This window comes from Rhodoferax fermentans (assembly GCF_002017865.1).
Lineage (GTDB): Bacteria > Pseudomonadota > Gammaproteobacteria > Burkholderiales > Burkholderiaceae_C > Rhodoferax > Rhodoferax fermentans.
In genome coordinates, this window is sequence record NZ_MTJN01000002.1 from 1,994,436 (window position 1) to 2,051,434 (window position 56,999).

Below are 56,999 nucleotides of genomic sequence, written 5' to 3' on the forward strand. Positions count from 1 at the left end.
TGTGGCCCACATGCTGGTGGAACAGCAATACGCGCTCTACAACGATGTGCTGATCCCGGCCTTTGCCAAAGAGGGAGTGCGCATCGTCTCCCACAGCGAACGCACACTGGCGCAGCGGCGTTGGGTCAAGTCACTGTTCGAGCGTGAGGTGCGCCCACTGTTGCTACCAGTAGGGTTGGACCCATCCCACCCGTTTCCGCAGGTGGCCAACAAGTCGCTCAATTTCATCGTGCGCCTGTCGGGCCGCGATGCGTTCGGGCGCGAAAACGAGATCGCCATCGTCAAGGTGCCGCGCAGCCTGCCGCGTTTTATCCGCATGCCCGAGAAACTCTCAGGCAAACGCACGCTGTTTGTGTCGATTTCCAGCGTCATCCGCAGTCACCTCGAAGACCTGTTCCCGGGGCGGACCGTGGGCGACTTTTCGCAGTTCCGGGTGACCCGCCATTCCGACCTGTCGGTCGACGAAGAAGATGTGAAAAACCTGCGCACCGCGCTGCGCCAAGGCCTGGTGCACCGCAACTACGGGCAGGCGGTGCGTCTGGAGGTGTCGGCCGGCTGTCCCGAGGTGTTGTCGGACCTGCTGCTGCGCCAGTTTGAATTGCCGACCTCGGCGCTGTACCGGGTGCATGGGCCGGTGAATCTGGTGCGCCTGAACCAGCTGATCGACCTGGTGGACCAGCCCAAATGGTTGTGGCCACGTTATGAGGCCAGCTTCCCACACCAGCTGGCACCTAACACCCCGATTTTCGAGCAGCTGCAAAAGGGTGACGTGCTGATCCACCAGCCCTACGAGAGTTTTGACGGTGTGCTGGCCTTTTTGCGTGAGGCGGTGATGGACCCCGACGTGCTGGCCATCAAACAGACCATTTACCGCACCGGCTCGGACTCGGTGCTGATGGAGTTATTGCGCCAGGCGGTGCAGCGTGGCAAGGAAGTCACGGTGGTGGTGGAACTCAAAGCACGTTTTGACGAAGAGGCCAACATCAACTGGGCCGAGAAGCTCGAATACATCGGCGCTCAGGTGGTGTACGGCATCGTGGGCCTGAAAACCCATGCCAAGATGCTGCTGGTGTCGCGCCGCGAGGGCCGTGACATCCGCCGTTATGCCCACCTGTCCACCGGCAACTACAACCCCAAAACTGCCCGGCTCTACACCGACCTGAGTTACCTGACGGCCAACCCCAGCCTGACCGCCGATATGGAAACCGTGTTTGGTCTGCTGGCCAACCAGAGCCGCATCCCCAAACTCAACAAACTGATCCTGGCACCCTTCCATTTACAACGCAGCCTGATCGAGCGGGTCGACAAGGTCGCCAAGGCCGCTGCCAGCGGTGTGGCCGGGCGCATCATCCTCAAGATGAACAGCCTGACCGACGAGAAGCTGATGGAGGCGCTGGTGCGTGCCGGTCAGGCCGGGGTCGAGGTGGATCTGATTGTGCGTGGCGCCTGTATGCTGCCCGCGCAGCGCGCCGGTTTCTCCGACAACATCCGGGTGCGCTCGATCATTGGCCGTTTTCTGGAGCACTCACGGGTGTTTTATTTCCAGAGTGGAACCAACGAGTCGCTCTACCTGTCGAGTGCCGACTGGATGAACCGTAACATGCTGCGCCGGGTCGAACTGGCCTGGCCGGTGGAAGACGCAGCCCTGCGCCAGCGCATCATTCACGAGTGCCTGACTTTGTACCTGGCCGACGCGGTGGACGCCTGGACGATGGGCGCTGACGGTCATTACACCCAGCTCCAAACCGGGCGGGGCCGGGTGGCGGGCAAGCCCAAGGCGGCGCTCGGTGCACAAGACAAGTTAATGGCCATTTATTCGTCTAAGCCCTGATGAAATAAGGGAGTATTGCTATGGATTTGGTACTCTGGCGGCATGCCCAGGCCCACGATGCCGAGCCTGGCTGCGACGACCTGTCGCGCCCACTCACGAGCAAGGGGGAAGGTCAGGCGGCACGTGTGGCCAAATGGCTGGACCGCCAGTTACCCGACAGCACCCGGGTGCTGGTGAGCCCGGCCCGGCGGGCCGAGCAGACCGCCCGCGCCCTGGGGCGCAAGTTCAAGTTCCGTGACGAGCTGGCGCCCGAAGCCAGCGCCGATGACGCCCTGGCTTTTATCAAATGGACCACCGAGAACGGCCCGTCGCAGAAAGGCGCGGTGCTGCTGGTGGGTCACCAGCCGATGTTCGGGCAAATCGCCGCGCGCCTGCTGGGTGTGGCCGAGTCGGCCTGTGACATGCGCAAAGGAGCGGTCTGGTGGCTGCGCAGCCGCCACCACAACGAGGTGGTGCAGGTGTCCTTGCTCACCGTGATCAGCCCCGACCTGATCTGATCGCTGTAGGTGCTTATTGCACCACCAGCTCAAAACTCCACAACATTTTCTGCCAGGCCAGGTTTTCCTGGCGCAGCAGGTGGGCTGACTGCGGAAAGTCGATGGTCCAGGCTTCGTCGACTGTCAGGGTGAAACGCTGCCGTTTGGCGTTGTAGGCCAGTGTCAGGCCTTGGTCCTGCGGGTCTTGGCGGGCGTGGCACAGGATCACCGCCAGGCGCAGCGCCAGCAGCTGCATGACAAAACCGGGCTCCTCCAACTCGGCATCCAACTTCTTGAGTTTGCCGCGGTGGCCCAGCACCAAGAGGCCCAGTCGGTGCAACTCGGGCAGGCTGAACCCCACGGTGTCGGCGTTTTCCAGAATGTAGGCGCCATGTTTGTGGTAATCGCTGTTGGAGATCGCCATACCGACCTCATGCAGGGTGCTGGCCCAGCGCAGCTTGCGCTGCAGGCCGGTGGCCTCGGGTGCATCTGGCGCCACCAGTTGCCCCAGCAAGCGCTCGGCCACTGCAGCCACCCGGGCGGCCTGTTTGGCATCCACCGCAAACTTGCGCGCCAGGCGCTGCACCGAGACATCACGGGCATCGCTGGTCTGGCCCTGGCGCTCGATCATCTCGAGCAACACACCGTGGCGCAGCGCGCCCTGGGCCACCTGCAAGGTGTCGATCTTGAGCAGGTCCATCAAACCACGCAGCACACTCACGCCACCGCCCAGCACCGCTCGGCGGTCGTCCTTGAGGCCTGCCAGTTGCACCTGGTTGGCGCTGCCGGCCCGCAGCAGGCATTTGACCAGCCAGTGCAGACCTTCGGTGGTGATCTGGCCTTCGGGCCAGCCCGCCAGTGCCAGGATGTCGGCCACCGCGCCGACCGTGCCCGAGGCGCCATAAGCGGCGTCCCACTGCTGGCGCGGGTAGTTGCTCAGCGCTTCATCAAGCACCGCCTGGGCTGCAATTTCGGCGCGGTAAAGCGACTGCTCGGTGAACTCCCCATTGGGAAAATACTTCATCGACCAGGTCACGCTGCCCACCCGGTACGAGGCGGTGTGCTGGGCCTCGGTGCCGCAGCCCAGCACCAGCTCGGTGGAGCGCCCGCCAATGTCGATCACCAGCCGCCGCTCGGCGCTTTGCGGCAACAGGTGTGCCACACCCTGGTAAATCAGCCGCGCCTCTTCGGTGCCGGCAATCACCTCAATCGGGAAACCCAGCACCTGCTGGCCGCGTTTTAAGAAAACATCGCGGTTTCTGGCCTCGCGCAGGGTCTGGGTGGCCACCGCACGTACCTGGCCCGGCTCAAAACCCGCCAGCCGTTCGGCAAAACGTGCCAAGCAGTCCCAGCCGCGTGTCATGGCTTCGAGCGACAGGTTGCGGTCCTCGTCAAACCCGTTGCCCAGGCGCACGGTTTCCTTGAGGTAATCCACGCGCTGGATCTGGCCATGGTCAAAACGCCCGACTTCGAGCCGAAAACTGTTGGAGCCGAGGTCGATGGCTGCCAGGAATGTGCCGTTGTTCATACCAGGAGTTTACGTTTGTGGCGTGACAGCTATATGTCAAAGCCGTGTCAGGCAGGTGTGGCTCGAGGTACACGGACTGTGAGACTTGCCGAGCAGCACTTGCCCACAGCGCTGGGCAAGGCCTGTTGGCCCCGGTTGTTGGCAGATATGGCAAATCAATCAACACGTACGCGGCCGTGTGTGCCATACTGAAAACACACAAATATGATTAAAATTGTTAATAAGTGGTAAAATTTCTCGTAGATTGATTTATTAACCGTCGTGGTCAGCGCCCGTGCAGCCGACTCTTCCCGCAACAAAGACACGCGCTGCCGCTGACCCCAGTGGCCATCTTTTTCAGAGAGAAACCATCATGCTCAACAATTTCAAAATCGGTGCACGCCTGTCAGGCGCCTTCCTGACCCTGGTGCTGCTGCTCCTGGGCATTGCCTACACCGGCTGGGCGGGCATCGAGAAGATGTTCGGCGGCACGGTTGACATGTACGCCGACAGCGTGGTGCCCATGAGCAAAATGAGTGCGGTGCAATACCTGGCCATCCGGGATCGCACCCTGGTGATGGACATGTTGCTCAACCCGGACCCTGCCAACATCAGCAAACGCGCGGCCGAGATGAGCAAAAATGCCGCCACCCTTGACCAGGACTGGAAAGACTTCTTGGCCACCCACCTGGCTCCGGAAGAAAAGGCCCTGGTGGCCGAGGTGGAGCCTGCCCTGGCGGCCTTCCGCAACGAGGGATTAAACCCGGCCAAACAGGCCTTGCAAGACGGCAAGACCGAAGAGGCCTTGGCCATTTACAAGGCAAAAATCAGCCCGCTGGCACCCAAATTTTTTGAGCCGCTGGAAAAGCTGATGGCGCTCCAGGTTGACATGTCCAAAGAGGACATCAGCACCGCCACCCAGGCCAATACCAGCACCACCATCGTCATCGCGGTGGCCACCGTGGCGGCCCTGCTGCTGGCAGCGGTTCTGGCGGTGGTGATCACCCGTTCGGTCACCCGCCCCATTGGTGAAGCGGTGGTGTTTGCTCAGACCACCGCCAGCGGTGACCTCACCGCACGCATCTTGCACGCCAGCCGCGATGAGGTGGGTGAGCTACTGGACGCCTTGTCTTTGATGCAGGCCAGTCTGGTCGAGGTGGTCAGCAATGTGCGCAGCGGCTCCGAAGGGGTGGCCACGGCCAGCTCTGAGATCGCCGACGCCAACCACGACCTGTCAGCCCGCACCGAACAACAGGCCAGCGCGCTGGAAGAAACCTCAGCCAGCATGGAAGAGCTGGGCGCCACCGTCAAACAGAATGCCGAATCGGCGCGTACCGCCAACCAGCTGGCCATGAGTGCCTCGGCCGTGGCGCAACAAGGTGGCGAGGTGGTGGGCCAAGTGGTGCAGACCATGAAAGGCATCAACGAGTCGTCCCACAAAATTGCCGACATCATCAGCGTCATTGACGGCATCGCGTTCCAGACCAACATCCTGGCGCTCAACGCGGCAGTCGAGGCCGCCCGGGCCGGTGAACAGGGTCGAGGTTTTGCCGTGGTGGCCTCCGAGGTGCGATCGCTGGCCGGGCGCAGCGCCGAGGCTGCCAAAGAAATCAAGCAACTGATCAATGCCAGTGTGGAACGGGTCGGCCAAGGCAGCATCCTGGTGGACCAGGCGGGTGAAACCATGACCGAGGTGGTCAACAGCATCCGGCGTGTGACCGACATCATGGGCGAGATCAGTGCCGCCAGCACCGAACAGTCTTTGGGTGTGGCCCAGGTCGGCGAGGCGGTCACCCACATGGACCAGGCCACCCAGCAGAACGCGGCCTTGGTGGAGCAAATGGCCGCAGCGGCCAGCAGCCTCAAATCGCAAGCCAAGAATCTGGTGCAGGTGGTTGGCACCTTCAAATTGGGGGATGCTGGCAACTACACGCTCAGCGGCTCATTCCGACCTGCCTTGGCCTAAACAGCGGGCAGATCACAAGCCCAGGCGCCAGCGCCACTCACAGTGTGCCGCTGGCGACATGGCAGCAGACCTGGCCACGTTCGTCAAATTGGACCTGACAGTGGTCCACCAGCAACTGACGCAGCCGCTGGCGTGCGCGCAACAAACGCGATTTGGCAGCAGGCAGCCCCAGAGCCTGGGTCTGGGCAAAAACCCGCACGGTCACACCGTTGATGTCGCAGGCCTGCAAGATGCTGCGGTCTTCCAGCCCCAGGCGTTCGATGTTGCGCAGCAGGCACAGGTCCAGCGCATCGACGGCAGCGCGCTCATGCACCGGGGCGGGCAAGTCGTCGGGCAGCTCACAAAGTGGTTTGTTGGCGCGCAGATGGTCGATCAGTGTGTTCTTGGCCACGCGGTAGAGCCAGGCGCGCGGGTTGTCCAGGCTGCAAAAACCCCGCCCCAGGCGCATGGACTTGAGGAAAACCTCTTGTAACAGGTCTTCGGCCTGGGGGCGGTCGTGTAATTGCTGCGTCAAATAGCCCAGCAACTCGGCCTCATGGGCGTGCCAGGCGCGCAACACACAGTCAAATCCAGGCACCGCTGGCGCGGTGGCTGCGGTCTCGAACGGATGGGGCAGGGTGTCAGATGCCATCCATCACACTGTAGCAGCGGCTCAGGCCTCAAACCACCGCGTCACCTTGTCGCGGCTGGGCACACCACCGGCATGCACCACTTGGCCATTGATCACCACGCCCGGGGTGCTCATCACGCCATAGGCCAAAATCTCGCGCAAGTCTTCGACCTTGCTCAGGGCAATGGCCACCCCTTTGTCTTGGGCCACCTGTTCGATCAGGGCCTGGGTATTTTTGCAGTTGGCACAGCCGGTGCCGAGTACTTTGATGTCCATGATTTACTCCAGTAAAGATAGCTATAAGCCCTTGCTAAATAAGGGCTAAGGCCTGGTTTTTCGTATAAATGGTGCTCAGCGGCCTGCCTGGCGCCTACAGCACCGCGTTGAACACCCAGCCCACCAGCAGGATGCCGCTGGCCACCACCCCGACAAAGGTGGCGATCAGGCGCACTTTGAGCACCTTGCGCAGGATGATCATCTCGGGCAAGGAGAGCGCAATCACACTCATCATGAACGCCAGCACCGTGCCCAAAGCGGCGCCCTTGGCCAGCAGCGCCTGCACGATCGGGATCACACCAGCGGCGTTGCTGTACATCGGCACCCCAATCAGCACCGCCAGCGGCACACTCCACCAGGCTTCTTTGCCCATGAAACTGGCCATGAAGTCCTGCGGCACATACCCATGGATGCCCGCACCGATGGCGATCCCAACCAGGATGTAAGGCCAGACCTTGCCCACAATCTGGCGCACGGCGGCAAAACCGGCCTCCAGCCGCTCTGCCAGTAAAACCTCGTTCGCCTCAAAGTTGGCGGTTTGTCTGGGCATGTCGCGCACCCAGTCTTCCAGGTGGGCTTCCATCTTGAGGCGGCCAAACGTCCAGCCCGCGACCATCGCCACACTCAAGCCCAGGCCCAGGTAGAGCAGCGCCACTTGCCAGCCAAACAAACCAAACAGCAGGGTGAGAGCTACCTCGTTGACCATCGGCGCCGAGATCAAAAACGAAAACGTCACCCCCAGCGGCACACCCGCCTGCACAAAGCCAATGAACAGCGGCACCGCCGAGCAACTGCAAAACGGGGTGACGATGCCTAAAGAGGCGGCCATCACATTGGCAAGCCCTTCACTGCGCCCGGCCAGCAGCGCCCGCGTGCGCTCGGGCGTGAAGTAGCTGTTGACCAGCCCCATGACAAACACCACGCCGGTCAAGAGCAGCAGCACCTTGGGTGTGTCATAGATGAAAAACTGCAGTGCCCCGCCGAGGTGGCTGCTGCGCTCAAGCGGCAACTGCGCCACCAGTGCCTCTGACAGCGGCAACAACAGCTGGTACAGGCCGAGCCAGACGGCAACGGCGACGATCAAAAAAAGCAGCGGCTGGCGCTTGGGCCACGTGGTGAGGGTCGACGACAAGGTGTTCATACCCGTGTAGACGCAGCCGTTGCCAAAAGGATGCAGCCTGCGCGTACGTCACGCAAATGTCATTGATCCTCCATCAAAGCGTCATCACGGTCTCGCAACATCTATGGCAAACCAAGGAGCATGACCATGAGAGAACTACCTAACCCCACATTTGCTTTTTCCCCGGTCTCGTTGCCCAGGGGGTCACTTCATCGACCTGACCTACGCCAGCCTGAACCGTCGCCCCATCTGGTTAAAACTGAGCGCGGTGGTCTGCAGGTATCGTGGGCGCGCCATGCCGACGAGGTGCGCCAAGCCCAGCGTCTGAGGTACCAGGTATTTGCCGATGAAATGGGCGCGCGCCTGAGCACCACGGTGCCCGGCCACGACGTGGACATTTTTGACGCCTACTGTGAGCACCTGCTGGTGCGAGACGAGGCCACCCAGCAGGTGGTGGGCACCTACCGCGTGTTGACCCCGGCGCAGGCCAAACGCATTGGCAGCACCTACAGCGACACCGAGTTTGACCTGGTGCGCCTGCGCTCCTTGCGCGAACGCATGGTTGAACTGGGCCGCAGCTGTGTGCACCCGGAGCACCGCCACGGTGGTGTGATCATGGCGCTGTGGGGTGCCTTGGCCGAGTTCATGGTGCGCAACCAGCTTGACACCATGGTCGGTTGCGCCAGCATCCCGATGCTGCACAACGGTGTGGTCAGTGGGGATGTGGCGGCCAGCATCTGGCGCCAGCTCCAAGCCACCCACATGGCACCCATCGAGTTCCATGTGCGCCCGCGCCTTCCCCTGCCGGTGGAGCAACTCGATGCCAGCCTCCAGGTGGAGCCACCGGCGCTGATCAAAGGTTATTTGCGCCTGGGTGCCAAAGTGCTGGGTGCGCCAGCCTGGGACCCGGACTTCAACACCGCCGACTTGCCGATGTTGATGCGCATCCACGACCTGCCTGCGCGTTATCGCAAACACTTTCTGGGCAACTGAGTCTTTTGTTGACGGGGCGCCGCGTTCAGGCGCCCCTCGCCGCTGATGCGCGCTCAGCTCACACCAGACAACGCAGGTTATCCACAGCGGCGCGGGTGTCCTGGGAGAGCGCTCTCCGGTCCCGCCCCAAAGGCGGCTGCACCGGCCCCAGCCGCACCTCTGCCCGCAAACCCGGATGGCGCACCGTGCGCCACATCGACTGCAACAGCGTGTCTTCATCAATGTAGATCGGTGCCAGGCTGACCTGGCCACTGGCGCGCTCTACAAACTGCAGCGCCAGCGCCTGCACCGGCGCCTTGGCGGACACCGCCGCCTGGAACAAATTCGCGTGAAACGGCAGCACCTGCTGCCCGTTGCTGGTGGTGCCTTCCGGGAAGATCGTCAACACCTCACCGGCTTGGAGGTGCTCGGCCATCTGGTGCACCACACGCAGTGCGTCACGGGGTGACTCGCGGCTGATGAACAGTGTGCCGGCCTTGGCGGCCAGTCGCCCCATCAGCGGCCACTGGCGCACCTCGGCCTTGGCGACAAAACGGCTCGGGCTGGTGGCCTGCAGTACCAGAATGTCCAGCCACGACACATGGTTGGACACCCGCAATGCCGGGCCGGTTGCTGGCGGCGCGCCAGACACTTTTAAATCAATAGCTAAAAGCCCAAGCGCAGCAAGGGCCCAAGCCTGAATTTCCTCTTGTTGCCGGGCGGCGGACCAGCCCGGAAAGCGCCAGCGCAGCGTGGCCAGACCACCGATCAGGTGGCCGCCCAGCCGCAACAGGCGCCAGCTGGCTAACAGCTGCTGGCGCATCAGCATGGAAGCCGCTCGCCTCAGCTACCGATCACACCACCGTCTTTTTTGGTGATGACGATGGTGGCGGAGCGGGGGCGTTGACCGGCGCCGTAACCTGCGTTGGCAGGCCAGTGGCTGGTGTACTTGGCAGGGTTGCCAATGTCGGCCATGGGGGTGAGTTCACCCGGGTGCTGGATGTTGATGAACATCGCGCGGCCATCAGGTGACTCGCACAGACCGGTGATCTCGCAGTTGACCGGGCCCACCAGGAAGCGCTTGAGGATGTCAGCCGACTGCGCCTTGCCCATCGGGGTGTCGACACGCTTCTCGCTGCCATCACCGCGTTTGTAGGTGAGCGTTTTGCTGCTGCCGTCACCGACCTTGCCGGGAATGGCCGCCAGCAACATGCAGTTGGTCTTGTCGGTCATCGCGCCGTCGTCGGTCTGGATCCAGCACACGCCGGTGGACGGGCTGAACACCAGGCCATCGGGTGCCGACAGGTCGTTGTCATCGGTCAGGTTCGACAGGTTGACACGGGTCTTGTCGGCATCGGCTTCCGAGGCAAACAGGTAGATGTCCCAGGTGAATTTGGTGTCCGCCGGGTTGGCTTGCGCCACGCGGATGATGTGACCGTTGACATTGCCTTTTTGCTCTTTGCCCGCTTTGAGGTCGGTGTAGGTGCGTGGGTTGGCCGCGTCCACACCCATCTCACCGTCCACCGTGCGGTTGCTGTTGTTGGTCAGCGTCATGTAGAAGTCGCCGGTGCGTGGGTTCACACCACCCCATTCCGGGCGATCCATCTTGGTGGCGTTGACCGCATCGGCGGCCAGGCGGGTGAAGATGGCGATGTCGGCATCGGACTTGAAGGCAAAGTCGGGGTTGGCAGCCACAATCGGGTTGGCCATCGACAGCTCCAGCCATTGGCCGGTGCCGTCTGCCTTGAAACTGGCTGCGTACAAGGTGCCTTTGTCAAGGTATTTGTCACCCACGTCCAGCGGGTTGGCGCTGTGTGCGTCGGCAGCATCCCATTTGGCAGCGGAGACAAACTTGTACATGTATTCACCGCGTGAGTCGTCACCCATGTAGGCCACGATCGGCTGGCCGGGCACGGGTTTGGCAAAACTCACACTTTCATGGGCAAAACGGCCCAAGCCGGTACGCTTGCGCACCGCCAGACGGCTGTTGTAGGCGTCCATTTCCACCACATAACCAAAGGTGTTCATCTCGTTGCGGTAGTCGCTTTTGGCATCAGACGCCAGGGCGCCGTTGTTCCAGCGCACATAAGCATCCCCCGCGCCCGCGCTCTCCCAGCCATGGCGGCTGGCGGCGCCGGCTTTGCGGCCATAACGGTCCAGACCCAGCACTTGCGGGCTTTTCTTGCCACGGCGGTCGTCGTCCTTGGCATCACGATAAAAGTAACCAGACCAGTTTTCTTCACCCGACACAAAGGTGTTCCAGGGCGTTTTGCCGGTGCCGCAGTTGTTGAGCGTGCCGCGTGCGCGGGTGCCGTCCGGGCTGAATTTGGTGACCAGATGTTCACTGCCCTTGGCCGGGCCGTGGACCAGGACTTCGGTCATGGTGGTGACGCGGCGGTTGAACGGTGAGCCCGCTTTGTACGCCCACTGGCTGCCCTTGGCTTCAATTTCCACCACCGAGACACCGTGGATGGCCAGCTCTTTGTCCACCTCGCTGGCCGGACGTGGCAGCTTGGAGGTGCCGCCATTGGCGTGCAGGAAGAAGGAGCTGAGTTTTTCGTCGGTGGTGGCCTCGTGGTTGATGGCCAACAACGCGCGCTGGGTGCTGGAGGCAGAAGGCTTGCCATTGGCATCCAGGCCAAACCATTCCATGCCGTCATGGTGGTCACCGGCACGTTTGTCAAAGTCGGTGTCGGTGCCGTCATTCTTGTAAGCGGGTGTGCTGGCGGTGAGCGGGTCGCCCAGCGCGTAGAGCACCTGGGTCTGGTAACCGTCGGCCACGGTCACGGTATCCATCAGGCTTTTGCCCACAGCGGCAAAACCCAGGGTGCTCAGGGGCGCAGACAGGGCAGCGGCACCGGCACCTGCACCTGCGGTGGCCGAAGTGGCGCAGCCGCTCAGACCGATACCACCCAGCAGGGCGCCACCGGCAGCACCCACACCACTGAGCAACATGCTGCGACGGCTCAGCCGGGCGCTGACCACGGCGTCGATGTGCGGGTTGCTGGAGGTGTTCGAGTCTTCTTCGTTGAAGATGTCATTGGGACGCTGATTGGAAGTGTTCACGTTGGCATGCCTTGTAGGTTGGTTAAACGACGGGCTGAGTGTTCCTGCCGTTTATGAAACTTTCGTGACAAAGTACCTCACCCACGGCACCCAAGCGGCCAAGAATGCGCCTACAGGCACACAGACGCTCTGATAAGAGGAGCGTATTTCCCTTATGAATAAAGGCTTAGAGCCCAAAACCGCCAAATATGACATGCCGCCCGAAAAGGCGGCTTCAGCGCGGCAAAAAAACGGCTCAACGCCCGCCAATGGCCACCTGGCCAAAGGCGGCCTGGGCCTCGCGCGGCAGGCAACGCCAGTAGCTTGGGTTGGCCGTCACCGTGCCACCCAGGCGTGCTGCGGCATGCCAGCCCCAGCGGGGCTCGTACAAAAAGGCACGTGCCAACGCCACCAGATCCGCGTCACCAGCCTGCAACACCGCCTCGGCCTGGTCGGGCTCGGTGATCAGCCCCACAGCCACCGTTGCCAGACCACTGCTGGCATGGATGGCACGGGCAAAGGGCAGCTGGTAACCCGCGCCCAGAGCGATTTTTTGCTGCGGTGACACACCACCCGAAGACACGTGGATGAAGTCACAACCCGCTGCCTTGAGCTGCTGGCAAAAGGCTTCACTTTGCGGTAAGTCCCAACCACCCTCGACCCAGTCGGTGGCCGACAGGCGCAGGCCCAGCACACCGTCATAAGCCGCGCGCATGGCGGCAAACACTTCCAGCGGAAAACGAACGCGGTTCTCGAACGAACCACCATAAGCATCGCTGCGCTGGTTGGACAAGGGCGACAAAAATTGGTGCAACAAATAGCCGTGCGCCGCATGTAACTCGATGGCATCCACACCGATGCGCCGGGCGCGCAGCGCGGCCGCTACAAACGCCTCACGGACCTGCACCAGCCCGGCCATACTGAGGTCGGTGGGTGGCGCTTCCGTGGGCAAATGTGGCAAAGGTGATGGCGCCACCGTCTGCCAGCCGCCTTGATCGGGTGACAACAACTGCCCGCCCTGCCAGGGCACGGCGCTGGAGGCCTTGCGACCCGCGTGCGCGAGCTGAATACACACGGCGGTGGCCGGTGCCAGTGCGCGGGCGCGCTTCAGATGCTCACCCAGCGCGGCCTCGGTGCTGTCGTCCCACAGGCCCAGGCATTGGGGGGTGATGCGGCCTTCTGGCAGCACCGCAGTGGCTTCGATGGTGAACATCGCCGCACCACTGTTGAGCAAGTTACCCCAGTGCATCAGGTGCCAGTCGGTGGCGCAGCCGTCAACGGCCTGGTACTGGCACATCGGTGCCACCACCAGACGGTTGGGCAGGGTGATGCCGCCACGCGGCGAAGGCAGGTGCCAGGGTGAAAAAAGCAGGCTCATGGTGTTTACAAGAGGGTGGGTGGTCAGCAAGCATAGCCCAGACGCCTGTCAGCCAAACATCAGCGGCACGTGTTACCGGTTTGTACCTGAGCCGTGTCAAGCGCCCGTAAAATGATGCCTGACCCGCTTGAAACATGACAGCGACGGCCCTGCGTGCCGCCTAAGCCACAGGTTGGTTTTATTAACTCCCGGAGAAAATCTATGACGATCAAGATTGGTATCAACGGCTTTGGCCGCATCGGACGCAATGTGTTGCGCTCAGCCCTGCAGAGCTTCGACGATATCGAAGTCGTGGCCATCAACGACCTGCTGGAGCCCAGCTACCTGGCCTACATGTTGAAGTACGACTCGGTGCACGGCCGCTTCAAGGGCGACGTGTCTGTGGACGGCAACACCCTCACCGTCAATGGCAAGAAAATTCGCCTGACACAAGAACGTGACCCAGCCAACCTGAAGTGGAACGAAGTCGGCGCCGACATCGTGATCGAATCCACCGGTATTTTCCTGGACAAGGCCGGCGGCGAAAAGCATCTGGCAGCTGGCGCCAAGAAGGTCATCTTCTCGGCACCTTCCAAGGACGACACCCCGATGTTTGTGTTTGGTGTGAATGACAAGACCTATGCGGGTCAAACCATCATCTCCAACGCCTCTTGCACCACCAACTGCCTGGCTCCTTTGGCCAAGGTGATCAACGACAAGTTTGGCATCAAACGTGGCCTGATGACCACCGTGCACGCTGCTACCGCCACACAAAAGACAGTGGACGGCCCGTCCAACAAAGACTGGCGCGGCGGCCGCGGCATTCTGGAAAACATCATCCCCTCCAGCACCGGCGCTGCCAAGGCTGTGGGCGTGGTGATTCCTGCACTCAACAAGAAACTGACCGGCATGTCGTTCCGCGTGCCAACCAGCGACGTGTCGGTGGTTGACCTGACGTGTGAACTCAACACCAGCGCCACCATGGCCGAAATTTGTGCCGAAATCAAGGCACAAAGCGAAGGCGCCATGAAGGGCGTGCTCGGTTACACCGAAGAAAAAGTGGTGGCCACCGACTTCCGTGGTGAAACCCGCACCAGCGTGTTTGACGCAGACGCCTCCATCGCTCTGGACGGCACCTTCGTGAAACTGGTTGCCTGGTACGACAACGAATGGGGTTATTCCAACAAGTGCCTGGAAATGGTGCGCGTGGTCGCCAAGTAATTCTGGCCAAACCCAACAAAAAGGCCCGTGCTGCATTGCAGCCGGGCCTTTTTTTACGTCTGTGCCGGTCTGACCGGCCACGCCAAGCGCAGCGCCGTCTCAGCGGATGAAGTCCTTGTTTTGCCCCAGCATGCTGGGCGTGACCAGCGTGATGCCCGAGTCGGTGACGTGGAAGCGCTTGCGATCGACCTCCGGGTCCACCCCAATCTGGGTGCCATCGGGCAAATGGCATTCACGGTCCAGAATACATTTTTTGATGACGCAGTTGCGGCCAATCTGCACATTGGGCAGCACCACCGAGTCTTCCACCAGCGTGTAATTGTGCACATGCACGCCTGAGAACAACATTGAGCGCCGCACCGTGGCCCCGCTGATGATGCAGCCGCCTGACACCGTCGAGTCGATGGCGCTGCCACGGCGGGTTTCGTCGTCAAACACAAACTTGGCCGGTGGACGCTGCTCCTGCCAGGTCCAGATCGGCCAGCTGTCGTCGTACAGGTTCAGCTCAGGCGTCACCTGCACCAGGTCCATGTTGGCGGACCAATACGCGTCCAGTGTGCCGACGTCACGCCAGTAGGCCGGTTTGCCGGGTTCCTGGACACAGCTGTCGGCAAAACTCTGGGCAAAGGTGCGGTAGCGTTTGACGCAGTGCGGAATGATGTCCTTGCCAAAGTCATGGCTCGATTTCGGGTCGTCGGCGTCGCGGCTAAGCTGCTCGAACAGGAAGCGGGCATTAAACACGTAGACCCCCATGCTGGCCAGGGCCACATCGGGCTTGCCCGGCATGTGCTGGGGTTGGGCCGGTTTTTCCTGGAAATCGACCACCCGGCCTTCGTCGTTGACCGACATCACCCCAAAGCTGCTGGCCTCCTGGATCGGCACCTCGATACACGCCACCGTCATGTCCGCCTGGCGCTCCACATGGCCCAACAGCAGTCGGCCATAGTCCATGCGGTAAATGTGGTCGCCCGAGAGGATCAGCACGTATTTGGGGTTGGCGTGGCGGATTTCGCGCAGGTTCTGGAACACCGCATCCGCCGTGCCCTGGTACCAGTGTGATTCGTCCACCTGCTGCTGCGCGGGCATGATCTCGATGAACTCGCCCAGGCGGCCATCCAGGAAACTCCAGCCCAGCTGCAAATGCCGGATCAGGCTTTGTGACTTGTACTGGGTGGCCACCCCCACACGGCGCACGCCCGAGTTGACGCAGTTGGACAGGGTGAAGTCGATGATGCGGAACTTGCCACCAAAAGGCACGGCCGGCTTGGAGCGCCAGTCGGTCAGCTCACGCAAGCGGCTACCGCGGCCACCCGCGAGCACCATGGCAAAGGTGTTGCGGGTGAGTTGGCTGACGAGTCGGGGATCGCGCCCGCTGCGTCTGTCTGGGCTGGATGCATCAAAGTCACTCATGTTGGCGCCTCAAATTGTTTTGTGCTAAGCCCTGTTGCTGGTCAACACAGCTTGCAGTTGCTCATTCTATTGATTTAGAAGCACGAATGGTGCACATCGGCACAGGATTTCAGCATGCGCTGGCAGCGGCCTATTTATACAAAAATGGCCTCCAGCCCTTGTTTAAAAAGGGGCGGACGCTATAAAAATAACATTCCTCTGGGCACCCGCCGGGTCATGGACCCAGGGTTTTACTCAGGCACACAGATCTGGCCGCGCTTCATGGCCAGCAGCGTGCGCCAGCTGATCAGGGCCACCAGCAGCAGCAAAACCGTCAACAACAGCGGGAATAACAAGGCAAAAAAGCCACCACCCACGGTGTCCAGCATCACCGAGGTGGCAATCGTCATCGCCGCCATCGGGAACGAATAGGCCCACCACGGCAGGGCAAACGACAGGCGCCAGAAGTGTTTGACCTGCGACAGCAGCAGCAAGGTGATGAACAGGGCAAAGTAATACAGGATGCGCGCCACATCGTCGACCACACCGTTGTGCAACTTGACCCAGGAGATGAAACCCACGGCGGGCGGCGCAATCAGGATGAACAGTGTGGGCAGCAGCTTGGCAGGCAGCATCGGGTGAAAGAAAAAACGGTTGAACAACACCGCCAGCAGCGGGGTCCACATCATCAGCCCGACGCTGAAGTAAAACCACGAGATTTCCTGATAACCCAGCGGCACACCCGCGATGGGCACCAGGATGTTGCCCACAATCGGGATGAACCAGGCCGGGTTGCTGTGCTGCACCTGGAACTTCTCGTGGTGCATCCAGGCCGACAGGATGACCAGGGTGAACAGCAGTTGCACCGTGGCACCCACGGCCCACAAGACCTGCGAAACAGCTGGTGCGTGGCCCAAGGCCGCAATCGCCAGCAACAACATACCAATCGACATCGCCGGAAAGAAGCTCAGCCGGATGGGGTGGTTGAACTCGGCCAGCACCTGCGGGCGATGCAACACCCATTTGCCCAGATAGGCCAAGCTGATGAGCACAAACACCAGCGCCGTCAGCACCAGCAGCCCCAGACTGGGCGCCACCGACCAGTGCCACAGGTGCTCAGCCTTTTCCAGCGCGATGGTGGTGCCCGCCAGGCCCATGACGATGGAAAACATCGACACCGGCAGGCGTTCAAGACGGCCATGGGAGGCCGCAGCGGGCGTGGCAACAGGGGTACTCATAACAACAGATCTCCAGTTCATACAGCTGGAAACCATGATACGGGCAGCACCCCCAATCACACGGTGACAAGAGTCACGCAGTGTGGGTGGCCGGTGGTTTGGGCGCTACTTGCTCACCTGGCCAGGGCTGCGCGCCGGACGTGGCAAGGCCCGCGCATCGCGCACCAGTTGGCCACAGTCACTGTCCTGGCCGGGGCCCGCGTCGATCAGCGGCAGCAAGGCCAGCAGCGGGTTGACCAGGCCCAGTGCCACTGCACCGGCAGCGCGCGCGGCCACCTGGCCTTTGTCGACACTGACCTGGGGTTGGGCAAAACTGCCGCGAATGTAGATCGGGCTGCGCAAGGCCACCGGGCTGGTGGTCTTGGTCTTGGGGGTGAGCGTCAGGTCCAGCTGCTCATGGGCCAGGTCGATGTTGCCGCTGCCCAGCAAGGTGGTGACCTGGGTGTCCACCACCAGCGCCTCGGTCTGCATGACCCCGGACTTCACCTGGAAGTCTGCCACCGCGCAGCGCAGCTTGATCAGCTTGTCGCCAGTCAGATTCAGCGCCAGGATCTCCCACAGGTGCAGGCCGATTTTTTCCATCATCAAGCGGCTGACCTGGCCGCCAGCCACCACCAGACCCACCTGGCCGTTGGCACTGGCCAACATGTCACCCACCGAGTTGCCCGTGCCACTCAGCTTGAACTCGCCATTGATCTGGCCAATACTGGCCTGGTTCAGGTCCACCGTGGGGAACAGCTTGGACAACAACAGCTTGCGTGCCCGAACCTGGGCGCTGGCCTGGATCGGTGTGCTGCGCCCGTCCAGCGTGATGCGGGTCTGCAACTGCCCACCGGCCAGTCCAAAGTTGAGCGGGTCCAGCGTCAGCACCGAGTCCTGCAGTTTCAAGTGAACCGACAGGTCTTCCAGCGGCAGCGCCTCGGCGCGGCGCAAGGTTTTGGCGCTGAGCTGCACATCGGCATCCACCGAGTCCCAACGCTCGGTTTTAAAGGGCAGCTCGGGCAACACCCGCTTTTGTGCCTGCGGGTCTTTCACGGCCTGGGCCAGACTGCCGCTCCGCGCGCCAATCACCGGGCCAAGATCCGCCAGCGCCAGCAGGCGCGAGTTGAGCACGGCGTTCAAGACCGGCCGTTGGCCGCCAGTCGTGACCTCAACAAAACCGGCGATGTCGCTGGCGCCAAAACGACCGCTGAACTTCTCAAAACGCCAGCGCTGACCCACATGCCACAAATGGCCCGCCACCGAATAGGCGCGGGTGCCTGGGAAAGCGATGCCCAGCAGCGGGTAGAGCTGCTCCAGGCTACCCCCCGACAACGCCATCTGCATGTCCACGGCCGAGAAAGCCAGCAAGCCGGTCACGGTGCCGTCCACCTGCACCTGGGTCGGTCCGAGGCTGGCTGTCAGCTTGAGCGGGTAGGGCTGGCTGGTGTCGCGCAGCGCCAGCACCGGGCCACCGCTGCCCTGCGCCTTCAGCGGCAACCCCTTGAACTGGCCGGTGGCCGAGAAACTCAGGTCCAGCGCCGTGGCCCGGCTGGTTTCACCCGAGGCGGTGGCCAGCTGAGCGCGGATGCTGGTTTTCTGGTCCAGATCGTCATAACCCAGCGTGCCATGATCCAGCGCCACCCGCCCGATGTGGATGCGGTCGTTTTCGTCCTGCTGGTTGATGTCCAGCAACCAGCTTTTGCGCTTGTTGGACTGTTCCAGAAAAATGCTGGCCTGTTCCAGGCGCACTTCAGTGAAAGCGATGTTGCGCTTGAGCAAGCTGCTCAGATCGAGACCGACCGCCACACCGTCTGCCGTAACCATCTGTTTTTCCTTGGCCCAGGCCGGGTTGGCAAAACGCACACCGGTCGCATGTAAACGCGCCACCGGCCAGCCAAAGTCCACCGTCAGATCACCGCTCAACACCAGCTCACGCCCAGTGTGTTGCAGGGCCATGCGCTCCATGGGCGCGCGCAACCAGTTCCAGCCGAACAAGGCGATGACCAGCACCAGCAGCAACACCGCAGTCAACAGGGCCGCCAGCGCCCACAACACATAACGCCGCAACACCAACAAGGAAGGGAAAACCATAAACGTGTGACTTTCACAGGGACGAGGTGCGGAGGCACCCTGGGTCTCGCGCGATTGTCTGCGTCAGCGGCTGATGGGACTGTGCGTCAGCGCACCCAGGAACCCGTGGCGCTGGGCACAACACTTGAGCGATACAGTTTCCCGGACCAGGGCGGCCATGACAAGGCAACATCAATCAGGCATAGTCTTGCCCTATACGCACTCCCAAAAAAAACCTTCCCATGATGACCGACCCAAGGGCAGACATCCGCCTGGCCCAGTTACACCTGTATGTGGATATCCATCTGCATGACCGTTACCTGGCGCCGTTGCTGACCTTGGTGGTCGCCGCGATGCTCACCAACTGGGTGCCGGTCAGCTGGGCGGCCATCTGGGCTGGTTTTGAGCTGCTGATCATCGCCAACTACATCCGCGTCTACCGGGCCTTCAAGCGCAGCCAGGCCGGCGCGTCCGACGAGCCACACTGGGCCAGGCGCATCGCCTTGGCCCACGGCGCCCACATGCTGGCCTGGTCGTCGCTGGTGTTCTGGGCCTGGCAGCATGACAACTTTGCCAGCCTGGTGTTCATCATGCTGGTGCACATCGCGCTGATCGCCCTGACCACCTCGATGAGCAATGCCCATCTGCGCACACTGGAGCGCGACATGGTCTTTCCCGTCCTGGCCCTGCTTGGCCTGCCCTTGCTCGAACTCAGCTGGTTCAATATCGGCCTGAGCCTGCTGGGGCTGGGTTTCAGCGTCTTGATGCTGCTGGTGGCGCGGCAGATCAACACCTACTCGACCGAGGCCCTGCAGCTGCGCCAGCGCAACGAGATCTTGATCAGGGAGCTGGAATTGCAGGCCTCACGCGATGCACTGACCGGCCTGGTCAACCGCCGCTATTTCCTGGCCGAGGCCAACCAGCAACTCCAGGCCGCCCATCGCTCCTGCCATGTGCTGGCCTTGCTGATCATTGACCTGGACCACTTCAAACAGATCAATGACCAGTACGGCCACCTGGCTGGCGACGAGGTGCTGGGTGCGGTGGTGGATGCCCTGAAGCGCAACCTGCGCACCGGTGACTGCCTGGGGCGGCTTGGTGGCGAAGAGTTCGCGCTGCTCATGCCAGAGACCACCCAGGCCGAAGCCACCGAAACGGCCGAGCGCCTGCGCCAGGCCGCCGCTGCGGTGCCGCTCACGCTGCAGGGTCAGGCCATCTGCCAGACCGTCAGCATCGGCATTGCCTTGTTGCAAAAGGAAGACACCAGCCTGTCGAGCCTGATGCACCGGGCCGACCTGGCGATGTACGCGGCCAAGACACAAGGCCGCAACCGCGTCGTCTGCGAGCTGCCCACGCCAGCGGCAGAAGGCAGCAGCCCGAACGCAGAAACGGCCCCCCTAGCCGTCTGATTCACGCCGGTTGTTGAACAGAACCTGCTTCATATTGGCCGATAGCCCTTATTCAAAAAGGGCTTGTCGCTATCAAAAACAGAGAATAAAGTGTAGCAACCAGGCTGCTTACACCGGACTGCGTTGTGGCACCAGCAGCCCACGCGCCACCGCAGGCCGCGCGACAAAGGCCGCCAGCACACGCGTGACGTGCGGGAAGTCGGCCATGCCGACCAGATCCGCTGCTTGGTAACGCTCAATCAGGTTACGCACCCATGGCAGGATGGCGATGTCGGCAATGGTGTAGTCATCACCCAAGACCCAGGCGCGTGTGGCCAGGCGCTGGTTGAGCACACCGAGCAGGCGCCGGGATTCAGCGGCATAACGGTCACGCGGGCGTTTGTCTTCGTAGTCTTTGCCAGCAAACACGTTGAAGAAACCGAGCTGGCCAAACATCGGGCCGATACCGCCCATCTGGAACATCAGCCACTGGATCGTCTCATAACGTGCCGCCGGATCAGCTGGCAGAAACTGGCCAGTTTTCTCGGCCAGGTACAGCAGGATGGCACCTGACTCGAACAGCGCCAGCGGCTGACCACCGGGGCCATTGGGGTCGATGATGGCGGGGATCTTGTTGTTGGGAAAGGTCGCGACAAACTCGGGTGAGAGCTGGTCGTTGGTCTCAAAACTCACCAGATGCGCCTCATACGGCAAGCCGGTTTCTTCCAACAAAATCGACACCTTGACGCCGTTCGGGGTGGGTAAGGAATAGAGCTGCAGGCGCTCTGGGTGCTGGGCGGGCCACTTGCGGGTGATGGCAAAAGCAGAGAGGTCGGTCATGGATGCGTCCTTCGGGGGCGGTTGAATGCGGCGGATAATCCGCCTCTACGGCAGTCTATGCCCACTGGTTTCCGCGTGTCCTTACCCTCTCGATTTCCCCCTTTTCTGACTGAGTTTCTGCAGCGCTGGCGCCGCCCGACCCGGCGCGAGCTGCTCTGGGCGCTGGCCGCGTTGCCAACCCTGCTGCTGGCCTACACCCTGCTGCTGATTCCTTTCACACCTGCCATCAGCGACATCCGCAAGGCCAAGGTCGATTTGCCCGCGCAGGTGCTGTCGAGCGACGGCAAGCTGCTGACCGAGTTCAAATGGGCCAACCGGGTCTGGGTGCCGCTCAAAGATGTGGCGCCCTCGGTGGTGAACGCCCTGGTCGCCACCGAAGACCACCGCTTTTACGAACACTTCGGGCTGGACTGGCGGCGCACCGCCTCAGCGGCGTTGCACACCTTTTCGGGTGAGCGCCAAGGCGGCTCGACCCTGACCCAGCAATTGGCGCGCAACCTGTTCCCGCAGGAGATTGGCCGCGCGCCCACGCTCACACGCAAGCTCAAGGAAGCCATCACCGCGTTCAAGATCGAGGCGCTCTACACCAAGCCCGAGATTCTGGAGACCTACCTCAACACCGTGCCCTTTCTCTACAACGCCTACGGCATTGAGATGGCGGCGCGCACCTACTTTGACAAGTCGGCCGACCAGCTCAGTGTGCTGGAAAGCGCCACGCTGGTGGGCATGCTCAAGGGCAACAGCTACTACAACCCGGTGCTCAACCCCGAGCGGGCGCTGCAGCGGCGCAACACCGTGCTGGCGCAAATGGTCAAACGGGGGCAGCTGGAGGCCGCGCAGTACACCAGCCTGAGCAAACGCCCGCTGCGCATTGACTTTGAGCGCCAGGTCGAGGACAGCGGGCCGGTGCCACACTTTGCGGTGCAGTTGCGCAAATGGCTGATCGACTGGGCCGACGACCACGACTACAACCTCTATGCCGACGGCCTGGTGGTGCACACCACCATCGACGCACGCCTGCAGGCCCTGGCCAACCAGGCACTGGCGCGCCAGAGCCGCCACCTGCAAACCCTGGCCGACGCCGCCTGGCAGCCGCGCCGCGCCTGGGGCCCGGACAGCGCCCTGGTCCAGTCCCTGGTGCGCGAGACACCCGAGTACCGGCGTGCGGTCGATGCAGGCCAAAACGCTGACGACGTGCTGAAGGCGCTGTTGAAAGACAGCAGCTTCATGGGCCAACTGCGCACCCAGAAAACCCGTTTGCAGGCCGGTTTCCTGGCACTGGACCCGCGCAACGGCCAGGTGCGCGCCTGGGTGGGCAGCCGCGACTTTGGACAAGAGCCGTTTGACCATGTGTCGCAGGCGCGGCGCCAGCCCGGCTCGACCTTCAAACCTTTTGTTTACGGCGCCGCCTTCGATGAGGGCGCCAGCCCCGACGACACGCTGATCGACCAGGCGGTGGAGATCCCGCTGCCCGGCGGTGAAGTCTGGCGCCCCAGCGACGGTGGCCCGCCCAGCGACAAACCCATGCGCCTGCGCGATGCACTGGCCTATTCCAAAAACACCATCACCGCCCAGCTGATGCAATCCGTCGGCCCCGAGCGGGTGGCCCGGCTGGCACGTGCCATGGGTGTCAACGAGAGTCCGTTGGAGGCGGTGCCCGCGCTGGCCCTGGGCACCAGCCCGGTGAGCTTGAAAGAAATGGTCAGCGCCTACAGCAGCATCGCGCATGACGGTCAGTACCTAGCGCCAATGCTGGTGACCCGCATTGAGAACCGCCAGGGCGAGGTGCTGGCCGAGTTCGACCCGGCCAAGCCACAGCGGGCCCTGTCGGCCCAGGCCAACTACCAACTGCTCGACGTCATGCGGGGTGTGGTGGACAAAGGCACCGGCGTGGCCATCCGCAGCCGCTACGGCATCCGCGCTGACGTGGCTGGCAAAACCGGCACCACCCAGGACAACACCGACGGCTGGTTCATCCTGATGCACCCGCAGCTGGTGGCCGGTGCCTGGGTCGGCTTCAACGACGGGCGCATCACCCTGCGCAGCGACTACTGGGGCCAGGGCGCACACAGCGCCTTGCCGATCGTGGGTGAGGTCACCGCCCAGGCGCTGCGGACCAAGCTGATCGACCCACGCGAGCGTTTCGAGGCACCGCCCGAGGGCTTTTTCAGCCAACTGGCCAAAGGGTTGCGTGACTGGGTGCAGGGCCTGATGGCGCCCAAGCCCGTACCTGTGCCACAACCGGTGCGTCAGCCCGCCCCCGAAGAGGTGGTGGCGCCGGAGCCCGCTGTGCCCGCCAGTGAACCGGTTGAGGTGGTGGCATCCACGGTCACGCTGCCAGCCAGTGCGCCGGTATCGCCCATTTCAGCCTCCAGCGCCGCGCCCACGCTGGGACCGGTGGCACCGGTGTCTGTGCCTGCACCTGCTGTGGTGCCCGATGACGCGGTGCGTTAGGGCCGGGTTCATTCGCTGACGTGCTGCTCTGTGGGTAGGCCATGTGAGCTTGAGCGCGAGGCCTCAGACGCTCTGCGCTTTGCGACATCGGCCCCCCGCCCAAACTCACACGGCCCGAGAACATCGCCGGGACTCAGCTTTTTTCAGGGGTCAGGCTGTTGAACGGTGGCGAACCAAAGTGCGCGCCGCAGCGGGTGGGGTGTTGGGGTCCACCGATGTCGCAAAGCGCAGCGCGTCTGAGGTGGGCGCCAATACCCCACCCGCTGCCACCCAAGACGTGAGACGGTCTTGGGCCGCCAGCCTCAGCCCGCCGTCGCCATCCGCAGCCGACGCGCCGCGTCTTCAGCCCGGGCGTCGTCAATCTCGCGCAACACCGCCTGCATGTCGACACTGGCTTGTGAGCGCTCAAAACGACCTGTGAGCGGCATGTCCACACTCAGCAACCCGGCCTGGTACAGGCTCCAGATTTCAGGGCCGTACTCGGTGGCCAGCAGTTCGGGGGCGAACTGGCCGAAGAAGTCGCGCAGATTCGCCACATCGCGCAGCAACATGCGCTGGGCGTGGTTGTTGCCCGCCGCGTCCACCGCTTGTGGCAGGTCAATGATCACCGGTTCATCCAGCCCGTCGGCCTCATCCACTCCGGGGGTGTGCGCCAGCAGGATGTTGAACTCGGACAAATCACCGTGCACCACGCCAGCACCCAGCATGCGCACCACTTCTTTGATCAGCGTGGCGTGGTGTTGGCGCGCCTGCTCGGGGGTAAAGGCCACATCGTTCAGGCGCGGGGCGGCGTCGCCCTGCGCGTCGGTCACCAGTTCCATCAGCAACACACCGTCGCAAAAGTTGTAGGGCTGGGGCACCCGCACACCGGCGGCGGCCAGGCGGTAGAGCGCGTCGACCTCGGCGCTTTGCCAGGCGGCTTCTTGTTCCTGGCGGCCAAACTTGCTGCCTTTGGCCATGGCACGCGCCGAACGCGAGTTTTTCACCTTGCGGTTTTCGGTGTAGTCCACCGCCTGGCGAAAGCTGCGCTGGGTGGCTTCTTTGTAAATCTTGGCGCAGCGGGTCTCCGCACCGCAGCGCACCACAAACACCATCGCCTCCTTGCCACTCATCAGCTGGCGCACCACGCTGTCGATCAGACCCTCTTCGATCAGGGACATCAGTCGGGCAGGTGGTTTCATGGGGCGTTGGGTCGGGGCTGGGGGAGCTGGATTGTCAGCCCCAGCGCCCATATCAGCCCAAGGCGTCTGGCTGAAGCCCTACTGGGGGTGTTTCAGGCAGTGCCAGAAAAGTGCGCAAGCGTGCCAGCTCCTCCTCCAGCGCCTGCGCAAACACCGCATCCGTCGGTGGGCTACCTGCCACATAACCCAGGTCCACCTCCAGCTGATCGCCCCGCACCGCCAGATTGCCCCAGCCAATGACCTGCTCGCGCCACAACAGCGGCAACGCGTAATAACCGCGCACCCGTTTGGGCGCCGGGGTGTAGGCCTCAAAACGGTAAGCCCAGCCCCAGAACAGCTCAAACCGGCGCCGGTCCCACACCACCGGGTCAAACGGGGCCAGCAGCCGCAACATGTCGCCATTGGCCAAGCGGCGGCTGGTGGGGGTTTCATCAGCAGGCCAATACCAGGTGACACCGTCGACCTGGGCGCTGGCCAGGCGCTGTTTGGCCCGCTGGAACGCAGCGGCGCGCTGGGTCGCCCACTGCGGCGTACCGCCACGCAGGTGGCTGATCAGCTCACCGAGCGAGCGCTCGGGCAGGGGTGCGTATTTGTTCACGATCACATCCACCAGCGCGTCCATGGCCTGGGCCGGGTCCGGCGCGGTTTCTGACATGCCGTCGCGCGCGGCATAGGTGCGCACACCACTCACCCGCCCGGCAATACGCAGCAGGCCGCGGTAATGCATGTCGTCAAGCAGTTGGGTGCTGGCGTTGGACGAGCCACCAAACCAGTTGCGCGCCGAGCCATGGGCAAAGTGGGCGTCCACCTCACGCGGGTGCACCACACCATGGGCCAGCACAAAGTCCAGCACCGCCTGGGCCTGCGCAGCACGCTCGGGGGTCCACACCGCCTGCGGCACACGTGGGTGCATCAGCGCCTGGGTGCTGCGCGGCACAAAGCCGTAGTTGACGAAAAAGTCTTCTTCAACATCAAGCTGGGGGTAACGCCGCTCCAGATCACCGGCGCGGTAGCCCTTGACGCGATGGCGCAGGGTCAGGTCTTGCGCACGCGCCGGGGCGCGGATCGGGTCCGCCTGCACAAAACCCAGGCGCGCGATGGCCGCAGGCAGCGTGGTGGGTGCAAACAGGCTGCGGGCCAGCGCAAAGCGACGCAGTTGGTGGAGAGTGATGGCCATGGTGCCCAGCCTTTGGTAACTGTGTAAAAATACAGTATATCTGCCAGACATGGGGTCAACAATCCCATGTCACACCTCTTGAACACAAGCACCTTCCACCATGGCTGAACCCCTGATCAAGCAATACGGCGCCGACGTGCCCCAAGCCATAACCAGCATGATTGCAGCGGTCTACCCGGCTTTTGACTCTGCCGGTTTTGTGGCCGAAGTACTGGACGGTTTTGACACCCTGGCGCTGATGGCACGTGGCCAACACATCGCCCGAGCACTGCGCCGCTTCTTGCCAGAGAACTACCCCGAGGCACTGGCCATCTTGATGGCGTCCATCGAGCAGCCCCATGGCCGCGACTCGAGCCTGACACTCGGCTCGTTTCTGTACCTGCCGCACACTTTGTTTGTGGCCAACTACGGGCTGGACCACTTTGAGGCGTCCATGGCAGCGCAGCACACCTTGACCCAGCGTTTCAGCGCCGAGTTCAGCATCCGCCCTTTTCTGGAGCACCACACACAGGCCACTCTGGCGCAGTTCAGGGTCTGGGCCACCGACCCGAGTGAACATGTGCGCCGCCTGGTGTCTGAGGGCTCGCGCCCACGCCTGCCCTGGGCGCCGCGCCTGCGCCAGTTCCAGGCCGACCCGACACCGGTTCTTGATTTGCTGGAGCTGCTCAAGGACGACCCGGCGCTGTATGTGCGCCGCTCGGTGGCCAACAACCTCAACGACATTGGCAAGGACCACCCCGAGCTGTTGACCCGCATCACCCAGGCCTGGCTACAAGACGCGAGCCCCGAGCAGGCCTGGATCGTGAACCACGCGCTGCGCTCGGCGGTGAAACGCGGCGAAGCCGGTGCGCTCAAGGTATTGGGTTATGGCCAGGCTGCGCAGTTGGCTGTGGGCCAGGTCCAGATCAGCCCCGGCCAGGTGGTGATGGGTGGCGCGGTACAAATCAGCTTTGTGCTGACCAATTCCCAAAACCAATCACAAAGGGTGCTGGTGGATTTGGCGGTGCACTATGTCAAGGCCAATGGTCAAACCCGCGCCAAGGTGTTCAAACTGACCACGCTGGAACTGGCACCGGGCCAGACCGTGCAACTGTCCAAAAAACTCTCCTTGGCCGAGATGACGACCCGCAAACACTACCCGGGTCGCCATCCGGTGGCGGTATTGCTCAACGGCCAGGCGCAGCCGCTCGGCGCGTTTGAGTTGGTGCCGGGTGGATGAACCGGATTTTATGCATCCAATTGGCCTATAGCCCTTTAAACACAAGGGTCAATAGCTATCAATAAAGGAATGCAACGGGCGTGCCATGGACCTTTTTGACGACCTGCCACCGGAGCCGGATACGGCACCCGCAAGCCTCGGGCCCGGTGCACTGCTGCTGCGTGGTTTTGTCTTGAAGGAGGCGCCCGAACTGCTGCAAGCGGTTGAGGCCGTGTTGCAGCAAGCGCCGCTGCGCCACATGCAAACGCCCGGCGGTTACACCATGTCGGTGGCTACCAGCAGCTGCGGCCCACTGGGCTGGGTGTCCGACCCGCGTGGTTACCGCTATGCGGCGCACGACCCGCTCTCAGGCCAGGCCTGGCCGGACATGCCCGCTGTTGGTCTGGCGTTGGCGCAACAGGCTGCGGCGCTGGCCGGTTACCCGCAGTTTGCACCCGACGCCTGCCTGATCAACCAGTACCAACCCGGCGCCAAACTCTCCTTGCACCAGGACCGCGATGAGCAGGACCTCAGCGCACCCATCGTCTCGCTGTCGCTGGGCCTGCCTGCGGTGTTTTTGTTTGGCACACCCAGCCGCCAAGACCGGCCGCAGCGTTACCGGCTGGTGCATGGCGACGTGGTGGTGTGGGGTGGCCCGTCGCGGCTGGCGTTTCATGGTGTGGCGCCCTTGGCCGAGGGGGAACACGCGCTGCTGGGCAGGCGGCGCATCAACCTGACGTTTCGCCAGGTCAAGCGCCGCGTTTGAAGGCCTTTTTTTGCCTCTAGCCCTTTAACAAAAAGGGCAAGCCGCTATGAACCCAGGAGCAGTCAAGGCGCCTGTTCAAAGTGCGCGGTCAGCAGCGCCAGCGCATGGCGCACCTTGGCGGGCTGTTCACCCCGGCGCGGGGTGATGGCGTAGATCGGCATGACGGGCAGCTGCCAGCCCGGCAGCACCGGCAGCAGCCGTCCGTCCAACAGCGCACGCCGGTCATCGTCGCTGACCACCACGCTGATGCCCCAACCCGCCACACACAGGGCGTGCAAAGCGGTGACCTGGCTGGCGTGGGCGCGGCTGTGCACCTGCACCGCCACCTCGTCACCGGCTGCGTTGTGCAGCAGCAAGGTGTCGTCACCACCGGTTGAGGGCCTGCCGCCAAGCCAGTCGTGCGTGGCCAGATCCTGCGGCTGCCGCGGCCAGCCGCGCTCGGCCAGGTAGGCCGGTGCGGCACACATCTGCGCGGCCATGCTGCCCAGCTTGCGCGCCACCAGGCTGGAGTCCGGCAGCTTGCCCGCGCGCAGCGCGATGTCCACCCGCTCTTCAATCAGGTCGATCAGCGCGTCGTCGAGCAGCAGGCGCAGCGTCAGCCGGGGGTGCTGGCGCAAGGGCGCGAGCGCCTGCGCCAGCAGGCCGCCCATGCCAATCGGCGCGGCAATACGCAGCTCCCCCTCAGGCTCGTCGCGGTGGCGCACCAGCGCCTGGTCGGCGCTGCGGGCGGCCGCCACCATGGCGCGACAGCCCTCGATGTAGCGTTCACCGGCTTCGGTCAGCGTGAGCTTGCGGGTGGATCGGTGCAACAGCGCCAGCCCCAGGGCCGACTCCAGCTGGCGCAGGTGCTGGCTCACCGCCGAGGGTGTCATCTGCAACTGGCGCGCTGCGGCTGACAGCGAGCCCGTCGCCACCACCTCGGCAAACACCGCCATGCGTTTGAGTTGGTCCATCTGCGCCATGTGTTGCCCTTGTGTTTACCCTTACTCATTAGTTTTACTTCACAGTGTTAGTGAATTTAGCCGACTATTCACAGCTTTGTGAAGCAAAGACACTATGGCCATCTTAAACACACCGGAGATCACCATGAAAGTTGCACTCATTGGCGCCACAGGTTTTGTCGGCGCACCCTTGTTGACCGAGCTGTTGAGCCGGGGCCACCAGGTCACCGTGCTAGCGCGCAACCCCGCCAAACTCAGCGCCCAGGCCAGCTTGACCGTGGTGCAGGCCGACGCGCTGGACGCCACCCAAGTGGCACAGGCCGTGGCCGGGCATGACGCCGTGGTCAGCGCCTACAACCCGGGCTGGACCGAGCCGCGCATCCACGACCTGTTCCTGGAAGGCACCGCCGCCATCGTGGCCGGCACAAAGCACGCCGGTGTCAAACGCTTTCTGATGGTGGGTGGTGCTGGTAGCCTGTTTGTGGCGCCAGGAGTTCAGCTGGTGGACACCGCTGGCTTTCCGGCTGAGTACAAACAAGGCGCCCTGGCCGCGCGTGAGGCGCTGAACCGCCTCAAGCTCGAAACCTCACTGGACTGGACCTTTTTGTCGCCCCCGATCATCTTGGCACCAGGTGTGCGCACCGGCCAGTACCGCACCGGCCTGGACACCCCGCTGCCCGGCGAGGGTGAGGCACCTGCCGCCATTTCGGTGGAAGACATGGCCGTGGCCATCGTCGACGAGCTGGAAAAGCCGCGCCACCGGCAACAGCGTTTTACCGTGGCCAATTAGGCCACTGGTGCTGTTTTAGGCCCGGCGGGGCACGACCGACCAGCCAGCGTGCTGGTTGGCTTTGTTGTTTTCGTAGTCCCACACCGTGCCGCAGTGGTCACAGCGGTAGCGGGTGACGGTGACCGTTTTCTCGCCACGCAACTCTTTGCGGTTGGCGCCCTGCACCAGTTCAGCATGGCCGGGCGCACGGCGCCAGTTTTGCTGGACAGCGGCGCAGGGCTCACACATCCCCGCGTGGGTGGCATCAGTGGGTGGCGTCTGGTCTGGGGTCATAAGGTGGCTCTTAAAGCGCCTGATTGTCGCTGCGCGCTCAAATCGCGCAAACGCAGGTGTGCGGCATCCTCCAGGTCCAGCCGCTGCTGGTTCTTGGCCTGCAGGTAGTGGTGGGTGAACACATCGAGGTAGGTGGCCAGCACCTCGGCGGCGTGGTGTTCACCGGCCAGTTCCAGGCACAAAGCGCCGACCTCTGAGGTGCAGAAGTGGTCGCTGCGGCTGGAGCGGCGCAGCCGGTAGTTGGACACCTGCTCAGGGTGCAGACTCAGCACCGGAAAACTGTTGAGGTACGGGCTTTTGCGAAACATCTTGCCGGCCTCGGCCCAGGTCGCATCCAGCAGCACAAACAGCGGGCGCTTGGGCACCTGCCCTGGCGTGGCCGCCTCAGGGACAAGCGCATGTACCACCCGCTCGGGTGCCACAAACTCCCCCGGAAACACCACATAAGGCTGCCACTGCGGGTCGGCCAACAGCGTCAGCAAACGCGGGTCCACCCAGGTGCGCGCCCAGCTGAAAGCAAAAGTGTCACTCACCACATCGGCAATCAGCCAGCCAGTGTTGCTGGGTTTGAGCGGCTCGATGTCGGCCATCAGCAGGCAGACGCCCGCCTGGGTGCTCACGTTCGGGCGCAAGTTGCAAAAACAGTGGCTGGCCATGACCCGGCAACCGGGGCAACGTTCGGCCGGGCCACCGCGCATGCGAAACGGTTTGACCGCACGCGCCAGGCGTTCGGTGCGCAGGCGGGAGACGGCGTGGGGAGTGGGATGAGAGATAGGCGGCTTGGGCATGGGGAGCGGCGATTATGGCGTGTGGCCCAGCCCACAGACCAAGCCCGACCCAGGCCCCAAGACCCCCGCCGCGAGTGACAAACAGGTTTGATTGTTGTGAATACAGCAATGTATCGGTGATGATTAGGTTATTTATCTATTGAATCAGAAACTTTACAGTTCATCCCATCAACGCGATGCAACCCTCAAGGCCACGCGATGACGCCGGAAAAGGCCACAGGCCTCACCGGATTCACCTTATCAACTGTTAAAGGATTTGAACCATGAAAACCACTTACGCTGCCATCTTGGCCATCACCCTGTCTGCCCTGACCGCTGCTTATGCCAATGCCGAGGCGGCTTACCCCGCCGACAACACCGCCGCCGCCACAACCGCCGGCAAAACACGTGCCCAAGTGCGTGCCGAACTGCTGGAAGCCCAACGCACCGGCGACATCGTGGCCGACGGCGACTCCGGCAAAAAGCTCAACGAGCTCTACCCCAGTCGCTACCCAACCAAGGCCGTTGAGGCAGGCAAGACCCGCGAACAGGTGCTGGCCGAGCTGCTGCAAGCCCAACGTTCGGGTGAGTTCTCTCTCAACGACAACCACGGCGGTTAATCCCGTCCCAGCCGACGACGCTCCACATGCAACTCTTTTACCAAGCGGAGAACACCATCATGACCAAGTCCATCCAAAGTAGCCTGGCCCTGGCGGCCAACGGTGCAGGTGCTTTCAGCCTGGACGCACGCAAGGTCTGAACACCCTCTGAAGCGAGACCATGCCCAAAACGCCCGACGCCTTTACCCACCTGCCCCAGCTTCGGGGCAAGGTGATCGCCCCGTGCCAATCGGCACTGCGCGCCACCACCGAGGCGCTGGCCGCCTGGGACGCGCTGGCCCGCAGCCAGGGCCGCCCGGACAACTGGCGTCTGTCTGACCAGGTGTTGCAGACGTCGATGCAGGCCTTTCTGGCCGACATCGACACAAGGCAGGACCTGTGGGTGTTTGCCTATGGCTCCCTGATGTGGAACCCGGGCTTTGAGTTTGCGGAGGTTCGCCTGGCCAACTTGGCAGGTTACCAACGCTGTTTTTCATTCAAGGTCGACATGGGCCGTGGCACGGTGGACTGTCCGGCGCTGATGTTGTCGCTCGAACACCAAGCGGGCTGCTGTACCGGCCTGGCCTTTCGCATCGCGGCCCATCAGCTGCAGGACGAGCTGGCCATGCTCTGGCGGCGCGAGATGATCCAGGGCAGTTATGTGCCAGCCATGCTGCCACTCAGCACACCCCAGGGCCCGCTGTGTGCCCTGGCTTTTGTGTCCAACCCCGCCAGCAGCCAGTATGTGGGTCGACAACCGCTGGACAAGACCGCCAGAGCCATCGCCACAGCGTCTGGGTTCATCGGCAGCAACCGGCAATACCTCGAACAGCTGGCCGAGCAGTTGACCCACCTGGACATTGAGGACAACTACGTTCGCCAACTCCAGGCACGGGTAGAACAGATCGCTGCTGCGGAAGTGTTGTCACCTTAAACTGTGCCCCAAGCTCCCCCTGCAACACCCCCCTCACAAGGCCAGACCGTGTCCGACGCCATCATCCTCCAGCAACCTGCTCAGACCGCACAACAGCTCCTGATCCTGCACCATGGTGTGGGTGCCAGCGCGCAGCACATGCTGCCCCTGGGGCAGCGGCTGGCGCTGCAGTTTCCCAAGGCATTCATCGTCAGCGTGCAAGCACCATCCCCCAGCGACACCCAACCCGGCGGTGCCCAGTGGTTTTCGGAGCAGGGCCTCACCGACGACAACCATGCCGAGCGGGTGGCAGCGGTGGTGCCGGCCTTCATCCAGAACCTGCGTTTTTGGCAGCAAAGCAGCGGTGTGGAACCCAGCGCCACGGCGGTGTTGGGCTTTGGCCAAGGCGCCACCCTGGCGCTGGAAGCCGCACAGGTGCACACCGGGCTGGCCGGGCGCATCGTGGCGCTGTCAGGGCGTTATGCCCAGCTGCCAAACCACGCGCCAGACAAAACCACGCTGCATTTTTTCCACGGCAAGTCAGACCCGGTGGTCCACTACGGGCACTGCGTGACCGCCGCACAACGGCTGGTGGCCCTGGGTGGTGACCTCACCGCCGATGTCATTCCCTACCTGGGCCATGAAATCACGACCGAAGTGATGGACCTGGTGGTGGAGCGGTTTGTGGGTCATATCCCCAAGCACCATTGGGACGCGGTGTTGCAAGCCGCAGCCCAGCAGGCGGCTGCAACACCCAAGCCCTAAGGCAACGCTGAACAAGTAGAGTCAAAGCAGGCCCCAGCGGTATCGAGAAACCGAAGTTGTCGAAATTGCGACCAGCTGAGCTCGCTTTTGCCCCCTTTGAGGCTGTTTCAGGGGGAATTCACCCCCTATTGCGCCCTCATGGACGCACCTGTGCCATCAGCCTTTGTCGGCAGAGATAGATGTTGGCCAGCGCCAAAGCAGTAAACGCCCGCGTGGCGTTCTTCTGCAACCCACGGTAACGCACCTTGCCAAAGCCCCACAGGCGCTTGACCACAGCAAATACATGCTCCACGCGTGAGCGGATCTTGGATTTGTTGCGGTTCTTGGCGCGAATGCCTTCATCGACCACACCAGAGCGGCGACTGCGCTGGTTGGTGAAGTCTTTGGCCTTGGGTGCTGCACTGCGGATCAGCTCCTTCTGGCTGGCGTAGGCACTGTCGCCATAGACGCGTTGCTCCTTGCCATGCAACAAACTGGGCAGTGGGTGTTTGTCATGCACGTTGGCTGCTGTGACCACCGCATGGTGGGCCAGACCACTTTGGCTGTCCACACCGATGTGCAACTTCATGCCAAAGTACCACTGTTGGCCCTTGCGGGTTTGGTGCATGTCCGGGTCGCGCGCCTTATTCGCATTCTTGGTGGAACTCGGTGCACCAATGATGGTGGCGTCCACAATGGTGCCGGTGTTGAGCTTGAAGCCCTTGCTTTGCAAGACAGCGCCTACTTGGGCAAACAGGGCTTGGCCAAGTTTGTGCTTGTTGAGGAGTTTGCGAAAGTTCAACACCGTGGTGGCGTCCGGCACAGATTCACGCCCCAGGTCAATGCCCACGAAGCGACGCAGGCTCACGCTGTCGTACAGAGCTTCTTCACAGGCCAGGTCTGCCAGGTTGAACCAGTGCTGGATGAAGTGGATGCGCAGCATACGCTCAAGCCCGATGGGGGGACGCCCATTACCGGCCTTGGGGTAAAACGGCTCGATGACTTCGCACAGAGCGGCCCAGGGAACGATGACTTCCATGGTCTTCAAGAACTCATCGCGCCGCGTGGGCTTGCGGTAGGTCTCAAAGCTTTGTTGTTCGGCCATGGCCAGAGTTTGTTGTTTCATCTGCATCTCCTGCTTGGGATGCCACGAACCATGCAAGTCATGGGCCAACTGGGGACTTGATCAGTGTTGCCCTAAGGCAAACCCCAAACTGTTGGGGTGCAGGCGCCCTCAGGGCGGGCTCAAAGGCTTGGGCACAAAACCAATCACCAGCCCGGTGTCGGTCACGCTGATGCTGCCGGGCTGCAGGCCCATGCTGTTGGGCAGCGCCAGGTCGCTGGGCTGCAGGCGGTGCAAGACCACTTCCATCAGGGCGCGCTCGCTCAACGTGGGGCCATAGGTGTTGAGCAGCATCGCCACGCGGGGCTGCAGGCTGGGCATGGTCAGCTGTTTAAAACGCAGTTGGTGGGCACGCACCGTGAGGTCGCTGGCCTCGTAACGTAGCGCAAAGTCCAGCGCCAGCGTGCCGTGGTGGCTGCCCTGCAGCGCGGGGCCTGCCGCGTCGATGGCCATCTCGGCGCCCAGACGGTTTTGTGCGGGCAGCAGGCTCAACTGCGGCGCCTGTAAATCCAGGTTCAACAGCCCCGACACCGGGTAACGCAGCGGGAAACGTTGCGCCACAGCTTGCTGCAAGCGCGCAGCAGATACTTTGAACTGCGGCAGCGCTTGCGCCGCGTCGTCTGGCTGCACCAGGGTGTCGGCCACTGCGGCCAAGGTCAGGCCGCCCAAGGGCAGGCCAAGAGCCAGAGAGATCAGATGTCGTCGGTGCATAGAAGCGGTCCTTTGGAAAGGCATTGTGCGCTACACATGTTGCAGCAAGCCACTAGACTCTGACTCCCGCCCCCTCCTGAAAGCCCTTCACCTGGGCAGCTGCTTTTTATGAACCTTGGTTTGCTCTACGCCGCACTGGCCTACACGGCTTGGGGCTTGTTCCCGGTCTATTTCAAACAACTGGTCGAGGTCAATGCGTTTGAGGTGGTGATGCACCGCATGGTGTGGTCGTTTGTGTTCCTGATGGTGGTGCTGATGGTGCTCAAACGCTGGGCCTGGCTGCGCGAGGTGGCCCGGCAACCGCGGGTGCTGCTGGCGTTTGGGCTGTCGGCCCTGCTGTTGTCGGCCAACTGGTCGGTGTACGTGTGGGCGGTGCAAAACGCCCACATGCTTGATGCCAGCTTGGGCTACTTCATCCTGCCTTTGGTCAATGTGGCGATGGGCTTTGCCTTTTTGCACGAACGCCCGCGCCCGGCACAGTGGCTGGCGGTGGCGGTGGCAGCCAGTGGTGTGCTGTGGCTCACCGTGCAGGCGGGGCGCCTGCCCTGGGTGGCCCTGGTGCTGGCGGTGACCTTTGGCACCTATGGCCTGTTGCGCAAGGTGGCCAAGCTGGGTGCGCTGGAAGGCCTGACGCTGGAGACCATGCTGTTGCTGCCCGTGGCCGTGACGCTGCTGGGCTGGTGGACCTGGCATGGGCAAGGTGCGCTGGTGCAGGGCAACCCGGTGACCCTGGGCTGGCTGCTGCTGGCCGGGCCACTGACCGCCATCCCCTTGCTGCTGTTTGCCGCCGGTGCCCGGCGCATCCCGCTGGCCACCTTGGGGCTGCTGCAGTACATCTCGCCCAGTCTGCAGATGCTGCTGGGCGTGTGGCTGTATGGTGAACCCTTTGAGCCAGCGCGTGCCATTGGCTTCTATCTGATCTGGGCGGCCCTGGTGATTTACAGCGCAGAGGGTTTGTGGCTCATGCGCCGGTGGTCACCCATCAAGTAGTCAAATCGACTTCTAGCCCTTGAAAATAAAGGGCATGCTGCTACATTTGACGCAGCAGCTACGGCCTCGTTACTGGTAGCTGTTGGCGCGACCTGTACCAAGCGCTCAGGGCTTGTAAACCACGTTGTCGTCCACGCTGTACAGCACGCAAGGCTGTTTGGCCCGTTCTTCACAGCGCTTGAGGGCCAGTGTGTTGACATCGTCTGTGGCGTTGGAGACCCAAGCCCAATGCTGCCTCGTTGGTGCTACTGCAAAGGCCCTGGGCAAGCTGGCCTGAAGGTAGCGCTGGTATTGCTCCAGGCCGGCAGCTGCGTCGAGCGGCAGCTTCTGCAGGTCCTCCAGCGCAGCCAAGCCACTGGCCGGAAACTGGCGCGCACGCAGCCGTCCGGGCAACGTATCCTGATCGGGGCTGGAAACCCGGCGCAAGTCTGTCACCACACCGCGCTCGAACGCGTTGGTGGGAACAGGTTCGCAACTTGTGGTTTTTTGTGCCTTCAGGCCATCGCAGAAAAACACGCTGTGTCCCAGGGTGGCCGCCACATCGGGGTGAAAGAAGTTTGCCGCGCCTTTGTTCTTTTCGATGGCAATCCAGCGCATGACCAGATCCGAATCGGCCTTGCCGTCCGAGTGCTGGACGATCCAGCTGAACAGCCCGCTCTTGTTGACCGAGTTGCGGTCCAGGTTGCCTTGGGCGTCATAGTGCCCGTGGAAGCCGACATAGGTGCGCTCCGCCGGATAGTCGTCTGTAAAAACCCGGTATTTGCCGCCCAGGAACATGCGCGAACACGACGAAATGCAATACCCAGAAACCGCAGTGGTGACCCCGGCCTCGCGCAGCACATCGCCAACCCGGTAGCCTGTCCAGGCGTCGCCACCGTGCGAGTTGCGCAACACAACCCGGTCAATTTTGGGGTTGGCAGCAAAAGCTTCTTTGACCAAAACAAGCTCTGAGCCTGTGACCGGTCCCGACAAAATAAGGGTGTTGCCAAACGTGGTCAGTTCCATGCCACAAGCCGCACCGCAGCCCAAGGCGGTTAAGCCCAGAACGGACAACGTAGCGAAGAGCGTGTCGCGAAACTTCTTAGTGACTTTGAGCTTGTTGATACTGAGAAAGACCAGGCTGGCCATGCGTTTCCTTAAGGTTGGCCGCCGGTGATGCGTGACGGCTCGCGCTGTGGCAAGGGAATGTGCTCTGCTTCACCCGGCACCTGGCCCATGCCTTGGCTGGGGTCCATGGCGGCCCAGGCGCGGGAGGCTTGTTCGATGCGCTCCCTGCTGGTGGACACAAAGTTCCACCAGATGAACCGCCGCCCCAGCGGCTGGCCGCCCACCAGCATCAGGCGCGCGCCGTCCGGCCCGGCGCTCAGCACAGTGCTCTCACTCAACACAGCCAGCGTGTGGGGCGGCAGTGGCTGGCCGTCCAGCTGCAGATCACCCTGCACCCCATACACCGCCTGCTCGTCCGCCAGCATCGGCAAAGTCCACTGGCCATGGGCGGGCAGGCGAATGTCGAGGTACAGCGTGGGTGACAGGGTGGCCACTGGCGACTGGGCGCCCAGCGCCTGCCCCACCAACACCCGCACCTGGGCGCAACCGTCCTGCAGCTCGGGGATGGCGCTGGCCGGGGTGTGGACAAAACTGGCGCTCACCTCCTGCTTGGATTCGGGCAGCGCCAACCACAGCTGCAGGCCGTGGTTGACGTAAGTGCTGTGGCGTTCGGCCTCGGGTTTGCGCTCGGAGTGCACGATGCCGCTGCCCGCCGTCATCCAGTTGATGGCACCGGGCTCGATGCGCTGGGTGTAGCCCAGGTTGTCGCGGTGTTGGATGACGCCGTCAAACAGATAGGTCAGCGTCGCCAGCCCGATGTGCGGGTGTGGCCGCACATCATGGTTGTCGGCCGGTGTGACGGTGACCGGGCCAAAGTGGTCAAAAAACAGAAACGGCCCCACCGCCTGGCGTTGCGCGGCGGGCAACAGGCGGCGCACCACAAAACCACCGCCCAGGTCATGGGCATGGGCGCCCAGCAGCTGCGGCGCGCTCATGCGGCCCGCTCCACGGTGGTGGTGATCTCGGTGGTGACACTGGTCATGAGTTTGTGCACCGGGCATTTGTCGGCAACGGCGCTCAGCTGTGCCAGCTCGGCATCGCTGAAGCTGCCGCTGATCACCAGCCGGGTGCTGAGCTTGTAGACCCCGTTGCGCTCCTGGCTGCTGTCGTGCGACACCTCGGTGTGTACATCGTCCACCGCGATGTTTCTCTTTTTGGCAAACCACAAAACGGTGAGCGCCTTGCAGGCACCCAGCGCGGCGTCGTACAGGTCGTGCGGGCTCGGGCCTTCGTCACCACCACCCTCGGCGGCGGACACATCGGCGCACAGCTGGTGTTCACCAATGTGGATGGTCTGGGCCAGGGGGGCGCCGGGTTTGCGCTGGATCTGAATGCTCATCTGGGTGGTCTCCGGTGGGGGTGAATTCCAGTGTAAAACGGGCTAGGCCATGCGCCAACGCGTGCAACACCGCGCGTCACAAGGGCGTGTCACCCAAGCGGAACGGGCGTCACAACATGGTTTGGCGCGAAGCCTAGTTGGCAGGCCGATACATCGCACAAATCTTGTGCTTGTCCGGGTCGCGCAGATAGGCCAGGTAAATGCGCCCGGTGGGAAATTCGCGCCAGCCCGGCGGGTCTTCGCAGGTGGTGCCACCATGGGCCAGACCCGCGGCATGGAAAGCATCGGCCTGCTCGGGCGACTGCATGGCAAAACCGATGGTGCTGCCGTTGGCATAGGTCGCGGGCTCGCCATTGATCGGCAGGGTGATGCCAAACAGGCCGGTGGGGCTGCGGTAGAAATAGCGGCTTTTGTTGGCCACCCCGGGGCCGATGCCGAGCGTGCCGAGCACAGCGTCGTAAAACGTCTTGGAGACCTCAAGGTCTTTCACACCAACCATCACATGACTGAACATGGCTTTCTCCGTTGCTTGCACAAGGCGCGGATTGTTGCAGTGTTTTAAAACAAATTCCGGTATCTATCTGACATACAGACGGATGTACCGACACAAGACCGCACGTTTCGATGGCGTTGCGCTGCAGCACAGTGGCCCTTCCGTGTGGCCTTGCCCTACAGCCTGGCGGGTGGTGCGGCCGATGCGTGGAAAATGCGGGCTTTGTGCCAACCGCCCTGACCGATCCACATGCTTCGACCCTTCACCTCTTACCTGCCCGACTGGACACGCGACTGGCTTGAAATCATTGTTCCGGGCCTGCAGATTCTGCTGATCCTGCTGGTGGCGTGGTTGCTGCAGTACCTGCTGCGCCGGGCGGTGAGCCGCGTTGGCCGGCATTACCTGCTGCCGATTGAGTTGACGATGCCACTCAAAGGCCTGCTGCGCTGGACCATCATGCTGGCGGCCCTGATGCTGGTATTGGAGCGCGTGGGCGTGTCGGCCACCGTGCTCTGGACCGCCTTCACCGGCTTTGCCACCGTGGGTGCGGTGGCTTTTTTTGCGGCCTGGAGCGTGCTGTCCAACCTGTTTTGCGCGTTCCTGATCTTCACAGTGCGGCCCTACCGGCTGGGTGACAGCATCGAGCTGCTGGACGTGGCCGAAAAACCTGGCGCCCGAGGTCGCGTGGTGGACATCAACCTGCTCTACACCTCGCTCGAAGACAGCGACAGCCCCACACCAGGCACCCTACTGCAGATTCCCAATGCGCTGATCTTCCAACGCGTGGTCCGGCGCTGGAAGGGCGGACAAGTGCCCACACCCGCCGCGCCAGCAGCCAGCAACAGCCCCGCCACCGCGCAGACGCCAGCGCCCAGTTTGTAGTGCCAAATTGGCCGCTAGCCCTTTATTTATAAGGGACTGCTGCTATGACGATTTGCAATGCCCGCCTTGCTGGAAGGGGTCGAGCAGGTTCTGGCAAATCCAGCGCGCCACGGTGTAGCGCCAGCCAGCCCCCTGCGCTTTGTAACGCTCCAGCCGCTTGGTGAAGAGCAGTTCACGCGGCAGGTCCAGAAAAATGACGGTCGCGGGCACCAGGTTAAAAAACACATCCATCAACACCGCAACCAGCGCCGCAGGCACCAGCAGCACGCGGGGCACGATGCTCAGCTGGTCCCACGCCGCCTTGGCCGCCATGGTGACCACGAACAACAGGTAAAACAGGTAGGTGTAGATCACCCAGTCGATAGGGCCGGCATCAAATAGGGTCGGGAAAAACATGGAGATGAGTTTTGGAAGAAAAGCTCAGGATGCCGGGGCTGGCGGGCCGAGTCAAGGGTGCCAACTGCAATGCGCGGTGATTCTGTTCCCAGTGTGCATCCATCGGCTTGCAGGGTGGATAGAGACGGAAACATTGGGTAGCCGCGGTTGGTGGTGTAGCAGGGTGAAGGACCCAAATTGGGCGGCAAAGTCTGCATGTCAAAGCTCAAGTCATCCCTTTACTGGCCTATATATGTTGCTATCAACATTAAACTATTTGAGTGGACGATTTGATCCATGAATTTCATTTAGCCAAATTCATAATTTAAATTGGCCAGAATTTGAGTTCTAATTGGTCAAGCACTGATTACCATGAAATTCACCACATGACTAGCGTTACCGCCGCAACATCTGCTCCCGCCATTGCCCGCTATGTACAGGGCAAGATTGCAATCGCCTTGCAAGACACCCGCGTGGTACTGCTCGCAGGTCCTCGGCAAGCCGGCAAAACCACGCTGGCCCGGCTGTATGCCAGCCCTGATCGCCCCTACCTCACGCTGGATGACCCCGCCACTTTGGCTGCGGCGCGCTCAGACCCTACAGGGTTCGTGCGCGGTTTGAAGCAGGCCGTGATTGACGAAGTGCAGCGCGCACCCGACCTGCTGCTGGCCATCAAAGAAAGCGTGGATAACGACCAGGCACCGGGCCGCTTCCTGCTGACCGGCTCCACCAACCTCATGGCCATGCCACGGGTGGCCGACTCGCTCGCGGGCAGGCTTGAAGTGATCACCCTGTTGCCATTCGCCCAGGCTGAGCTGGCTGGCACCCCGGGCAACCTGCTGGACCGCCTGTTTGACGGTGCCGGTTTGCCGGGCGTGGTCAACCCCATGGTGGGTGATGATTTGATGGCGTGCGTACTCCAGGGTGGCTACCCCGAAGCGCTACGCCGCACCAGCGCCAGCCGCCGACAGGCTTGGCTGCAAGACTATGTGGCGCTGATTCTGGACCGCGACGTGCGCGACATTGCCAACATCGACCAACTTGACCGCATGCCGCGCCTGCTTGACGTGTTGGCCGCCCACGCTGGGCAACTGGTTAACCACAGCAGTTATGGCGCAGCACTGGGGTTGACCACCCCTACGGCGCAGAAGTATGTGGGCATATTGGAGCGGCTGTTTCTGCTGCGCCAAGTGCCCCCCTGGTCCAGCAACGCGGTCAGCCGCCTCACCAAAACGCCCAAACTACACTTTCTGGACACCGGCTTACTTGCTGCACTGCGCGATACCACGGCCAGCCAGTTGCAAAAGGACCGCACCGGCTATGGCCCTTTGCTGGAAAACTTTGTGGTCTCAGAAGTGCTCAAGCTCATCACCTGGTCAGACAAACGCGTGCGCATCTCGCACTTTCGTACCAAAGAACAAGACGAAGTGGACCTGGTGCTGGAAGACCGGCGCGGACGCGTCATCGGTATCGAAGTCAAAGCCAGCGCCACCGTGCGCCCCCAAGACCTGCGCGGCCTGCGTCAATTACAAGCCGCGGTGGGCAATAAGTTTGTGCACGGCTTGGTGCTGCATGACCACGACCGCATCACCCCATTTGATGAAAAATTGCACGCGGCACCGGTGTCGATGCTGTGGCAGGGATAGCGCGGGTGCATGCATTCATCGTGGACACCCTGGCCGAACGGGTGATGCAGGTGGAGCAGGACGCAGCCTTCCATGCCGTGGCGGATGACCGCTTGGCCAACATCCGCGCCACCGGCAAAACCGTGGCCTGGATGGATGCCAAAACCTACTTGACCGCCTGCGCCAATGGTGAACGCCCCCGCAAGCCCATCGCTCGCCAAATTGCTAAATGACCCGTATCGAGTTGGCAGTGCGCAGCCAGAGCGAGGTCGGGTTCAAGCGCTAAGGCTTGATGCCAAATTGGCCGCTATCCCTCGTTGAATAAGGGCTAAAAGCTATCAAACTTGCATCATCTGCAAGCAGCACTGCTCAGCCCATGGGCGTGCACAACTCCACCAGAAAGCCATTGATGTCGGCCACATAGGCGATGGTCTGGCCCCAGGGCATGACCTCAACCGGGCGCATGAGCGTGGCACCGGCGGCTACAGCCTGCGCCAGCGCCTGGTGCACATCGGGGGTGCACAGCGCAATCTCAAAGCAGGGCGCTTCGGGCTTGGCCGCCTGCGGGTTCTTGCCCAGCTGCTGCATCAGCCGGTGGGCTGAAAACGCCAGCGTGGTGCTGCCGGTTTCCAGCTCGCCATAGTCGCCACCCTCGTGCAAAAACCGCGTATTCAGCCCAAAGGCTGCCTCGTAGAACTTGAGCGTGGCGGGCACATCTGGCACGTAGAGGATGGTGTAGCCGAGTTGCATGGGGGGCTCCGGTATCGTGGATGAAGAAGTTCAGGCTTTAAGCGCAGGCTGCTCCCAGCCGGGCACGTTCACCGCGTAGCGTGTGGCCTTGCCCACACCTTCCACGCGCAGCAGACCGTGGGCCAGCAGGTCGGACAGGTCGCGGGTGGCGGTGGCTTTGGAGGTGGCGGTGATCTTGGCATATTTCTCATTGGTCATTCCGCCCAAGAAGCCACCGCCCGAGCCCACACGCCCGGCATCTAACAAGCGCTCTAGCACCTTGCTCTGGCGGGCGTTGATATGGCACTGCGCTGCCCGCAGCCGAAATTGCGCCTTGTCAGTGGCGTCCCGCACTACAGCCTGGCTGGTGACGCACGCTCGGGTAAAGGCCTGCACGAACCATTGCACCCAGGGCGTCGCATCAATCGTGCTGGCCTCGGGCGTGACGCCGCGCAGGCGCTGCGCGTGGTTCAGCGCGTCGTAGTAGGCGGCGCGGGTTTTGAGCATCTGATGGGCCAAACCATAGACCCGCACCAGCACCGGGCTGGCTTGTGCATCATGCGCCTGCATGTCTTGCGCCAGCGCCATGTCGGCCAGGGCGCGGCCCAGGCGGCCATTGCCATCTTCAAACGGGTGGATGGACTCAAACCACAGGTGCGCCAACGCCGCACGGGCAATGCCGTTCACGGCTGTGCTTGTGGGGGCTGTATCCGAGGGCCGGGTGCTGGCAAACCACGTCAACAAGCGATCCAACTCCGACGCCACCTGGTCCGAGGGCGGCGCTTCGTAGTGCACCACCTCGCGCCCCAGAGCCCCGCTGACGATCTGCATGGCATCGGCATGGTCGCGCAAGCGTCCCACGGCAATGCGGGTGATGCCCGATGTGCCACCGGGAAACAGCGCCGACTGCCAGCGGCACAGCCGGTCCAGATCAAGCGCGGCGCTGTGGTTGGCCAGCGCGTCTTGCATCACCTGCACCAAACCATCCACAGACCGGTCAGCGCCCGGCGCGTCGGCCAGTGCCAGCCGGTGCGCCACTGACGAACGCAAGGACTCCAGATTAAGTTGCTCGCCCTCTATGGCAGCGGTGGCCAGCGCCTCTTGCACCCACAGATCGCGCTGCACCGCGTTGGCCTGCTCCAGCCCGATGGCGCCCAGCAGCCCCAACAACCGGCCTTGCTCCAGCCGGGCCTGATCCAGCGCTGGGGCCAGTGCCGCCGCATCAAAGCTGAGTTGCGGCCACGCACGGTGCTGCCAGATGTAGCGGGGGGATGCGGGCGGGTTGGGAGTAGGCATGAGGCGTATTTTGAACTATACGGCTCAAGAAGTGAGGTGTATTTGCAGGAATGCGGCTTAAAACTGTTGGCGGCTGGTGCATTTGCACAGACCCATCAAGTGCCTAGCAAGCACCCGTTGCCCCGCAAGTCATTGATCTATATAGGATCTGTCTGATGCCCAGGGTAGGCAAGTCCTATTCCATCAAATACCCAGCAAGCAAATTCAGGCCCAATGCGGCAGGTAGCGTCGAGTCTTTGGCGGCGCATTCGGATCTTGCAAGCGGATAACGCCAGCCGCCAGAGCCTCTTTTATTAGCCTTGACGCGGTGGCACTGTTTTTAGCGTCAATGCCAAAGCGTTCCCGCAAGGTCGTGTTGGTCATGAACTCGCGCTCTACGTAACGCAAACAGGCATGCAAATACACAGCCCTCACGCGGTCGCCCTGTTCCATCTTCGTGAGAGTGCGCGGTGCAAACAAGGTGCTGCGGGTGGAGTCGCCCGTTATCTCGAAAGCCGGTGCGGGTAGTTGATAAAACTCGGCCTGAAACACCACCTTGTCCAGCGCGCTGTGCAGGGTGCTGACGGCATGCTGGCTGGTGTGCTGATGAAGTCGCAGTTCTGGCAACGCTGGGCAGGCACCCCCATGAACGCGCGGCAAACGCTGGTGCTGAACCGTGTGCTGGACGGCATGGAGGGCAAGCTCACCAACGCCAAATGGGCAGCCATTGGCAAATGCTCCGCAGACACGGCACTGCGCGACATCAACGACCTGCTGGCGCGTGGCGTGCTGGGCAGGCTGGACGGCCGGGGGCGGAGTACGGGGTATGAGTTACAAGCCAAATAGGGCTGTAGCCCTTGTGGAATGTGCACAAGAAGCTATTACTAAAATAGCGACGACTGGTCGCATCACTATGAACGACGCGAGTGAGGCCGTTTCTTCGTCACCAAGTTAAACACGACTCCACCCCTTCGAACCGCGTCAGCGCACAGGTGGAAAGTCTTTTTGGTGCTGCATGCAATATGCACGGTTGCCGAATTGAGTTCTTCGATCCATGCAGTAGCTGAACACGGCTGGTGTAACTGTGTGACCGCAAGTAAAGCACCAGTACCGCTTCACTTGTCCTTCAGCGGGCGCAGAAAACTCTGGTTTCGACGGTTGTGTCGGTTGAATTTCGGGGGGCGTTGTTGTTCTCAATATAGGCCTGGGGGCCATAAAGTCCGGCAGTTCAAGAAGATTCATTGGGCGATGTACTTTGGCAACTGCCCGAGCAATGGTTTCAAGACTGTCAGAGTTTTTTATCTTTAAAAGCGTTCCAAACATGTTCGAAGCCGTGGTGCTCTTGTCAATGAACCGCTCCCGCCAAGTCATAAAACTATCTGCTTTGATGACATGACTGCTGTCAAACATTTTGGGATTGGGCCGCGTGATGGTTGCTTTCGGATCAACCAAAACAACATGATGAAACGACGGATTCAAACCGAGCAGCCCTTTGACTTCCAATTTTTCTAGCAACTTGCGCAATACCAATTCGTGCCGTTTGCTTTGTTCTATCGGTGACGGTATGCCCCGCACACGACCACCGCTGTATTGAACGGAGAACTCCCCTTGCTCCGTGATGGCCAAATTACCATTGAAATTTTTCGTTTCGAGTAAATAAAAATCCAAGAAGCGCGAGATGATCAAGTGGTCAATTTGAGCTACCTGTCCATCGACCTCGATACGCAAATCATGAATCACCGCATTATTTTTTGAATCACGAAAATAGCTATCCAAGTAATGTGCAGCATCTTTCTCACCCTGAACACCCATGCGATGCGCCCATATATTTTCCCTCAACCAGTCCTTTTGATCCTGATTCAAAGTGCTTGAATTTTGAAGATCCTCAAGAAGTTTGAGGCGCTTGGATTTATCGTCTGAAGATTTGATTAACATAGCCAATTAATTAAGTATAGAGCGGCACCCCATATAACCTGAGTTTAGCCTCTATTGTGCATGCGTGGCCTTCGTCAATTTATCTATTCGAGTCGGAACCATCAATACCGTATAGAGCTTTGCCTTCAATAACTGACATCCACGCTGCCCGAGCAGGAAATTTAAGATCGTGGTTTACCAATCTCAACCTGGCGTGTTCTTTGAATTTTTCGAGTGAACAGTACGCTGTCAAAAGCACAATATCTTTTGGTAGGCTGTAAGTTTGCCCCTTATTGCTATCAAAACTATGTCGGAGTAATTCTAGAGCAAAGTTATCCAAGTTCGGGGCTGCAGTTTTTATTGCCTTAAACACTCCTCGACATGCATAAGGTATCGCACGGGCAAGTATAAAAAACACAAAACCAGGATTTGATGTGGCAAAGATTTCGCCGGTTTTGCAAGTTTCCAATACATTCGTGGCAAAAGTCTGCAACATTGATTCTTTACAGCTGGACGCTGCAGTCACCGGTTCGGGCTGCTCATCTTTGTGCCACAAATAACTTCGCCCAATCAAATTGGCGGCAACAGTCAACGCATGCCTAGATTTAATAATTTTTTCCGCGATTGCTTCACCTTTGTCGGGGCCTACTGCCTTAACTACATAGTCGATTGCACGAAGTGCGATGGCCTCTGATCTGAGCACAAAGAGTTGGTCACGCGCCTTGGAGCGCACGGGAAACGGATTTCGGTCAGCCAATGCAGCGATTGACAAACATAAAGCATCCAAATCATTGATCCCTTTCCCGTCACTGAATTGCGCGACATCGCCTAGCGTCTCCATGAATTCAAAACAATTTTCAGATGTAAGAGCATCAGCAATCACATCCCGTTCATTGGCCTGATGCAGGTATGTTCGAGCGGCACCCAGACTTACGTCAGCACTGCCAATATTCATCTGTAGTGCGACGAGCAGTCTGGCGGGATGGGCAATGTGGCCCGCTACGTCGGAAACTTGCCCAAATGCAAATTCATCGTCGGCTTCAGCCACCAAAGGGAAAAGGAACTGAACGACTCGCTTGACCTGCGCTGGCAATTGGCATGCCTCTAGGGCGGCTTTTCTTTCGTCAGTCCCAACTTGAAGAAGGTCGTCCGACTTCTCGCCTAAGCCACTGCTGTTCGGAAAACGTCCAACAAAGTAGGTCGGACTCCTGCGCAGAAGTTCGAAGATCGGCGTTGCCTTGACCATCAATGCGGCTAGGCCGACGATATCGGCAAAGTTGACCTCACCGCGAATAGCTGGCTCGATGACTCGTACCGTATTGAAAACACGCGTCACGTCCCGAGGTTGCGCAAGCAACTCACGGAGTCCGGCAAAGTACAAACTTGAAAGTCGATTTTCATCATCTTTAAATCGCGACTTCAACGCTTCAGGATCAATGCGAGTGAGCGCATTGTTGATAAGTTGCCCTCTTGCTGAAAGCGAAATGCTCGGCAACGGTATGCGAACTTGGACAATCTTGTCCAAATACGATTCCGCCTGCGGCACGTTGACTCTTTTGAGAGCATCGGCTACATACGTTGGATCCCAGGCCAGCACATAGCCCAAATTAGGCAAGTCTCCAACTGCTTTAATAATCCGAATCATCTCAAATACTTCGAGAGGAAACAGTCGATCAATATCGTCTATGAAAATGATGATCGGTTTTGGGTATTTTTTTAGCGCTTGTTCGACGCGCTGCTTGTGTTGTTCAATATCAGGGGTTTTGTACTCGGCAATAGAGCCAGCAGATTCGCCGACAGATTCAATCACCGTCTTGATTATTGATGCCCATGGTTCTGCTCCTGGCACTAATTTGACGATGTCAAAAACTTTGGAATAGGACTTTATTTCTCTGGCAACTCGTTTGCCCTCTTTCGCGTGGTCACTCAGCGAAATCTCCTTAGAGATTCGGGCCAGAAAATGCCTCAACAGGGCATCACGCTCACCAACCAACCATGGATTAAAGTGAACAATTACTGGACGCAGGCCTTCACTTGGTTGCAGCAATATATCTTCAATCATGGCCAAAGCGGAGGTCTTGCCACTGCCCCATTCGCCTTCAACTGAGAGAACAAACCCGTTAACAGAGGTGACTTTTTGAAGCGCGCCAGCCGCTGCCTCGGCGAATGATTTCCGCGAAAGGACATCCTTCTTGATTGCGCTGCCCGCAACCAAAGGTTGGTCAAAGTCAATTTGTAAGTTTTGTGCGGTCATTTGTTTATCGCTTTGTTGTCAACTACTGCTTTGGTGATCTATCACCTCAATGTCTTCCCAAATCGCCCATCACCCCCCACCCCCAAAACCAACCTCTGCGTCGCCCGCGTTGCGGCCACATAAAACAGCCGCGCCTCGTCTTTCTCGGGCTCGCCGGGGGCGGGCATGTGGCCTACGCCGGGCAGGGCCACCACCGGGAACTCCAGGCCTTTGCTGGCGTGCATGGTCATGACGTGGATGTGGTCGGCAGCGGGCTGGAAGTCGCCGGTGCGTTTGCGCACGTTGTAGGGCAGGCCGCGCTGGTGGAGTGCGGCGGCGCACAGGTCCATGGTGTGCCAATCGCGGCACAGGATGGCCATGTCGCCCCAGGCGTGGCCTTCTTCGTGCGCGGCGCGCAGGCTATCGGTAATGGCGTAGGCCTCGTCGCGCAGGCTGGGCAGCCGGATGATCAGCGGGGCCTCGCCCTCGCGCCCGCAGCTGATGGGTTTCACCAGCGGGATGCCGTCGTCGTCTTTGTCGTTGGCGGTCAGCAGGTCAGCCGCCACCAGGCTGGCGGTTTGCAAAATCTGCTGGGTATTGCGGTAGTTGATTTTGAGGATGGTGGTGCGGCCCTGGGCCTGGATGCCCAGGCTTTTGAAGCTGAAGGCTTTGGCACGCGCGCGTTCGTAGATGCTTTGCGCGTCGTCGTACAGCACCAGCAGGCTGTTGGTGGTGGGGTCCACCATTTGCGTCACCAGCTTGAGCCATTCGGGCGCAAAGTCGTGGCCTTCGTCGATCAGCACCGCCTGGTATTGGCCGCTGGGGATGTGTCTGCGATCCACCCCGCGAATGACGGCTTGCACCAGTTCTTCAAAAAAGTGAGCACCCTGCCCAGGCAGCGTCTGGCCAAAGGCACGAATCTGCTCATGGCACCATTTGTGAAAGTGCCGCACATGCACGCGCTCGCTCAGGCCCCTGGCTACCATCATGCTGTGGAGTTTGACGCCCAGCGGCTCGTTGTAACAAAGGATCAGCACCGGTTTGCTGCCCGGTGCGCCAGCTTTGGCCAGGTATTCGGCGCGGTAGCCCAGGATCATGGTTTTGCCGGAACCGGCCACGCCGTGGATCACGCGGTGGCCGTCGCCCAAAGACCGTGCCAGTTGCTCCTGCTGCAAGTCCATCACACGCATGATGCCGGGCAGGTCGGCCTCGGCGTCGTTGTCGTCAAAGAGGGCGCCCTGGGTGGGCACACGCACCTGCGGGAACAAGATCCAGCGCACGCGGTCAAGCATGGGCAGGCTCAAAGCGCCGCCAAAGCTGTGGGGGAACATCTGCCACAGCCGTTGCTGGAAGGCCTCCACATCGGCGGACTCTTCCATCTCGTCTTTGCAGATCACGTAGTGGGGTTCGATGGCCTCGCCCAGGCCAGCGGCCTCAAACTGCTTGCGGGTGATGTGGGTCAGCACCACACCGTGCCCCCACGGAAAAGCCAGCTTGCCCTGGTGCGGGCCGTCGGCCTGCACCAGCTGGGGGTCGCGCTCCAGCGCGTTGACCACCTGGATGGCGCAGTGGCGCGCCTGCGCCAGCGGGTTGATCACCACCTTGGGGCCGTTGTGGCCCAAGATGTCCCACGACTGGCGGTTGGCACGCAGGATGGTGTCGAGCTTCCAGTCCTTGGTTTCCAGGATCAGCAGGCCGCGGCGCGGGTGCAGCAGCACAAAGTCGGGGTGGGTTTGTTTGGGGCCGATGGGGACGTCGTACCAGAGCAGGTAGTCGTCGTCGAGCTTTTGCTCCAGCCGCTGGGCCAGGCGGCGCTCGCCGCTGGTCATGCGGGCTATGCATGCACCAAGTGCTGGTAAAAGGGTTGCCACTGCGCTGTCCCGTCCCTGAGATTTGCCTCTCAGGATTATGGGACAGGCACGTGCCGTGTTACATGTTTAACGGCACATTTATAACGATGGGGCTTGGCTCAGTGGTGGTGGCCGTGCGCGCCGTGAACGTGGCCGTGGGCCAGCTCTTCGGCGCTGGCGGCGCGCACCTCGGTCACCTTGAGGCTAAAGCGCAGTTCCAAACCAGCCCAGGGGTGGTTGCCGTCCAGCAGCACGGTGTCGCCCTTGATCTTGACCACGCGAAAAGCCTGTTCGCGCCCGTCGGCGGTGTGGCCATGTAATTGGCCACCGACCTTGACACCCGGCGGGAAGTCGCGGCGCGGCATGGTTTGCGCCAGGCTCTCATCACGCAGGCCAAAGCCGTCTTCGGGTTGCAGCACCAGCGTGGTCTGAAAGCCTGCAGTTTTGCCTTGCAGCGCTTCTTCGATTTTGGGCAGGGTGTTGTTGTAGCCGCCATGCAGGTAGGCCATGGGCTCTTTGGCTTCTTCAAGGAGTTTGCCCTTGGCGTCGGCCACTTTGTAGCGCAGGGTGACAACGGTGTCTTTTTCGATGTTCATGGGAATGTGGGTGTTGGCCAGCGGGTGCGGCGGGTTGGGCATTTTCGCGCAAGGTGGCTGTCGGGTGGGGTGTGAGGGCTTGGCCGCCGCTGCGTGGGTGTTGTCAAAACACACGCCACACGGCGATTTGTTTGGCTGGACTCTGAGCCACGTCAAAACATGGCCAGATTGCGGTGGCTTGATCTCAGTCAATCCTCTACGATCCGGCGGCCCGGTCAGGGGCGCTGAACGGCAGGCCTGTTTGGCACAGCCTCTGACCTCTTTTTTTCGTTTGCGCAACAGCAGACAAAACGCTGCCACTTGCCCCACCTGTTACCGCTTTATGCCCGCTCTCACACTCAACCTCGCCGACTTTTCCCTGGAACACTTCATGGCCCACTACTGGCAGCAAAAGCCGGTGGTCATCCGCCAGGGGTTCAAGAACTGGGCCGACCTGATTTCTCCCAACGAGCTGGCTGGGCTGGCTTGTGAGGACGAGGTCGAGTCACGCATGGTCTACAAACAAGGTGAGCAATGGCAGGCCGAGTTTGGGCCGTTTGAGTCGTTCGAGCGTTTTGGCGACAACGGCTGGACGCTGGTGGTGCAGGCGGTGAACCACTGGTCGCCTGAGGTGGCCGAGCTGGTCAAGCCCTTTGCCTTCATCCCCAAATGGCGGCTGGACGATGTGATGATCAGCTACGCGGTGCCCGGCGGTGGTGTGGGCCCGCACATTGACCTGTACGACGTGTTCATCTGCCAGGGCAGTGGTCGGCGCCGCTGGCGTGTGGGTGATGTGGGCAACCACCGACAGTTTGCCGCGCATGCCGCGCTCTTACACACCGACCCGTTTGAAGCGATCATCGACACCGAGCTGCTGCCCGGCGACATCCTGTACATCCCGCCGGGTTTCCCGCATGACGGGGTGACGCTGGAAGAGTCGATGAGCTTTTCGGTGGGTTTTCGTGCCAAGTCGGCCTGCGACATGCTCAGTGGCCTGGCCGACTACGCCATCGACAAAGACCAGGCCCAGCACCTGCTGACCGACCCGCACCGCCCGATTCACCAGCATCAAGGCCAGATCGACAAAGCTGACTTTGCCCGCATCAAGGCGCATCTGCAAAGTGTGCTGGACAACAACACGCTGCTGGCCGACTTTGCTGGCAGCTATTTCTCCAAGACCAAATGTGCGCTGGACCTGCAGGCATTGGACGAACCGCTGGACGCGGCCGAGCTGATCAACGCCCTGCGTGAACAGCCGTTGGTGCGCACCGGTGGCCTGCGCTGCTTTTATGTGGACGAGACACTGGCACAAGGCGTGTGTTACGTGGACGGTGAACGTTTTGACTTTGGCCCGGCCTGCAAGGACGCAGTGCTGGCGCTGTGTGACCAAGACGAACCCGCTTATGCCGCGCTGCAAAGTGGTTTGAACAACCCGGAACTGGTGCGCCAGCTCACCGAATGGGTCAACGCGGGTTACTGGTATTTCAAAGACTAAGGGCGCATCACACAAAGGTGTTCTGCGGTCTGGCCAGCTTGCGCTGGTGGACCCGGCGGGTGAAGCCCTGTCAGTTTTTGAGGTTATACTCTCGCCTCATTCAAAAATTTTGACACGTCGCTGGTGAAGTTCTTCCTCCTCTATTTGCTGCCCGTGCTGGCCCTGACGGCCTGCCAGCGGGCGCCCGAGACTGCACCTGCTACCCTGCCCAAGACGGCAGTGACTTTGTTGCACTATTTCCCCGGTCAAATCAGCCGCGGTCTGCCGGATGTGACGCGCAGTTTTGATGCCCAGTCCACCCAATTTGAGCTGAAGTCAGTCTTGCTGGACCATGACGCTTTCAAAACCGCCATCCAGGACAGTGTCAAGGGCGAGCAACCGCCTGACCTGTACTCCAACTGGGCGGGGGCGCGCACCGCTGTTCTGGTGCCCGATCTGGAGCCGCTGGACGATCTCTGGCAGGAGGAAGGGCTGGACGGGCGTTTTCCGCCCGAACTGGTGCGCCAGGCCAGTGACTACCATGGCCACAAATACATGCTGCCAGTGGCCCAGTATGGCGTGACTTTTTTCTACAACAAGGCGGTGTTCACCCAGCACCACCTGACACCTCCCCGCACTTGGGATGAGTTCCTGGCCGTCTGCGCCACCCTCAAGGCCAACGGTGTCACGCCGATCGCTCTGGGTGCCAAAGATCGCTGGCCCGCGCAGTTCTGGTTTGACATGCTGCTGCTGCGCACCACACCCTATGCGTTCCGGCAACAACTGATGCAGGGACAGGTGCGTTACGACGACCCGCAGGTGAAAGCCGTGTTTGCGCTGTGGGCCAGTCTGATTGACAAAGGCTACTTCAACCCGAACCCCCAGGAGCTGGGTTGGTACCGGGGCGCCAATGAGATGGTGTTCAAGGGCAGCGCCGCCATGACCCTGATGGGCAGCTGGAACTTCGACTACTTCAGCAACGACGCACACCAATGGGTGCTGGGCCAGGACTATGACGTGTTCGCCTTTCCACAGATCAGGGGCGATGTGCCACGCGTGGCGCTGGGGTCGGTGGACGGCCTGGTGCTGCCCAAAAAAGCCATCAACAAAGAAGGTGCCAAAGAGGTGCTGCGCTACCTGGCTGGCCAGGCGCAGCAGCAGGCCTTTACCCGCCACTCTGGCGCACTGGCACCCAGTAGCCAGGTGCCACGCAGCGCTTACAACGCTGCACAGCAACGCCTGTTTGACGACTTTGGCCGCAGCGTGCACTTTGCTTTTGCCTACGACCTGAGCACCCCACACACTGTGGCTGAGCTGGGGCTGCACGCGTTTGCAGAGTTTCTGGCCTTGCCCAAGGCCTATCCAAACATTCTGAACCGACTGGCCCGGGAGGCAGCTGCGTACTTTCAGGCGAACCCAGCCCACTGAGCATGCGTTTTCTCAAACAATTCAGACTTCACGACAAGATCCGTATCAGTTTTGGGGCGCTAACCGCGCTGATCCTTGTGAACGCTTTGGTGGTGGCTGCAGCCACCCATGCCATCGTCGGGCTGGTGGGGCAGAAACAATACGTGGCCGAGGTGGTGTCCGAGGTCGACAAGGTGCGGCTGCTGGCCAGCCGCTATGTGAATGCGCTGTCGCCAGCCGTGGCCCGGCAGGTGTTTGCGGGCCTGGAGAGCACCCGCCTGCGCATCAACGCCGCCGCCCAGGCACAGGCGCTGGATGCAGAGCAGCTTGCCACCATGCGCTCGCTGCTGGGCGATTTCTTGCTGCATTTCGAGAAATACATGGTGGAGGCGGACCAGAAAGCGGCCGTGAAAAAGCTGTCGCTGAGCCTGAACCAGCGCATGAGTGCCCACCTGGACACCGCCCAGCTCATCAACCTCAGCCCGCGTGACCGGCGCGCCCTGGCTGAGCTGCAGTCTGAGGTGATGCGGCTGCAAGGGCTGGGGCAGGCCATCCAGCTGAACCTGCCGCTGAACCGCTCCGGCGGGTCCGCCTCCATGCGTCTACAGCAGACCTTGACGCAGCTGCGTGAGAGCGCCCAGCGGCTGCGCACGCAGTCGGATTTTCAGCAGTTGGTCTACAACCTCCAGCGCGATGCCACCGACTACGTCACCAGTCTGGAGAAATTCAACCGGTTGCAAGACCTCAACAACGCCACAGAGCAACGGCTGACTGACATCTCCGACACGCTGCAGCAACGCAGTCAGCAGGTCAGTGACAGTGTGGACACAACCATCCGGCGCCAGATGTCACTGGCTGTCACGCTGATGGGCACCATCTTTTTGCTGACCCTGCTGTGTGCGGTGGTGTCATCACGCTACCTGTCGCAGGAAATCCTGCGACCCATCCGCGCGCTGGTGAATGTGACGCAGCAAATCGGCCAGGGTCAACTGCAGGTGCGTGCCAAGCTGGGTGTGGGTGATGAAATTGGGGAGCTGGCGCAGTCGTTCAACGACATGACAGAACGTTTGCTCGGCCAGAACCAGGCTCTGGCCGTGGCACGCCAGGAACTGGAAAAGCGGGTGCAGGCGCGCACACTGGAGCTGGCCGAGCGTAGCCTGATGCTGCGCCAGATCATCGACACCGCACCGATTGCGATTTTTCTGGTTGACATGCAGGCCCGTATTACCGAGGCCAATGCCGGCATGAGTGAGATGTTTGGCATCCCGATGGCCAAGCTGCTGGGCATGAACTACCTGGACCTGATGGAGCCGTCCGAGGTGCCTTTGCGGCGAGAGACGATGGGTGCGCTGATGCGTGGGGAGATTCCCATGGTGGACCAGGACCGCAGGTACCGACGGGCCAATGGCGAGGTTTTCTGGACGCATCTGACCGGCAAGCCGTGGCTGGGCACCCAGGGTGAAAAACTGGGCCTGATTGGTGTGATTGCCGATGCCACCGAGCGCAAACGCGCCGAAGAAAAACTGCAACTGGCCGCCAGTGTGTTCACCTATGCCCGTGAGGGCATCGTGATCACCGACGCCCACGCCCGCATCATCGATGTCAACGACACCTTCACCCACATCACCGGGTTTGAGCGCGCCGATGTGATGGGCCGCAACCCGCGCATGCTCAAGTCCAAGTACCAGACCTCGGCCTTCTACCTGGACATCTGGCGCACACTGACCCGCACCGACCAGTGGAGTGGCGAGGTCTGGAGCCGCCGTAAAAACGGCGAGGTCTACGCCGAAATGCTGACCATCAGCGCGGTGCGCAACGGCGACGGCCAGTTGCAGAACTATGTGGCGCTGTTCTCCGACATCACCCCGATCAAGGCGCACCAGCAGCAGCTGGAGAACATTGCCCACTTCGACCCGCTGACCCAGTTGCCCAACCGGCTGCTGCTGGCCGACCGGCTGCACCAGGCCATGCTGCAATGCCAGCGCCACGAGAACCAGATGGCGCTGGCCTACCTGGACCTGGATGGCTTCAAGGCCATCAACGACACCCATGGCCATGACGCGGGTGACGAGTTGCTGGTGACCCTGGCACAGAGCATGAGACACAGCCTGCGTGAAGGCGACACCCTGGCACGGATTGGTGGTGACGAGTTTGTGGCGGTGCTGGTCGACCTGAACGCGCTGGATGACCACGAGCCGCTGTTGCAGCGCCTGCTGCAGGCGGCCTCCAGCCCGGTGGCGGTGCGGGGCAAAAGCGGCATGGTCGAGCTGCAGGTTTCAGCCAGCATTGGTGTCACGCTGTACCCGCAGGACAACTCGGATGCCGACCTGCTGATGCGCCACGCTGACCAGGCCATGTACGTGGCCAAACAAAGCGGCAAAAACCGCTTCCGGCTGTTTGACGTGGCGCACGACGCCGCGATCAAGACCCAGATAGAGAGCCTGGCGCGCATCCGCAGTGCGCTGGACCAGCGCGAGTTTGTGCTGCTGTACCAGCCCAAGGCCAACCTGCTGACCGGCCAGATCACCGGCGCCGAGGCCCTGATCCGCTGGCAGCACCCTGAGCGCGGGCTGCTGCCACCGGCCAGTTTCCTGCCGGTGTTTGAAGACCACCCGCTGAGTGTTGACATGGGCGAGTGGGTGATTGCCACCGCGCTGGCGCAGATGCACACATGGCAGTCCCAGGGGCTGCACCTGCCGGTCAGTGTCAACATTGGCGCGCGGCAGTTGCAGCAAGACGGTTTTGCCGAACGGCTGGCGCTGTTGCTGGCGGCCCAGCCCGAGGTGGCGCCGGGTCAGCTGCAGCTGGAAGTGCTGGAGACCAGTTCCCTCGAAGACCTGGCCAAGGCCGGGGTGGCCATGGTGGCCTGCCAGAAGCTGGGGGTGAGTTTGCGCTGGATGACTTTGGCACGGGCTACTCCTCACTGACCTATTTGCGCCGCCTGCCTGCCGACACGCTGAAGATTGACCAAAGTTTTGTGCGCGACATGCTCGACAGCCCGAACGACCTGGCGATTGTGCGCGGTGTGATTGGCCTGGCCCACGCCTTTGGCCGCGAGGTGATTGCCGAGGGAGTGGAAACCGCTGCCCACGGCGAGCTGCTGGCCAGCATCGGCTGCACCCTGGCCCAGGGGTATGGCATTGCCCGACCCATGCCAGCGGCCGAGTTGCCCGAATGGATGACACGCTGGCACCAACACGCGCAGTGGACGGCCTGAACCCGCCCAAGTTGGCCGAAAATGCACCGGCCAACCCCACACACACCATGCGAAACAAAGTCCCCGACACCCATACGGCCTGCCCTTGCGGCAGTGGTTTGACCTACGCCCAATGCTGCGGCCCCTGGCACAGCGGGCTGGCGCAGGGCCAACACGCCCCCACGCCCGAGGCACTGATGCGCTCCCGCTACAGCGCCTACGTCAAAGGCCTCATCGACTACCTGCTGGCCACCTGGCACCCCAGCACCGCACCGGGTGAGCTGGAGCTGCCGCCCGTGAAGTGGCTGGAGCTCAACATCCGCCACACCGAGACCAGTGGGGATGCCGGCGTGGTCGAGTTCGTCGCCCGCCTGCGTGACGCCGGGCGCGGCGCCCGCCTGCACGAGATCAGCCGTTTTGTACGCGAAGACGGCCGCTGGCTCTACATCGACGGCACCCATCCGGGCAAGGATGAGGCTGCGGCCTGAGGCGCTGGCGCCACTGATTGCTTTGAAAAAGGTAGCTGCTTGCCCTTGTTCCATAAGGGCTAGAGGCATAAAAAATGGATAAAAATGGGTTGACCTGAATCTCGGCTGGTTCGGTCCCAAAT

At 61.6% G+C, this 56,999-nt stretch carries 50 protein-coding genes and 2 pseudogenes (1 of these 52 only partly in view); 22 read left to right on the top strand and 30 right to left on the bottom strand.

What is annotated here, in order from left to right:
• Together ppk1 and RF819_RS09495 are read left to right on the top strand one after the other, a co-directional pair.
• On the top strand, nt 1–1,831 hold the 3' portion of the coding sequence (ppk1, locus tag RF819_RS09490) for a polyphosphate kinase 1 (protein WP_078364764.1). The gene continues 338 nt to the left of window position 1, outside the view; only the last 1,831 of its 2,169 coding nucleotides appear in the window; its start codon lies beyond the left edge, outside the window; its stop codon occupies nt 1,829–1,831.
• 20 nt (nt 1,832–1,851) lie between these two features.
• Nucleotides 1,852–2,328, top strand: coding sequence for a SixA phosphatase family protein (locus RF819_RS09495; RefSeq protein ID WP_078364765.1), 477 nt, complete (start codon nt 1,852–1,854; stop codon nt 2,326–2,328).
• A gap of 13 nt (nt 2,329–2,341) precedes the next feature.
• On the opposite strand, the gene ppx is transcribed toward RF819_RS09495, so the two are convergent.
• Complete coding sequence (ppx, locus tag RF819_RS09500) at nt 2,342–3,835, bottom strand: exopolyphosphatase (RefSeq protein ID WP_078364766.1); 1,494 nt, start codon at nt 3,833–3,835, stop codon at nt 2,342–2,344.
• A gap of 352 nt (nt 3,836–4,187) precedes the next feature.
• Here ppx and RF819_RS21895 point away from each other — a divergent pair, with 352 nt between their 5' ends.
• On the top strand, nt 4,188–5,780 hold the full coding sequence (locus RF819_RS21895) for a methyl-accepting chemotaxis protein (RefSeq protein ID WP_078364767.1): 1,593 nt from the start codon (nt 4,188–4,190) through the stop codon (nt 5,778–5,780).
• A 37-nt stretch (nt 5,781–5,817) separates the two neighbouring features.
• On the opposite strand, the gene RF819_RS09510 is transcribed toward RF819_RS21895, so the two are convergent.
• The 3 genes from RF819_RS09510 to RF819_RS09520 form a co-directional block, all read right to left on the bottom strand.
• On the bottom strand, nt 5,818–6,411 hold the full coding sequence (locus RF819_RS09510; RefSeq protein WP_078364768.1) for a sigma-70 family RNA polymerase sigma factor: 594 nt from the start codon (nt 6,409–6,411) through the stop codon (nt 5,818–5,820).
• A 21-nt stretch (nt 6,412–6,432) separates the two neighbouring features.
• Nucleotides 6,433–6,666 (bottom strand): thioredoxin family protein, encoded by a 234-nt coding sequence (locus RF819_RS09515; protein WP_200224487.1) that lies wholly within the window; start codon nt 6,664–6,666, stop codon nt 6,433–6,435.
• A gap of 94 nt (nt 6,667–6,760) precedes the next feature.
• A complete protein-coding gene (locus tag RF819_RS09520; RefSeq protein WP_078364770.1) occupies nt 6,761–7,807 on the bottom strand; it encodes a permease in 1,047 nt (348 codons plus the stop codon).
• 126 nt (nt 7,808–7,933) lie between these two features.
• Between RF819_RS09520 and RF819_RS09525 the strand changes: the two genes are divergently transcribed.
• Nucleotides 7,934–8,779: a GNAT family N-acetyltransferase gene (locus RF819_RS09525; protein WP_078366871.1), complete on the top strand. Its 846-nt coding sequence runs from the start codon at nt 7,934–7,936 to the stop codon at nt 8,777–8,779.
• Between the two features lie 58 nt (nt 8,780–8,837).
• On the opposite strand, the gene RF819_RS09530 is transcribed toward RF819_RS09525, so the two are convergent.
• The 3 genes from RF819_RS09530 to RF819_RS09540 all read right to left on the bottom strand — a co-directional run bounded on the left by RF819_RS09530 (nt 8,838) and on the right by RF819_RS09540 (nt 13,181).
• The gene (locus RF819_RS09530; RefSeq protein ID WP_338109579.1) at nt 8,838–9,587 is read right to left on the bottom strand and encodes a lysophospholipid acyltransferase family protein; all 750 of its coding nucleotides are present in this window, start codon (nt 9,585–9,587) and stop codon (nt 8,838–8,840) included.
• 14 nt (nt 9,588–9,601) lie between these two features.
• Nucleotides 9,602–11,824: a PhoX family protein gene (locus tag RF819_RS09535; RefSeq protein WP_244899890.1), complete on the bottom strand. Its 2,223-nt coding sequence runs from the start codon at nt 11,822–11,824 to the stop codon at nt 9,602–9,604.
• A gap of 235 nt (nt 11,825–12,059) precedes the next feature.
• On the bottom strand, nt 12,060–13,181 hold the full coding sequence (locus RF819_RS09540; protein WP_078364771.1) for an NADH:flavin oxidoreductase/NADH oxidase: 1,122 nt from the start codon (nt 13,179–13,181) through the stop codon (nt 12,060–12,062).
• Nucleotides 13,182–13,382: 201 nt separating this feature from the next.
• On the opposite strand from RF819_RS09540, the gene gap reads away from it, so the two are divergent.
• Nucleotides 13,383–14,381 carry a type I glyceraldehyde-3-phosphate dehydrogenase gene (gene gap, locus RF819_RS09545; protein ID WP_078364772.1) on the top strand — a complete coding sequence of 333 codons (999 nt, stop codon included), beginning with the start codon at nt 13,383–13,385 and terminating at the stop codon, nt 14,379–14,381.
• A gap of 99 nt (nt 14,382–14,480) precedes the next feature.
• Here gap and glgC read toward each other — a convergent pair whose 3' ends face one another.
• From glgC to RF819_RS09560, 3 genes are all read right to left on the bottom strand, one after another.
• On the bottom strand, nt 14,481–15,791 hold the full coding sequence (gene glgC / locus RF819_RS09550) for a glucose-1-phosphate adenylyltransferase (RefSeq protein WP_078364773.1): 1,311 nt from the start codon (nt 15,789–15,791) through the stop codon (nt 14,481–14,483).
• 230 nt (nt 15,792–16,021) lie between these two features.
• Entirely contained in the window at nt 16,022–17,008 is a 987-nt protein-coding gene (locus RF819_RS09555) for an SLAC1 anion channel family protein (protein ID WP_078364774.1), read from the bottom strand.
• A 105-nt stretch (nt 17,009–17,113) separates the two neighbouring features.
• Nucleotides 17,114–19,081 (bottom strand): AsmA family protein, encoded by a 1,968-nt coding sequence (locus RF819_RS09560; RefSeq protein ID WP_078364775.1) that lies wholly within the window; start codon nt 19,079–19,081, stop codon nt 17,114–17,116.
• 221 nt (nt 19,082–19,302) lie between these two features.
• On the opposite strand from RF819_RS09560, the gene RF819_RS09565 reads away from it, so the two are divergent.
• Nucleotides 19,303–20,469, top strand: coding sequence for a GGDEF domain-containing protein (locus tag RF819_RS09565; RefSeq protein ID WP_078364776.1), 1,167 nt, complete (start codon nt 19,303–19,305; stop codon nt 20,467–20,469).
• A gap of 108 nt (nt 20,470–20,577) precedes the next feature.
• Here the strand turns inward: RF819_RS09565 and RF819_RS09570 are convergent, their stop codons facing one another.
• Complete coding sequence (locus RF819_RS09570) at nt 20,578–21,288, bottom strand: glutathione S-transferase N-terminal domain-containing protein (protein ID WP_078364777.1); 711 nt, start codon at nt 21,286–21,288, stop codon at nt 20,578–20,580.
• A 57-nt stretch (nt 21,289–21,345) separates the two neighbouring features.
• On the opposite strand from RF819_RS09570, the gene RF819_RS09575 reads away from it, so the two are divergent.
• The gene (locus RF819_RS09575; RefSeq protein WP_078364778.1) at nt 21,346–23,742 is read left to right on the top strand and encodes a penicillin-binding protein 1A; all 2,397 of its coding nucleotides are present in this window, start codon (nt 21,346–21,348) and stop codon (nt 23,740–23,742) included.
• 302 nt (nt 23,743–24,044) lie between these two features.
• On the opposite strand, the gene RF819_RS09580 is transcribed toward RF819_RS09575, so the two are convergent.
• A complete protein-coding gene (locus RF819_RS09580; RefSeq protein WP_078364779.1) occupies nt 24,045–24,923 on the bottom strand; it encodes a PA4780 family RIO1-like protein kinase in 879 nt (292 codons plus the stop codon).
• Between the two features lie 52 nt (nt 24,924–24,975).
• Nucleotides 24,976–26,100 (bottom strand): DNA glycosylase AlkZ-like family protein, encoded by a 1,125-nt coding sequence (locus tag RF819_RS09585; RefSeq protein WP_078364780.1) that lies wholly within the window; start codon nt 26,098–26,100, stop codon nt 24,976–24,978.
• A 100-nt stretch (nt 26,101–26,200) separates the two neighbouring features.
• Between RF819_RS09585 and RF819_RS09590 the strand changes: the two genes are divergently transcribed.
• Nucleotides 26,201–27,319 carry a DNA alkylation repair protein gene (locus RF819_RS09590; protein ID WP_078364781.1) on the top strand — a complete coding sequence of 373 codons (1,119 nt, stop codon included), beginning with the start codon at nt 26,201–26,203 and terminating at the stop codon, nt 27,317–27,319.
• Between the two features lie 85 nt (nt 27,320–27,404).
• Entirely contained in the window at nt 27,405–28,064 is a 660-nt protein-coding gene (gene alkB / locus RF819_RS09595) for a DNA oxidative demethylase AlkB (RefSeq protein WP_078364782.1), read from the top strand.
• 62 nt (nt 28,065–28,126) lie between these two features.
• On the opposite strand, the gene RF819_RS09600 is transcribed toward alkB, so the two are convergent.
• A complete protein-coding gene (locus RF819_RS09600) occupies nt 28,127–29,026 on the bottom strand; it encodes a LysR substrate-binding domain-containing protein (protein WP_242473300.1) in 900 nt (299 codons plus the stop codon).
• Between the two features lie 124 nt (nt 29,027–29,150).
• On the opposite strand from RF819_RS09600, the gene RF819_RS09605 reads away from it, so the two are divergent.
• The gene (locus RF819_RS09605; protein WP_078366875.1) at nt 29,151–29,795 is read left to right on the top strand and encodes an NAD(P)-dependent oxidoreductase; all 645 of its coding nucleotides are present in this window, start codon (nt 29,151–29,153) and stop codon (nt 29,793–29,795) included.
• A 15-nt stretch (nt 29,796–29,810) separates the two neighbouring features.
• Here the strand turns inward: RF819_RS09605 and RF819_RS09610 are convergent, their stop codons facing one another.
• Complete coding sequence (locus RF819_RS09610; RefSeq protein WP_078364783.1) at nt 29,811–30,068, bottom strand: hypothetical protein; 258 nt, start codon at nt 30,066–30,068, stop codon at nt 29,811–29,813.
• Nucleotides 30,065–30,856 carry a tRNA-uridine aminocarboxypropyltransferase gene (locus tag RF819_RS09615; protein ID WP_078364784.1) on the bottom strand — a complete coding sequence of 264 codons (792 nt, stop codon included), beginning with the start codon at nt 30,854–30,856 and terminating at the stop codon, nt 30,065–30,067. Before RF819_RS09615 ends, RF819_RS09610 begins: the two co-directional genes overlap by 4 nt.
• Nucleotides 30,857–31,119: 263 nt before the next feature.
• Between RF819_RS09615 and RF819_RS09620 the strand changes: the two genes are divergently transcribed.
• The 3 genes from RF819_RS09620 (at nt 31,120) to ypfH (ending at nt 33,112) form a co-directional block, all read left to right on the top strand.
• The gene (locus tag RF819_RS09620) at nt 31,120–31,455 is read left to right on the top strand and encodes a DUF4148 domain-containing protein (protein ID WP_078364785.1); all 336 of its coding nucleotides are present in this window, start codon (nt 31,120–31,122) and stop codon (nt 31,453–31,455) included.
• 160 nt (nt 31,456–31,615) lie between these two features.
• Nucleotides 31,616–32,368, top strand: coding sequence for a gamma-glutamylcyclotransferase (locus RF819_RS09625; RefSeq protein WP_078364786.1), 753 nt, complete (start codon nt 31,616–31,618; stop codon nt 32,366–32,368).
• 48 nt (nt 32,369–32,416) lie between these two features.
• Nucleotides 32,417–33,112: an esterase gene (gene ypfH / locus RF819_RS09630; RefSeq protein WP_158081252.1), complete on the top strand. Its 696-nt coding sequence runs from the start codon at nt 32,417–32,419 to the stop codon at nt 33,110–33,112.
• 136 nt (nt 33,113–33,248) lie between these two features.
• On the opposite strand, the gene RF819_RS09635 is transcribed toward ypfH, so the two are convergent.
• Nucleotides 33,249–34,217 (bottom strand): IS5 family transposase, encoded by a 969-nt coding sequence (locus RF819_RS09635; RefSeq protein WP_078366726.1) that lies wholly within the window; start codon nt 34,215–34,217, stop codon nt 33,249–33,251.
• 108 nt (nt 34,218–34,325) lie between these two features.
• Nucleotides 34,326–34,925: a DUF1439 domain-containing protein gene (locus RF819_RS09640; protein ID WP_078364788.1), complete on the bottom strand. Its 600-nt coding sequence runs from the start codon at nt 34,923–34,925 to the stop codon at nt 34,326–34,328.
• A gap of 108 nt (nt 34,926–35,033) precedes the next feature.
• Between RF819_RS09640 and rarD the strand changes: the two genes are divergently transcribed.
• Nucleotides 35,034–35,915, top strand: coding sequence for an EamA family transporter RarD (gene rarD, locus RF819_RS09645; protein ID WP_078364789.1), 882 nt, complete (start codon nt 35,034–35,036; stop codon nt 35,913–35,915).
• A gap of 105 nt (nt 35,916–36,020) precedes the next feature.
• On the opposite strand, the gene RF819_RS21490 is transcribed toward rarD, so the two are convergent.
• The 4 genes from RF819_RS21490 to RF819_RS09665 all read right to left on the bottom strand — a co-directional run bounded on the left by RF819_RS21490 (nt 36,021) and on the right by RF819_RS09665 (nt 38,875).
• Nucleotides 36,021–37,043, bottom strand: a complete 1,023-nt coding sequence (locus RF819_RS21490) for a hypothetical protein (protein WP_200224246.1) — start codon at nt 37,041–37,043, stop codon at nt 36,021–36,023.
• Nucleotides 37,044–37,051: 8 nt separating this feature from the next.
• Nucleotides 37,052–37,957 carry a pirin family protein gene (locus tag RF819_RS09655; protein ID WP_078364790.1) on the bottom strand — a complete coding sequence of 302 codons (906 nt, stop codon included), beginning with the start codon at nt 37,955–37,957 and terminating at the stop codon, nt 37,052–37,054.
• Nucleotides 37,954–38,361, bottom strand: coding sequence for an OsmC family protein (locus RF819_RS09660; RefSeq protein WP_078364791.1), 408 nt, complete (start codon nt 38,359–38,361; stop codon nt 37,954–37,956). Before RF819_RS09660 ends, RF819_RS09655 begins: the two co-directional genes overlap by 4 nt.
• A gap of 133 nt (nt 38,362–38,494) precedes the next feature.
• Nucleotides 38,495–38,875, bottom strand: coding sequence for a VOC family protein (locus RF819_RS09665; RefSeq protein WP_078364792.1), 381 nt, complete (start codon nt 38,873–38,875; stop codon nt 38,495–38,497).
• Nucleotides 38,876–39,103: 228 nt separating this feature from the next.
• Between RF819_RS09665 and RF819_RS09670 the strand changes: the two genes are divergently transcribed.
• Nucleotides 39,104–39,736: a mechanosensitive ion channel family protein gene (locus tag RF819_RS09670; protein WP_078364793.1), complete on the top strand. Its 633-nt coding sequence runs from the start codon at nt 39,104–39,106 to the stop codon at nt 39,734–39,736.
• Nucleotides 39,737–39,778: 42 nt separating this feature from the next.
• Here the strand turns inward: RF819_RS09670 and RF819_RS09675 are convergent, their stop codons facing one another.
• Nucleotides 39,779–40,132, bottom strand: a complete 354-nt coding sequence (locus RF819_RS09675; protein WP_078364794.1) for a hypothetical protein — start codon at nt 40,130–40,132, stop codon at nt 39,779–39,781.
• A 365-nt stretch (nt 40,133–40,497) separates the two neighbouring features.
• Here RF819_RS09675 and RF819_RS09680 point away from each other — a divergent pair, with 365 nt between their 5' ends.
• Both RF819_RS09680 and RF819_RS09685 read left to right on the top strand, forming a co-directional pair.
• On the top strand, nt 40,498–41,757 hold the full coding sequence (locus tag RF819_RS09680; RefSeq protein ID WP_078364795.1) for an ATP-binding protein: 1,260 nt from the start codon (nt 40,498–40,500) through the stop codon (nt 41,755–41,757).
• Between the two features lie 5 nt (nt 41,758–41,762).
• Nucleotides 41,763–41,969 carry a hypothetical protein gene (locus RF819_RS09685; RefSeq protein WP_078364796.1) on the top strand — a complete coding sequence of 69 codons (207 nt, stop codon included), beginning with the start codon at nt 41,763–41,765 and terminating at the stop codon, nt 41,967–41,969.
• Between the two features lie 136 nt (nt 41,970–42,105).
• On the opposite strand, the gene RF819_RS09690 is transcribed toward RF819_RS09685, so the two are convergent.
• The 3 genes from RF819_RS09690 to RF819_RS09700 form a co-directional block, all read right to left on the bottom strand.
• Entirely contained in the window at nt 42,106–42,486 is a 381-nt protein-coding gene (locus RF819_RS09690; protein WP_078364797.1) for a VOC family protein, read from the bottom strand.
• A gap of 30 nt (nt 42,487–42,516) precedes the next feature.
• Nucleotides 42,517–43,761 carry a Fic family protein gene (locus RF819_RS09695; protein ID WP_078364798.1) on the bottom strand — a complete coding sequence of 415 codons (1,245 nt, stop codon included), beginning with the start codon at nt 43,759–43,761 and terminating at the stop codon, nt 42,517–42,519.
• 204 nt (nt 43,762–43,965) lie between these two features.
• Nucleotides 43,966–44,292 (bottom strand): hypothetical protein, encoded by a 327-nt coding sequence (locus tag RF819_RS09700; protein ID WP_143541661.1) that lies wholly within the window; start codon nt 44,290–44,292, stop codon nt 43,966–43,968.
• 12 nt (nt 44,293–44,304) lie between these two features.
• Between RF819_RS09700 and RF819_RS09705 the strand changes: the two are divergent.
• Nucleotides 44,305–44,586: pseudogene (locus RF819_RS09705) on the top strand (DUF4172 domain-containing protein); the annotation flags it as partial.
• 135 nt (nt 44,587–44,721) lie between these two features.
• Here the strand turns inward: RF819_RS09705 and RF819_RS09710 are convergent.
• The 4 genes from RF819_RS09710 to RF819_RS09725 form a co-directional block, all read right to left on the bottom strand.
• Complete coding sequence (locus tag RF819_RS09710) at nt 44,722–45,675, bottom strand: nuclease-related domain-containing protein (protein WP_078364800.1); 954 nt, start codon at nt 45,673–45,675, stop codon at nt 44,722–44,724.
• A 79-nt stretch (nt 45,676–45,754) separates the two neighbouring features.
• Complete coding sequence (locus RF819_RS09715; RefSeq protein WP_078364801.1) at nt 45,755–47,908, bottom strand: KAP family P-loop NTPase fold protein; 2,154 nt, start codon at nt 47,906–47,908, stop codon at nt 45,755–45,757.
• A 41-nt stretch (nt 47,909–47,949) separates the two neighbouring features.
• Entirely contained in the window at nt 47,950–49,716 is a 1,767-nt protein-coding gene (locus tag RF819_RS09720; protein ID WP_078364802.1) for a DEAD/DEAH box helicase, read from the bottom strand.
• 140 nt (nt 49,717–49,856) lie between these two features.
• Nucleotides 49,857–50,333 (bottom strand): FKBP-type peptidyl-prolyl cis-trans isomerase, encoded by a 477-nt coding sequence (locus RF819_RS09725; protein WP_078364803.1) that lies wholly within the window; start codon nt 50,331–50,333, stop codon nt 49,857–49,859.
• 322 nt (nt 50,334–50,655) lie between these two features.
• Here RF819_RS09725 and RF819_RS09730 point away from each other — a divergent pair, with 322 nt between their 5' ends.
• The 4 genes and pseudogenes from RF819_RS09730 to RF819_RS09745 all read left to right on the top strand — a co-directional run bounded on the left by RF819_RS09730 (nt 50,656) and on the right by RF819_RS09745 (nt 56,877).
• Nucleotides 50,656–51,807, top strand: coding sequence for a cupin domain-containing protein (locus tag RF819_RS09730; protein WP_078366876.1), 1,152 nt, complete (start codon nt 50,656–50,658; stop codon nt 51,805–51,807).
• A 123-nt stretch (nt 51,808–51,930) separates the two neighbouring features.
• Complete coding sequence (locus RF819_RS09735; protein WP_158081253.1) at nt 51,931–53,214, top strand: ABC transporter substrate-binding protein; 1,284 nt, start codon at nt 51,931–51,933, stop codon at nt 53,212–53,214.
• Nucleotides 53,215–54,059: 845 nt separating this feature from the next.
• A pseudogene (locus tag RF819_RS09740) lies at nt 54,060–56,410 on the top strand (bifunctional diguanylate cyclase/phosphodiesterase).
• Nucleotides 56,411–56,457: 47 nt separating this feature from the next.
• Nucleotides 56,458–56,877, top strand: coding sequence for a YchJ family protein (locus RF819_RS09745; RefSeq protein ID WP_078366877.1), 420 nt, complete (start codon nt 56,458–56,460; stop codon nt 56,875–56,877).
• The last annotated feature ends 122 nt before the right edge of the window (nt 56,878–56,999 follow it).

Bases quoted from the DNA above. Each gene is read 5' to 3' on its own strand.
- RF819_RS09495 (WP_078364765.1), top strand. From the start codon at position 1,852: ATGGATTTGGTACTCTGGCGGCATGCCCAGGCCCACGATGCCGAGCCT.
- ppx (WP_078364766.1), bottom strand. From the start codon at position 3,835: ATGAACAACGGCACATTCCTGGCAGCCATCGACCTCGGCTCCAACAGT.
- RF819_RS21895 (WP_078364767.1), top strand. From the start codon at position 4,188: ATGCTCAACAATTTCAAAATCGGTGCACGCCTGTCAGGCGCCTTCCTG.
- RF819_RS09510 (WP_078364768.1), bottom strand. From the start codon at position 6,411: ATGGCATCTGACACCCTGCCCCATCCGTTCGAGACCGCAGCCACCGCG.
- RF819_RS09515 (WP_200224487.1), bottom strand. From the start codon at position 6,666: ATGGACATCAAAGTACTCGGCACCGGCTGTGCCAACTGCAAAAATACC.
- RF819_RS09520 (WP_078364770.1), bottom strand. From the start codon at position 7,807: ATGAACACCTTGTCGTCGACCCTCACCACGTGGCCCAAGCGCCAGCCG.
- RF819_RS09525 (WP_078366871.1), top strand. From the start codon at position 7,934: ATGAGAGAACTACCTAACCCCACATTTGCTTTTTCCCCGGTCTCGTTG.
- RF819_RS09530 (WP_338109579.1), bottom strand. From the start codon at position 9,587: ATGCTGATGCGCCAGCAGCTGTTAGCCAGCTGGCGCCTGTTGCGGCTG.
- RF819_RS09540 (WP_078364771.1), bottom strand. From the start codon at position 13,181: ATGAGCCTGCTTTTTTCACCCTGGCACCTGCCTTCGCCGCGTGGCGGC.
- gap (WP_078364772.1), top strand. From the start codon at position 13,383: ATGACGATCAAGATTGGTATCAACGGCTTTGGCCGCATCGGACGCAAT.
- glgC (WP_078364773.1), bottom strand. From the start codon at position 15,791: ATGAGTGACTTTGATGCATCCAGCCCAGACAGACGCAGCGGGCGCGAT.
- RF819_RS09555 (WP_078364774.1), bottom strand. From the start codon at position 17,008: ATGAGTACCCCTGTTGCCACGCCCGCTGCGGCCTCCCATGGCCGTCTT.
- RF819_RS09560 (WP_078364775.1), bottom strand. From the start codon at position 19,081: ATGGTTTTCCCTTCCTTGTTGGTGTTGCGGCGTTATGTGTTGTGGGCG.
- RF819_RS09565 (WP_078364776.1), top strand. From the start codon at position 19,303: ATGATGACCGACCCAAGGGCAGACATCCGCCTGGCCCAGTTACACCTG.
- RF819_RS09570 (WP_078364777.1), bottom strand. From the start codon at position 21,288: ATGACCGACCTCTCTGCTTTTGCCATCACCCGCAAGTGGCCCGCCCAG.
- RF819_RS09575 (WP_078364778.1), top strand. From the start codon at position 21,346: ATGCCCACTGGTTTCCGCGTGTCCTTACCCTCTCGATTTCCCCCTTTT.
- RF819_RS09580 (WP_078364779.1), bottom strand. From the start codon at position 24,923: ATGAAACCACCTGCCCGACTGATGTCCCTGATCGAAGAGGGTCTGATC.
- RF819_RS09585 (WP_078364780.1), bottom strand. From the start codon at position 26,100: ATGGCCATCACTCTCCACCAACTGCGTCGCTTTGCGCTGGCCCGCAGC.
- RF819_RS09590 (WP_078364781.1), top strand. From the start codon at position 26,201: ATGGCTGAACCCCTGATCAAGCAATACGGCGCCGACGTGCCCCAAGCC.
- alkB (WP_078364782.1), top strand. From the start codon at position 27,405: ATGGACCTTTTTGACGACCTGCCACCGGAGCCGGATACGGCACCCGCA.
- RF819_RS09600 (WP_242473300.1), bottom strand. From the start codon at position 29,026: ATGGCGCAGATGGACCAACTCAAACGCATGGCGGTGTTTGCCGAGGTG.
- RF819_RS09605 (WP_078366875.1), top strand. From the start codon at position 29,151: ATGAAAGTTGCACTCATTGGCGCCACAGGTTTTGTCGGCGCACCCTTG.
- RF819_RS09610 (WP_078364783.1), bottom strand. From the start codon at position 30,068: ATGACCCCAGACCAGACGCCACCCACTGATGCCACCCACGCGGGGATG.
- RF819_RS09615 (WP_078364784.1), bottom strand. From the start codon at position 30,856: ATGCCCAAGCCGCCTATCTCTCATCCCACTCCCCACGCCGTCTCCCGC.
- RF819_RS09620 (WP_078364785.1), top strand. From the start codon at position 31,120: ATGAAAACCACTTACGCTGCCATCTTGGCCATCACCCTGTCTGCCCTG.
- RF819_RS09625 (WP_078364786.1), top strand. From the start codon at position 31,616: ATGCCCAAAACGCCCGACGCCTTTACCCACCTGCCCCAGCTTCGGGGC.
- RF819_RS09635 (WP_078366726.1), bottom strand. From the start codon at position 34,217: ATGAAACAACAAACTCTGGCCATGGCCGAACAACAAAGCTTTGAGACC.
- RF819_RS09640 (WP_078364788.1), bottom strand. From the start codon at position 34,925: ATGCACCGACGACATCTGATCTCTCTGGCTCTTGGCCTGCCCTTGGGC.
- rarD (WP_078364789.1), top strand. From the start codon at position 35,034: ATGAACCTTGGTTTGCTCTACGCCGCACTGGCCTACACGGCTTGGGGC.
- RF819_RS21490 (WP_200224246.1), bottom strand. From the start codon at position 37,043: ATGGCCAGCCTGGTCTTTCTCAGTATCAACAAGCTCAAAGTCACTAAG.
- RF819_RS09655 (WP_078364790.1), bottom strand. From the start codon at position 37,957: ATGAGCGCGCCGCAGCTGCTGGGCGCCCATGCCCATGACCTGGGCGGT.
- RF819_RS09660 (WP_078364791.1), bottom strand. From the start codon at position 38,361: ATGAGCATTCAGATCCAGCGCAAACCCGGCGCCCCCCTGGCCCAGACC.
- RF819_RS09665 (WP_078364792.1), bottom strand. From the start codon at position 38,875: ATGTTCAGTCATGTGATGGTTGGTGTGAAAGACCTTGAGGTCTCCAAG.
- RF819_RS09670 (WP_078364793.1), top strand. From the start codon at position 39,104: ATGCTTCGACCCTTCACCTCTTACCTGCCCGACTGGACACGCGACTGG.
- RF819_RS09675 (WP_078364794.1), bottom strand. From the start codon at position 40,132: ATGTTTTTCCCGACCCTATTTGATGCCGGCCCTATCGACTGGGTGATC.
- RF819_RS09680 (WP_078364795.1), top strand. From the start codon at position 40,498: ATGACTAGCGTTACCGCCGCAACATCTGCTCCCGCCATTGCCCGCTAT.
- RF819_RS09690 (WP_078364797.1), bottom strand. From the start codon at position 42,486: ATGCAACTCGGCTACACCATCCTCTACGTGCCAGATGTGCCCGCCACG.
- RF819_RS09695 (WP_078364798.1), bottom strand. From the start codon at position 43,761: ATGCCTACTCCCAACCCGCCCGCATCCCCCCGCTACATCTGGCAGCAC.
- RF819_RS09710 (WP_078364800.1), bottom strand. From the start codon at position 45,675: ATGTTAATCAAATCTTCAGACGATAAATCCAAGCGCCTCAAACTTCTT.
- RF819_RS09715 (WP_078364801.1), bottom strand. From the start codon at position 47,908: ATGACCGCACAAAACTTACAAATTGACTTTGACCAACCTTTGGTTGCG.
- RF819_RS09720 (WP_078364802.1), bottom strand. From the start codon at position 49,716: ATGACCAGCGGCGAGCGCCGCCTGGCCCAGCGGCTGGAGCAAAAGCTC.
- RF819_RS09725 (WP_078364803.1), bottom strand. From the start codon at position 50,333: ATGAACATCGAAAAAGACACCGTTGTCACCCTGCGCTACAAAGTGGCC.
- RF819_RS09730 (WP_078366876.1), top strand. From the start codon at position 50,656: ATGCCCGCTCTCACACTCAACCTCGCCGACTTTTCCCTGGAACACTTC.
- RF819_RS09745 (WP_078366877.1), top strand. From the start codon at position 56,458: ATGCGAAACAAAGTCCCCGACACCCATACGGCCTGCCCTTGCGGCAGT.